Below are 56360 nucleotides of genomic sequence, written 5' to 3' on the forward strand. Positions count from 1 at the left end.
TTGTCGGCCGGTGGCGACCATCTGATCACGCTGCCGATCATGCGCGGCATCCGCAAAGGACTGCCGCCGCTCGGCATGGTGCATTTCGACGCCCACAGCGACACCTGGGACACCTATTTCGGCGGCTTCAAGTACACGCACGGCACGCCGTTCCGCCGCGCCGTGGAGGAGGGGCTGCTCGACCCCAGGCGGGTGGTCCAGATCGGCATCCGCGGTTCGCTCTACAAGGCCGATGACAACCAGTGGGCCCTCGACCAGGGCATGCGCGTGATCACCATCGAGGAGTATTTCGACCTCGGCGTTGAGAAGGTGATCGCGGAGGCGCGCCGCGTCGTCGGCACCGGCCCGACCTATGTGAGCTTCGACGTCGACGGCCTCGACCCGGCCTATGCGCCCGGCACCGGCACCCCCGAGATCGGCGGCTACACCCCGCACGAGGCCCAGCGCATGCTGCGCGGCCTGCGTGGCCTCGATCTTGTCGGCGGCGACGTCGTCGAGGTCTCGCCCCCCTTCGACATGAGCGGCAACACCGCGCTCGTCGGCGTCACGATGATGTGGGAGATCCTCTGCCTGCTCTCCGAAGCGGTGGCGAAGCGCAAGGGGCGGCTCTGATCGTACTCCGGCTCAATGGTCCCTCACTGCGTTCGGGATGACAGCGTTTTCTGCATCGACGTCCGCCGCCAATCCGCGAAAATTGTCATCCCAAACGCAGTGAGGGACCTTTCGCTGGCGTCTGGCGCATTGGCCCAAGCCCGGATTATCGTCCGGCATGCGTGCCTTTTTCCTGAGCCTCCTCCTGGCCTTCGTCGCCTCGTCCGTCGCCGCCCAGCCGGTGCCGCGCTGGATGACGCTGCCACCCACGCCCACGCTGCCGCCGGCCGTGAGCAGCGGCCATGCGCCGGTCAACGGCATCTCGATCTGGTACGCGACCTTCGGCAGCGGGCCGCCGGTCATCCTGCTGCACGGCGGGCTCGCCAATTCGAACTACTGGGGTCATCAGGTTCCCGAACTGGCGAAGACCCACCGGGTGATCGTCATGGACAGCCGCGGCCACGGGCGCAGCACGCGGGACGCCCGGCCGTACGGCTACGCGCTGATGGCGTCTGATGTGTTGGGACTGATGGACTATCTCGGCGTGCCGCAGGCCGCGGTGGTGGGCTGGAGCGACGGCGCCATCATCGGGCTCAGCATGGCCATGTCCCATCCGCGGCGCGTGTCGCGGCTCTTCGCCTTCGCCGCCAACTCCGATCCTGGCGGCGTCAAGGACGTGGACAAGAGTCCCGTGTTCATGGCGTTCATCGCCCGCGGCGAGAAGGAGTACGAGGCCCTCTCGGCCACGCCGCGCGAGTACAAGAAATTCGTCGAGGAGATCAGCACCATGTGGGCGACGCAACCCAACTGGACGGCCGCCGATCTCGCCGGCATCACGGTCCGCACCTGGATTGTCGACGGCGATCGCGACGAGGCGATCAAGCGCCAGAACACCGAGTTCATGGCGGAGGCGATCCCCCAGGCGGGGCTGTTGCTCCAGCCGGAGGTCAGCCACTTCTCGATGCTGCAGGCGCCTCAGCAGTTCACCGACGACGTGAAGCGCTTCCTCGACCGGAAATGGGACTGACCGGCTTCCCGGCCGCAGCGTCAGGTCGCACAACCGAAATAAACGAAATATTCGAAACAAACGAAGCCAACGTCGCACCCTGCGAGTGGCCCCTGAATTTGCAGCCATGCTGCGCTTAAGCGGCCAATTCCAGGATCTCCTTCACCTCGGCGGGCGTCGGGATCGGGCGCGGGTTGCGCGGCACCCAGGGCGTGCCCATCGCCTGCTGGGCGATGCGGTCGAACTGCTCGCGGCCGATCTTCACGTCGGACAGGTGGCGCGGCATGTCGAGCCCGCGAATGAACCGGTCGAGCACGTCGCCCGCGTCCTCGCCGGGATGGCCCATGGCATTGGCGATCAGGGCCTGGCGGTCGGCATTGGCCGGCTTGTTCCAGCGCATCACCCACGGCAGCATGATGCAGGACGTATGGCCGTGCGGCACGTCGAACACGGCGCCCAGCACGTAGCCGATGCCGTGGCTGGCGCCCATCGGGACGCCGGCGGCGATGCCGGTCATCGAGAGCCAGGAACCGGTCTGGCAGTCGAGACGGGCGGCCATGTCGGAGGGATCGGCCTTCACGCGCGCGAGCCCCCGCGCCAGCAGGGAGAGACCGTGCAGTGAGGAGGCATTGCTGAACTCGGTCGATTCGTTGGAGCAGACTCCCTCGACGCAGTGATCGACGGCGCGGATGCCGGTCGAGAGCAGGAGCCACATCGGCGTGTGGCGCGTCACCTCGGGGTCGAGGATGACGGCCTGCGGGATGGTGAGGGGATGGCGGAACATCTCCTTCACCTTCGTGGCCTCGTTGGTCACGCCGGCGATGGCGGAGAATTCGCCGGCCGAGAGGGTGGTCGGGATCGAGATCTGGCGCACGGTTGGCGGCTTCACGTCCGACTGGCCGCGGATCCGGTCCATGTCCTCGGGCGTGCGGACGTCATTTGACAGGCAGAGCTGGACAGCCTTGGCGGCGTCGGTGATCGAGCCGCCGCCCAGCGTGACGATCAGGTCGGCGCGGGCCTCACGGGCTTGCTCGGCGGCGGCGACCACGGCGCTGCGCGGCGAGTGGGCCGGCATTTTGTCGAAGGTGCCGACGCACTTGTTGCCCAGCGCCTGGCGCAGCTTCTCGATCTCGTCGGTTTCCCGGTTGAGGGTGCCGCTCACCATCAGGAAGACGCGGTTCGCGCCCTGGCGCTCGACCAGTTCCGACAGGGCCTGGGCGGCGGGCCGTCCGAACACCACTTCTTCCATTTTGCTGAAAACGACGCGGCCCGAAGCGGTCATGCTCATCTCCCTGTAATTTTGCTATCGTGGCGGCGAAAACAGGCAAGGGAAAGCATGACCGGGACACGGGATGGCGCGATCGCTCGCGCTGAGAAATACTTCGACGAGGGCGGCTTCCTCGAGGAGCTGCAGCGCCGGGTCGCCATTCCGACAACCAGCCAGGAGGCCGGGTCCATGCCGGCGCTGCAGCAATACGTCTCCGGCGAGATGACCGAGTCGCTGCAGAAGCTGGGCTACGACTGTACCGTCCTGCCGAACCCGCGCAGCGAGTACGGCCCCTTCCTGATCGCCCGGCGGGTCGAGGACCCGGCCAAGCCGACCGTGCTGACCTACGGGCATGGTGACGTGATCCGCGGCCAGGAGGAGCAGTGGCGCTCCGGCCTGTCGCCCTGGAAGATCGTGATCGAGGGCGAGAAGATGTACGGCCGCGGCACGGCCGACAACAAGGGCCAGCACACGATCAACATCGCGGCACTCGCCTGCGTCATGCAGGAGCGCGGCTCGCTGGGCTTCAACTCGACGATCCTGATCGAGACCGGCGAGGAGACGGGCTCGCCCGGCCTCGCCGATTTCTGCAAGGCCAACAAGGAAGCCCTCAAGGCCGACGCCCTGATCGGGTCCGACGGGCCGCGGCTCGACCATCGCCGGCCGACCATCTTCGGCGGCACGCGCGGCACGCTGAACTTCAACCTCTCGCTGACGATGCGCGAGGGTGGCCACCATTCCGGCAACTGGGGCGGGCTGCTGGCCAATCCCGGCATCATCATGGCGCATGCTTTGGCCACCATCACCGACGAGCGCGGGCAGATCAAAGTGCCCGAGTGGCGGCCCAAGACGCTGACCAACTCGATCCGCGCGGCGCTGGCCGACGCCCATGTCGATGCGGGCGAGGGCGCTCCGGAGATCAACGAGGATTGGGGCGAGAAGTCGCTAACGCCGGTCGAGCGCGTGTTCGGCTGGAACAGCTTCGAGATCCTGGCCTTCAAGACCGGCAACCCCGACCGGCCGGTCAATGCGATCCCGCCCAGCGCAGTGGCCTACTGCCAGCTGCGCTTCGTCGTCGGCACCGATCCGCACGAGATCATCCCGGCCCTGCGCCGCCATCTCGACAAGCATGGTTTCGGCATGATCGAGATCGAGCAGGCGCGCGACGTGATCATGAATGCGACGCGTCTCGATCCCGAGAACCCTTGGGCGAAATTCGCCTCCGGCTCGATCGAGAAGACGGCGGGCCAGAAGCCCAACATGCTGCCCAACCTGGGCGGTTCGCTGCCCAACGCGGTGTTCACCGACATACTGGGCCTGCCGACGGTGTGGGTGCCGCACTCCTACGCCGCCTGCTCGCAACATGCGCCGGACGAGCATCTGCTGGCGCCGGTCGTCCGCGACGGGCTCAGGCTGATGACCGGCCTGTTCTGGGATTTGGGGGCACAAGGCCGGCCGGGGTAAGCTCCCGCCCGATGATTTCCGCCGAAGAGGCCGCAGACCTGATCGACGCCATCGCGACCCGCCAGGATCGCGCGGCGTTCGCTCGTCTGTTCCAGTATTTCGCACCTCGCGTGAAGGCATTCATCATGCGCGGCGGCACCGATCCGGAGGTGGCGCAGGAAGTCGCGCAGGAAGCCCTGATCATGGTCTGGCGCAAGGCCGCGAGCTTCGACCGGGCCAAGGCCTCGGCCTCGACGTGGATCTACACCATCGCCCGCAACAAGCGGATCGATCACCTGCGGCGCAACAACCGGCCGGCGATTGATACCGAGGACTGGCTCACGGTTTTTGCACCGGAAGACGACAGCGCCGACAAATCCGTTCTCGCAGGACAGACGTATACGCGGGTGAAGGAGTTACTCGGGGGGCTGTCTGCCGATCAGCTGTTGGTGATCGAAAAGGCGTTCTTCGAGGACAAGACCCACACGGCCATCGCCGAGGAACTGAAGCTGCCCCTCGGGACGGTGAAGTCTCGTATCCGCCTGGCGTTGGCCCGCCTGCGCGAAGCACTGGAGAAAGACGAGTCATGAGTCGCCATCCGGCGCCCGACGAAATTCTGCTGGATTATGCCGCAGGCGCGCTGCCGGACGGGCCGGCCCTTGCCGTCGCCTTGCATGTCGCCCTGGATCCGCAGTCGCAGCGCACGATCAACCGGCTGAACGCCGTGGGCGGGGCCCTGATCGAGCGCGAACCGGTCGCTGAGTTTGGCGCGATCGACAATGCGGTGCTCGAAAAGGCTCTGGCTCGCCTCGAAGAGGTACCAGTGGAGCCGCGACCCGCCGCTCCCGGCCGCCATCATCCAGCATTTGACTGGGCGCCGGCGCCCCTGGTGCCGCATCTGCGGCCGGGCATGGACTGGCGCCGGGTGATGGGCAAATTCGACGAGATCCGGCTCGACCTGCCGGGTGACTTCCATCGCGTTTCGCTGCTGCGACTCGAGTCGGGGCGCGGCCTGCCCGAGCACAAGCACGCCGGCTATGAATATACGGTCGTGCTGCAGGGCGGTTACACCGACGATACGGGAAATTACGGCGTCGGCGATTTCGCCGTCGGGCCGGGCGATCACCGGCATGAGCCGATCGCCGATCCGGGCGAGCCCTGTATCGCCCTGATCGTGGTCGAGAATCCCATTGTGCTGACGGGGCCATGGGGCCGCTGGCTCAATCCGCTGGTCAGTCGCGGCTGGATCTGAAGCAGCGTTGACCGCGCAAGGGGTTCCCTTCAGGTTTGCGGCCTGAAGAGAGGACCCCAATGCCGCGCATTCCGTACTACGAAGTCGAAAACGCCACGGGCAAGCATGCCGAGCTGCTCGGCAAACTCAATCCCATGCTCAACATCTACCGGATGCTGGCCAACTCCGAGCAGGGCGCCAAGGGCTTCCTGCGCATGGGCAACGGGCTGCTGTATCGCTGCGAGCTCGATCCGGTGCTGCGTGAACTCGCCATCATCCGCGTCGGCCGCCTGAGCCGCACCGCTTACGAGGTGTTCCAGCACGAGCGTATCGGCCGCGACGTCGGCGTGAGCGAGGAGAAGATCGCCGCCCTGCGTGACGCCACCATCGAGGCGCCCGCCTTCACCGACAATGAAAAGGCCGTGCTGCGCTACGCCGACGACGTGGTGCGCAACGTCCGCGCGTCGGACAAGACCTTGAAGGCCGTGCAGACCTTCCTGACGCCGGGCGCGCTGGTCGAACTCACCCTGACCATCGGCTACTACATGATGGTCTGCCGCTTCCTCGAATCGATGGGCGTCGACGGGGAAGAGGGCCAGGCCGAGTGGCTCAAGACGGCCAAGCTGTAGCGATCAATTCCTCCCCCGTCATCGGGGGAGGGAGGCAATGGAACCAGGAGTAAAGAGATGGCGTACCGTGTCCTGATCGCGCAGTTCATGCATGAGACGAACACCTTCAGCAAACTCGAGACGACGCTGGAGGATTACCGCAAGCGCTGGCTGATCGAGGGCGAGGAGATGGTGCCGCGCTTCACCGGCACCAAGAACGAAGTCGGCGGCTATATCGACTCCGTGAAGAAGTACGGCTGGGAGCCGGTCTGGGCGGCGGCGGCGAATGCGACGCCCTCGGGTAAGCTCACGAAGGAGACTTGGGAGCATATCCGCGACCTGATCCTGAATGCGGCCAAGAAGGCGGGCAAGCTCGACGCGATCTGCCTGTCGCTGCATGGCGCGGCCGTGACGGAGACCGAGGACGATGCCGAGGGCGCGCTGCTCGAGGCGCTGCGCGCCATCGTCGGGCCGGAGATCCCGGTCGTTGCCACGCTCGACCTGCACGCCAACGCCACGGTCAAGATGGCCAGGTATGCCAATGCGCTGGTGAGCTATCGCACCTATCCGCATATCGATGGCTACGAGCGCGCGGTGCAGGCGGCGGCGCTCGTCCAGGAGACGTTGGAGGGCAGGAAGAAGCCCACATGCCTGCTGGTCCAGCCGGCGATGCTGCAGGGCGCCGATTCCGGCAAGACCACGCAGCCCGGCCTGATGCGCGACCTGCTGGCCAAGGCCGATGCCTTTGAGAAGGAGCCGGGCATCAACGTGGTCAGCGTCCAGGCAGGCTTCACCTGGGCCGACATTCCCTACACCGGCCCGTCGATTGCGGTGAGCCACGAGCCCGGCGCAGAGGGCCGTGCAAAGGAAGCGGCGGCCGCGATCCTCGACGAGATCTGGAAGCGCCGGACCGAGAACACGTCGAACTTCCGTCCCGTGGCCGAGGCGATCGCCGCGGCGAAAGCAGGCGTCGGCAAGGAGGGGCCTCTGGTCGTGGCCGACGGCACCGACAATCCGGGCGGCGGCGGCTACAACGACACGACGCCGGTGCTGCAGGCGCTGATCGATGCCAAGGTCGAGAACGTGGCCTTCGGGACGATCTACGATCCCGGAACCGTGCAGCAGGCCATCGCGGCCGGTGTCGGCGCGGAGATCGACGTGGTGCTGGGCGGCCACACGGATCCGTCGATGGGCGCGCCGGTGAAGGCCAGGGCGATCGTGAAGATGCTGTCGGACGGTTCGTTCAAGAACGACGGGCCGATGAATGCCGGCGTCGAGACCTCGATGGGGCCGACCGCAGTGCTGCGCATCGGCGGCATCGACGTCGTCACCATTTCCAACCGGATTCAGACCATCGACCTGCAGGTTTTCCTGAGCCAGGGCATCGATCCGCGCACCAAGAGCGTGCTGGTGGTGAAGAGCGTCCAGCACTTCCGGGCGGCCTATGCGCCGATCGCCCGCGAGATCGTGCTGGTCGATTCCGGTGGCATCTGCTCGCCGGACATCACGCGGCTGAACTTCACCAAGCTGCGGCGGCCGATCTGGCCGCTCGACGGCGTCAACGATCCCTATGCGGGGCAGCGCTCCTGAAGGTTGGCACGGCACTGGCATGAGGATGGGCATGAACTTCACACGCGAGGCGCCTTTTCCCGGCGCATCCTTTGGCGCAACGCTGCGACTCGAGGGCGATGCCGCGAAGATCGTGGCGGCGGCCGAGAGCGATCCGAAGGCCCTTCCGGCGGCATTGGCCGAGGCGAAGGGGCTGCTTCTGATCCAGGGCATGAACGGCATCTCCGACGATCCGGACCTGCTCATCCGCCTCAGCCGCGTCTTCGGACCCGAGGTCGAGGATTATCGCCACACGCTCACCAACCTGACTTCTGTGCATGTTTCCGTACCCGAAATCCTGCTCGTGTCGAACATGGCCCCGGTCAGCAAGGCGCCGCCCAAACGCCCCGAGCCGCCGCTGGCGGCGGACGGACTCATCCCGACCCAGTATCCCCATCGCATGGGCTGGCACACCGACCAGAGCTATCGCCGGCCGCCGCCCGACATCTCGCTGTTCTATGCCGTGACGCCGGCCGAGCGCGACACCGGCCAGACCCTGTTCGCCAACGGCATCCTGGCCTACCAGGCCCTCCCGCCGGCACTGAAGGCGAAGGTCGATACCCTCGTCGGCCTGCACGCCCAGCCGGGCAGCGGCCGCTCACGCGAGGCCGCACTCGCCGGGCGCACGCCGCGGGCCTTCGCCGTCCACGAGCGCTCGCAGCCGCAGCCGGTCGTGCGCGCCCATCCGGTAACGGGGGAGAAGTCGCTCTACCTCTGCGAATGGGGCCAGATGGACTGGTTCGAGGGGCCGTTCGTCGGCCTGGAGCCGGGGCCGCACGGCGCCGGCGCGGCGCTGCTCGACGAGATCATGGCGCACTACACGGAACGCCGCTTCTGCTACGCCCATGAATGGACAGAGGGCGATCTCCTGATCTGGGACAATCGCTGCCTCGTGCACGCCGCGACCTGGTTTGACGGCGATCGCGAGGGCCGGCTGATGTGGCGCACGACGGTGCACGGCAATCCCGGCGCCGCTTATGCTGGCGAGAAGAAGAGCTGGATTCCTGCGCCTGCAGCCTGAGGCCGCCTGATGCGGCTCAGCGCTTCTGGCGAAAGAAGGTCGTGAGCGCGTAGCGCCGGCCCCGGGTCACCGGGCCGACCTTGTGTAGCAGGGAGCACGAGAAGACTGCGGCGGCGCCCGCGGGCGGGCTGACGCGCACGCCGGCATATTCTGGAAACACCAGCTCGCCGCCCTCGAAATCGTCGTTGAGGTTCAACGATACGGCGAAGGCGCGATCGGCCGTCGTCGGCGCGCCATTGTCGCGATGCGCGGCAAAGAAGTGCCGGCCTTCGGCGCTGTAGGACAGCACGACATGGGAGTCGAAGGTGAACTCGCGATCGAAGGCGAAGACCTTCGTGAGTTCGGGGCCGATGCGATAGGCGAGGCGATCGGACACCGCCTTCAGCATCATCGGCTCGACGATCGTATAGTCCTCGGTGCGCTTCAGGGCTGCCATGTCGACATTGCCGTAGCGGCTGGAGACGCCCGAATCCTTGTGGTCGCCCTTGCCCCACAGGCGGATGAGCTGGGTGCAGAAATCCGGCTCGAAGACGCGCGGCAGGACCAATACCGGCGCCATCGCCGTGTTGAGCAGAAGGTCGGCGCCGCCGTCGGCGCGTACCGATGCGGCAAGCCCGCCCATGGCCTCGGCAGCGGCCAAAAGGGGCCGGGTGTCGAACGTGCTGGCGACCCTCTGGTTGGGATCGAGCGCGATCACGCGCTGGCGCATGCCCATGCCCTGGCCGAAGGACACCGCGCCGGTCTGGGCGAGAAACGCCGGCAGGAACTGGCCCTTGCCGTCGCAGAGCAGCAACGGTTCTTCAGGCTCTGCGCCGAGCTTCTTCCAGAGCGGCCCGGCCGCTGCGACCGGATTGCCGGCGACCACGACGAGCTTGGTCGAAGCGGCGGTACAGGCCTCGCGCAGGGACGCGAACTGCGCAGCGTCGAGCGCGGAGAGATCCGCCACCGCGAGCAGCGCCACCGGGTCGCCGTTGAACGACCAGACGAATTTCCGCAGCTTGCCATCGAGCCCCGGCAGCACGAAGTCGGGGAGACGGTCACCGGGCCGGAGAGACAGCGTGTTCGTCATCATTCGTTCGGTGGGCTGCCGAAAGGTGGGGAGGGCTGGCGGACCAGACTGTGCGAGCCGACCGTGAATACAGGAAGAATAAGATACTGGAAGCGCCGGGCTCGTTGCGCCGCAAGTCGCCGCACTCTGTGGATAACGGCACGCGACCGGTCAGCAGCCTTACCCCTTAGCCAGGCCTTCCAGCAGCAGGGCGATGGCCTCCGCCCCCGGATCAGGAACGCCCTCTAGGTGCAACGACGAGATGTAGCTCGAGCGGCCGGCGCGAGCCGACTGCATTCGGGCGGTGGCATCGGCACCCGCGCGCGCGGCTTTCGCGGCGTCGTCGAGGCCGCTCGACAGGGCCGCGAGGGCCGGCGCGATGGCATCGATCATGGTGCGGTCGCCAGGCTTGGCGCCGCCATAAGCCATCATCTTCGCGAGGCCGGCCGACAGGGAGTTCTGCCAGCTCGCACCACCCGATGCGGACTGGCTGGCGGCCGAGAAGAAGATGGCCAGCAGCACACCTGACGATCCCCCCATGGAGCGCGACAGCGCCTCGCTCGTGGCCGCGAAGAAGCGGTCGAGCCTGGCGAGCGGCATCAGGGGCAGCGCCGCCTGCAGGTGACGGGCTGCCGTGGCGACGGTCGTGCCGGTATCTCCGTCGCCCACCTTGGCATCGAGCACGTTCAGTCTTCCTTCGGCCGCAACGAGGATGTCGCAGGCCCGGCTCACCAGCGCGCTCAGCGCCCGATTGCCGCTGGCCCTGGCGGGCTTGCTCTTCATCTCGCGAGGCAGCTTCACGAGCTTTGGTTTCACGTGGGCGCGCACCCCCGGCCAGACCAGCGGGCTGGCCGGGGAGAGCAGGGCCTTCTCGAATTTCGGTGTCAGCGGCAGCAGGCTCAGCGAGAAGCCATGCATGTCGAGAGAGGACACCAGCGTGGCGGGGCCCAGCACCAGTTTGACCTTCGCGCCGCGCCGGCTCGCCAGCACCTCGTTTGTGAGCAGATTCATCTCCAGCGCCGTGGTCGAGCCGAGGTTGTTGACCAGAAGGGCATACGAGCGCGCCGGCTTTGCCGCCGCGAAGAGGCGGTCGACGAGCACGAGTGCCGTCTGGCGGGCGCCTTCGAAATTCACCAGGTCGACACCCGGCTCGCCATGGAGCCCAAGGCCAAGTTCTGCCTTGCCGTCGGGTACGCGGTCCTCGCGGCCGATGCCGGGCAGCGTGCAGGAGGACAGCGAGATGCCGAGCGAGACCAGGTCATCGGCGGCCTTCCGGGCCATCGCGGCCACGGTTTCCAAGTTTGCCCCCAGCTCGGCGTAGTGCCCGGCCACCTTCTCGACGAACATGACGCCGGCGATGCCCCGCGGCTGGGGAATATCCGGCAGCGCGATGTCGTCCTTTACGATCACGACCTCGACCTGCTTGCCGAGCGCGCGGGCGCGTTCCACGGCGAGGCCGAAGTTCAGGCGGTCGCCGGTGTAGTTCTTGAAGATGACGAGGCAGCCGCCTTTGCCCGTCACTGCCATGATCGCGGCGAACACGGCGTCGATCGAGGGCGAGGCAAAGACGTCGCCGCAGACGGCGGCGGTCAGCATGCCCTTGCCGACAAAAGAAGCATGCGCCGGCTCGTGACCCGATCCGCCGCCCGCGACGATGGCGACGCGGCCGGGCTTATGGTCGGTGCGGAGAACGACCTTGATGCCGGGGTAGCCATCGAGACGCGCCAGATTGGCGCCGCCGCTGCTGCGCAGGAGCCCGTCGATCGCGTCGACGACGAGACTGTCCTTGCTGTCGATGAATTGCATGGCGTCTCACGTCGTCGGGTTGCAGCGAAGTGATCCGTATAGCCGGGGAACGGTCGTGTGCGGAAGCGTACTGGCCCGGGGTGAGATCAGTCAGGCGGGCGAGCGCCGGACCAGCGTCCACCAGCCGATCAGCCCGACGATACCGGTGATGGCAACGCCGATGCCGATGTTCATCTGCGTATCGTGCGGCACGTAGCCGACGAGCAGGGTCAGGACCGCTGCGGTGACCATCTGCACGAAACCCATCAGCGCCGAGGCGGCGCCGACCCGGGTGGCGGGGACGGCAGACAGGGCGCTCGCCATCGCGTTCGGCATGTTGAGCCCGTTGCCCCAGCCCATCAGCATCAGCGGCACGATCAGCGCCAGCGGTGTGATGTATCCCAGCGCGGCCGTTGCCATCATCGCCACGGCGCCCAGGGTGAGGATGCATTGGCCGACCGGAATCAGGATCAGGCTTTTCACCCGGCCCTGCAGGCGGCTGGAGACCAGGCTGCCGAGGACGAAGTTTCCAGCCCAGGCGAGGGTGAACCAGCCGAAGGACTCGACGGCCACGCCCATGACCTGGATCAGCAGGATGGGGCCGCCCGAAAAGAAGACATTGAACCCGGCCGAGGCGCAGGTGGTCGCGGTCATGAGGCCGATGAACCGGCGCTCGTGCAGCACCGCGCGGAAGCCGTCGAGATAGTCGCGCACGACACCCGTCGTGCGCGGGGCGGCCTTGGGCGCGGTCTCTGCGACGATGCGCCAGACCAGGACGAGTACGGCCACCCCGCAGGCGGCCGTGAACCAGAAATTGCTGCGCCAGCCGAAGAAGCCGAGCAGCTGGCCGCCCAGCAGCGGCGAGAGCGCCGGCGCCAGCGCCATGGAAGAGGCCATGTAGCCCATCGCCCGGGGGGCTTCGGGGCCGCTCCGGCTGTCGCGCACGATGGCGCGGCCCAGCACCACGCCGCCGCAGGCGCCGCAGGCCTGGATCAGGCGTGAGGCGATCAGGGTCTCGATCGTCGGACTGAGCGCGCAGCAGACGCTGCCGATCGTGAACACGACGAGGCTGGCCAGCAGCATCGGCCGCCGGCCCACGCTGTCCGAGAGCGGCCCCACGGCCAGCTGGGCAAAGGCGAATGCGAACAGATAGATCGAGAGGGTGAGCTGGGCGGTGCCGTAGGAAACGCTTAGATCGCCGGCGATCGTCGGCAGGGACGGCAGGAAGATGGTCAACGCCATCTGCGAGGAGACGGTGGCGCTCATCAGCAGCCAGATCGGCGGTTTGGTCGTGCGCATGCGCGGCAATTTCACGTGTCCGCGACAGGCGGGTGGGCGCTCATAGCAGCCTTCGACCGGATGGGGCAGTGCTGCGGTCCGTCAGGCGGTCGGCAGGCGCCCCTGGACCGAAAGCTGGCCGCCAGCCATGCGTTGCATCACCACGATCTCGCCGCTGCCGGGAAAGATCTGGCTGATCGCCGTCACCACGACCTGATGCGTCACGAACACGGCCGGCTTCGCGAGGTCGAGTTGTCCGATCCACTGCCGCAGCGCCTCGATCTGCGCGGCTTCGCGGGACCGGTCCTGAAAGAAGGAATTGAGCAGCGGCTGAGGGCGCACCTCACCCAGCTTCATCAGGCTTGCCGTGTCGAGGCAGCGGCACCACTGGCTCGAATAGACCTCGGCCTTGGCAATCGAGTTGGTACGGAACAGGTCGCCGACGCGACTGGCCTGGGCGCGGCCCTCGGCCGACAGATTGCGCTGCGTCGCACAGTCCTCGAGCCGGAAGCCCGGAGGATCATTGGTCCCCGGCGCCGTGGCATGGCGAATCAGGGCAAAGGAACCTGGCCTCCGCAGGACCGCCCAGAAATCACTCTGGGCCGAAACGGCACGACTGCCGCCGCCTGCCGTGAAAGCCACGAGACCCGCGATCAGTGCACGTCGCGATTGAATGGTTTGTGAGACTCGAGAGAAGGAAGGTGTCACGAACCGACGTTACGTGCGGCCCTCTTGCGGGTCCACGGCGGGGGCCCCGCCCTCACTGTGCTTTGATCGAGCGTGAGCCTGCTTCTTTCAGAGCCTCGCGAACCACCTCGGGCTCGCTTCCGTGGTAGTCGACCGATACCTCGATTTCGCCACCGAGTTCCGGCGTGCCGCGCTTCTGCGGGCCATGGCCGCTCTCGACATCAGCGCCCGCGGCCCGGGTGCCGGCCGAATTCGATTCGCCCTTGGCGCGGATGAAGATGTCGGTCCGCGCGACCCCATGCGCCTGAACGAGGTGTTCGACGGCAAGATCGGCGTCTCGTCGTGTATCGAAGTGGGCGACGATCGTGCGCTCCATGATCAACTCCATTTGCTGTGCTGGGACTTCAACCTCCCCAACTGCAAACGGTTCCTAGACCGAAACCCGCTCGCCAGTGGCCTCGGCATCACAGCCAAGATGCTGGCCATCCTGTTCGGTGTGCAGACCGTCCGCCTGCCTGGCGCGTGCGCGAGACCGCCGTAGCCTAGCGCGCGGTCGACACGGAGAAGCTCCGTCACGCCAACTTTCTGAAGAACCTGGCGACCGAATCGCTGCGCGTCGGGCGCGAGGCCAAGGCGAAGTCCGACGCCAGCATCAAGGGAACTCGCCGAGGAGGTCCGCACGTCGGCCTCGTCGCCAGCCAGCCAAAACGGAGATCCGCCTTGTCCCTGCATTGAAAGGCGGTCCGTGCGAGCGCGATCCCTCGTCTTGGTCTCTTTTTTCTTCGCCCCTCACCGGGGCAGCGGGTTTTTGTTCGTTTTGAGGATGAGCACCGCCTCCGCCGGAAGCCGCATGCGGATTGCAGACGTGTCGCGCTTCCGGTGTTCTCTAGCTGTGAAGCCGCTATCAGGACCTGCGAAGGGGCGAATGGCTTATCGAGAAGGATGCTGTTCCGCGCCCCAAGCGAAGGCCAATCGCCGCCATCCGAACCCGTCGTTTAGACGACAGGTATGGTCGGATGTGCTTCTCTCGCTCGCCGGGCGACTTCCCATCCCGTTTGGATGCTTTCCAGCTTGATGTCCCTGACCAGGGGCACGAATGTGCCGGGCTCGATCCTGAAGGGCCTGGAGGCTTCTTCGGCACCGTAAGCCGCGTGAGTTCTGCTTTGTGCATCCCGCGTGTAAGTTACGCGTCAGGTTTGTGAACTACTCTGCATCCGTGGGCTGATCGGTCTCGATCGGGCTTGGGTATCTGGCGGCGGAAGCCGATCGGGTCTGATGGTGTTCGATTGCCCGTGGGAAGGTGGTCGCGCCTTCATCGAATAGTGCCGCTTTTGGCGGTTGGGCACGCGGGCGGCTGAGGCTGCGCGCAATAGGGTGGGTTGCGATGCCAATTTACACGGACGTAAGTCCTCTCTACCGGACGATCGTGGTCGTGGCTCGAGGGCTCGTCAGCGTCGAAGAAGTCATCGAGTGCTTCGAGACGCTGACTGAGCCGAAGATCAGGAGCTACGCGAAGATTCTCGACGTCACGGGTTTGACGTCTGCGGTGACCAGAGAGCAGGTGGATCTTATGGCCATCGCTCTCCGTGGTCGGCCAGACGCCCCACCGCGTGGTCCTCTCGCCGTCGTGGTGGATCCTGTACGCAGGGGGTTCGCGGAAGTTTTTGCCAATGCGACCAGCGATGACCGCCCGGTCAAAATATTCGAGAGTCTCCATGCGGCCCGAAGGTGGCTGATGGAAAATCTGGTCGAGAGGCCGATTCGACCAGTTGTGAGATCGCAGAGTACTGAAAGACAATCTGGCATAACTCCGCAAAGCGCCTGATCTCCGGCTACCATCGATCCCTCGCGTGCGTCCTCAGGCCCTGTCGCGCTCGAACCCGCGGGGCGCTTCCGAAGCGAGTTCGCCGCGCTGGCCTCACCCGGGTGCAACGTAAGGGGCAGGGCTCATACTTCCGATCCTCACGGCGCGGGGAAGGGTCATGTCGGTGAAGCGTCGGCAGCGGTGGCAGATGATTTAGTGGTGGCCAAGATCGTCTGCAGCACGCGGAGCGTCCCCGGCGGGTGGCGGCAGGGGCCGACCCTCAGGACGTCTTGGTGCAGTATGCCGAAAGCTGAGGGCCGTTATAGGAACCTGGCGCGGGCCGAGTCTCGATGCCGGACTCGGCGATCCAGCGCTGCATTGCCTTGGCCGCGGTTTCCATGGCGAATTGGATCAGCTCGCAGCCCCAGTCGGCCCGCATCCCGGCGACCCAGTACCAGCCGGCGGGCCCGGTGATGCGACCAGGCCGCGGCATGCCATGCGGCCTTGTCCGCTTCTCGGAAGGGCTCGTCGCGACGCATCCGTGCGAAGTGGGGCAGCTCTCTCAGGCGGAGCTCGTGACTGTTCCAGCTGCGCCGGGGTCGGGCCATGGCGCAAGATAGCAAACCGCCCATCCCGGCGTTGCACTATGTTCCGTGCCTGTTCACGCCGTTTCGTGCCCTCTCATGCAGGATGGGCATGAGGGGCAAAAACCAAAATAGCTGATGATTTCCGGAGGGTAGATGGTGGGCGCTGTAGGGATTGAACCTACGACCCCACCCGTGTGAAGGGTGTGCTCTCCCGCTGAGCTAAGCGCCCGGAAGGGGCGCGTATAGTGCAGGCGGGCTTGGTCGTCAACGGGCCGATGCGAGCCGGGCCAGGGCCTCGGGCAGGGCGTCGAAACGGTCGATCACGGCATCGGCGCCGAGTTCGCTGGCGGGCTTGGCCGTGTAGCCCCAGCTCACCAGCACCGCCGGGATGCCGGCGCCGCGCGCGGCCTCGGCGTCGTGCGTCGAATCGCCGATCATGACGGCGCGCTTCGGATCGCCTCCCATCCGCTCAAGCAGCATCAGGATGTGGCGCGGGTCGGGCTTACGGACCGGGAAACTGTCGGCGCCGGCCACGTCGCTGATCGGCGGCATCAGCTTCAGATGCTCGAGGATCATACGCGAGGGCTTCTCGAACTTGTTGGTGCAGACGCCCTGCTTCAGGCCGAGGCGGGCGAAGGTCGCGACCACGTCGGCGACGCCCGCGAAGGCGGTGGTGTGGCTGATCGGATCGGCCTCGTAATAGCGCACGAATTCGCGCGTCACCGCGGTCAGGGCCTCGTCGTCCAGCGACCGGCCGTACTTGGCGAAGGCCTTGCCCATGGTCACCTTGCTGCCCTGACCCATGAAGATTCGCACATCCTCCTCGGTCACGGGCGGCAGGCCGTGGTCGGCCAGTACGTGGCTGACGGCCAGCTGCATGTCCTTGGCGCTATCGATCAGGGTGCCGTCGAGGTCGTAGACGACGGTGTCGAACCGGGCGGTGATGAGTTTTTCAGCATCTGTCTGCATGCTGTTTTCTCTAGCACATCCGCCTTGCCCGTCCGCCAGTCGCGTGGCATCGGACGAGCATGAAATCACCCATTGCCGTGGTCGTGCTCGCAGCCGGCGCCGGGACCCGCATGAAGTCGGCGCTGCCGAAGGTCCTGCATCCCCTGGCCAACCGCCCCATGCTGGCCCATGTGCTGGCCAATGCAGCGGCACTGAAGCCCGCCCGCATCGTGGGGGTGATCGCCCCCGGGGCGACGGAAGTGGCCAAGGCTTTCGCGCCCCATCCGACGGTGGTGCAGAAGCGCCCCCTGGGAACGGGTCATGCTGCCAAGGCGGCCCTGGGCGCGCTCGAGGGGCACAAGGGTCCTGTGCTGATCGTGTTCGGCGATGCGCCGCTCGTCACGACGGGCAGCCTGCGCAAGCTGGTCGCGGCCTGCGACAAGGCCGGAGCGGCGGTCGGTGTGCTGGGCTTCGTCGCCCACGATCCCACGCCCTATGGCCGGCTCATCGTGCAGGACGGCGAGCTGGTGAAGATCGTCGAGAGCAAGGATGCCGACGCGATCGAACGAACGGTCGCCTTCTCGAATTCCGGCGTCATGTGCATCGACGGCAAGCTGATCGCGTCGCTGATCGGCGCCCTCCGCAACGACAACGTGAAGCGCGAATTCTACCTCACCGACGCCGTGCGGCTGGCGCGTGAAGCCGGACACAAGGCGATCGCCGTGGCGGGCGAGGAGGCGGAATTCCAGGGCGTCAATTCGCGGGCCGAGCTGGCCGTGGCCGAGTTGGCGCTACAGCAGCGGCTGCGCGCCGCCGCGATGGCAGGCGGCGTCACCATGACGGATCCCGGCACGGTCTGGCTGTCGGTCGACACGAAGTTCGGCACCGATGTGACGATCGGGCCCAACGTGAGGTTCGGTCCGGGTGTCAGCGTCGGTGAGGGCACGGACATCAGGGCTTTCTGCGACATCGAGGGCGTGCGCATCGGCAGGGGCGTCCTGGTCGGGCCGTTCGCGCGAATTCGTCCGGGCTCGGAGGTCGCCGACGGCGTCCATATCGGCAACTTCGTGGAACTCAAGGCCACCCGCATGGGCAAGGGCGCCAAGGCCAATCACCTCGCCTATCTGGGCGATTCCGATATCGGGGCGGGCAGCAACATCGGCGCCGGCACGATCGCCGTGAACTACGACGGCTACGGCAAGCACCGCACGGTCATCGGTCCCGACGTGTTCATCGGCTCCAACAGCTCCCTCGTGGCGCCGCTCAGGGTCGGCCGGGGCGCCAATGTCACGGCGGGCAGCGTGGTGACGGAGGACGTTCCGGCAGATGCCGTGGCTTTCGGCCGGGCCCGCCAGGTTACAAAGAAGGGGCGGGCGACGGCGCTTCGTGCAAAGCTGCGGGATCGGGCGGCAGCCGCCAAGAAGGCGGCCAGCGAACGGTCCGGCAAGAAATAATCCCCCTCCCTGTCGAGACAATCCCATGTGCGGCATCATCGGCATCATCGGCAAAGCGCCCGTCACGCCCCTCCTGGTGGAAGCGCTGAAGCGGCTCGAATATCGCGGCTATGACTCGGCGGGCGTCGCGACCCTGGTGAACGGGCATATCGACCGCCGGCGTGCCGAAGGGAAGCTGGTGAATCTGGAAGAGCGGGTCAGGCAGGAGCCGCTTCCCGGGACCATCGGCATCGGCCACACGCGCTGGGCCACGCACGGCAAGCCTTCGGAACGCAATGCCCATCCCATCGCCACCGACCGGGTGGCGGTCGTGCACAATGGCATCATAGAGAACTTCCAGGAGCTGAAGGACGAGCTGGTCGCCAAAGGCCGGAAGTTCGAGAGCGATACCGACACCGAAGTGGTGGCGCAGCTCCTGACCGCGATGCTCGACGAGCAGAAGTCGCCCGAACAGGCGATGGGCGAAGCGATGGGCCGGCTGCGCGGCGCCTTCGCGCTGGTCGTGCTGTTCAGTGGCCGCCACGACATTCTGCTCGGTGCCCGCCGTGGCAGCTCGCTGGCCGTCGGCTATGGCGACGGCGAAATGTACATCGGCACCGACGCGCTCGCGTTGGCACCCTTCACCCGGAAGGTGAGCTACCTCGAGGACGAGGATTGGGTCGTGCTGAGTCATGGCGGCGCGAAGGTCTACCAGGGGACCCAGGAAGTTACCCGTGAAGTCCGCCAGAGCGGCATCACAGGGGCGATGATCGGCAAGGGCAATCACCGCCACTTCATGCTCAAGGAGATCCACGAGCAGCCGGCGGTGATCGGCGACACGCTGCGCAGCTACCTCGACCCTGCGACACGCATGGTGACCCTGCCGCAGCTGCCGGTCGATTGGACCAAGGTGAGCCGCCTCACAATGACGGCCTGCGGCACGGCTTTCTATGCCTGCATGATCGCGAAGTACTGGTTCGAGCAGCTTGCGCGGCTGCCGGTCGAGGTCGAGGTCGCGTCCGAGCTGCGTTATCGCGAGCCGCCGTTGCCCAAGGATGGCGTCTGCATTGCCGTCTCACAGTCGGGCGAGACAATCGATACGCTGGCGGCGATCCGCTACGCCAAGGCCAACGGCCAGACCATCCTGTCGGTGGTCAACGTCCCGGAGAGCGCGATCGCCCGCGATTCGCACGGCGTGTTGCCCACCCTGGCGGGGCCCGAGATCGGGGTCGCCTCGACCAAGGCCTTCACGACCCAGCTCACCGTCCTGCTCTGCGCTGCGATTGCCGCCGGCCGCGCGCGCGGCACCTTGAGCGCGGCCGACGAGGCCAAGATCGGGCTCGCCCTGACAGAGCTGCCGGCGCTGGTCAACGAAGCGCTGAACAAGGAAGATCAGTACCGCCAGATCTCCGAAGATATTCTCGCCGAGGCGCGCGACGTACTCTATCTCGGCCGCGGCACGTCCTTCCCGGTCGCGCTCGAGGGCGCGCTGAAGCTGAAGGAGATCTCCTACATTCACGCCGAAGGCTACGCGGCCGGCGAGATGAAGCACGGGCCGATCGCGCTGATCGACGAGTTGGTGCCTGTCGTGGTCGTGGCACCCAACGATTCACTGTTCGACAAGACGGCGTCAAATTTCGAGCAGGTGAAGGCGCGCGGCGGCAAGCTGGTGCTCCTGAGCGACGCGGCCGGCGTGGCGCGACTGGGCGCACAGGCGGTCGCCACGCTCACCCTGCCGGCAGTCGACCCCGTCGTGGCGCCGATCCTCTACACCATCCCGGTGCAGTTGCTGGCCTACTACACGGCCGTCGCCAAGGGCACAGACGTCGACCAGCCGCGCAATCTCGCCAAGAGCGTCACGGTCGAGTAGCGGCGCCCGGGCATAAAAAAGCCGCGGGCCTTTCGGTCCCGCGGCTCTTCATTTGTCGAACCAGCGTCGTTAGCGCGTGCCTTGCGGCAGGCCCGGCGGCGGACCCGACGGCTGTGCCGGAGCGGGCTGGCCGCCACGCGGCTGGGGCTGGGCAGGGCGAGGCTGCGCCGGCTGGGCCGGCATCATCGTCTGGACGATGGCGCGGATCTTCGCGGCCTCTGCTTCCTGCGCCTTCTTGAACTCTTCCTCGCTGATGAAGCGGTCCTTGTTCAGGTCCATCTCGCCGAACTGCTTCAGCGCATAGGCGGAGAGCTCGACGCGCTCGATCTGGCCGTCCTTGTTGGTGTCGATCTCGGCAAACTTGCGCATGGCGATCTGCTTGCGCATGTCGAACGGCAGCAGGTTTTTGGCCTGCGGTCCGTCCGCCGGACCCGCCAGGACCACGTATTCCGGTCCGCTGATCTTGGTGTCCTTGTTCTTATCGAGTTCGTCGGATTGCCTCAGCTGCATGTCCATGAACTCGTTCAGGGTCATCATGCCCTGGCGACGGCGGGCCTCGACCTGCTGGCGTTCGGCCGCCTCGCGCTGCATCGAGCGCTGTATGATGAGGCGAACCTCAGGCTCGGTGACCTTGTTGTCGCGATCGGTGTCGTAGTTGTTGAACTCCGAATGGACCACCGCCTCGGCCTCGCCGCGCTCGAGGAAGCCGTCGCGGTTGGTGTCGAGGGTCTGGAACTCAGCCTTGGCTCGATTGCGGCGCTCTTCCAGCGGAGGCAGACCGGGGGCATCGGCGGGCGTTGCCGGCGGTTCGACGACCTTGACGAACTCCTCGACCGACAGCTTGTTATCCTTGTTGAGGTCGAGCGCCTCGAAGGACTTCATCCGGTACTTCAGGAACTCGGCGCGGGTGACCTCACCCTTCTTGTCGACGTCGATGTCGACGAACCACTGCGGCAGCGGGACGGGGGCGGCGGAAGCCAGGGGTGAACCCGCGGCCGGGGGAGTGGCCCCCGCAGCCGGGGGAGCGGCCGGCTGCCCCGGAGCGGCTGCCGGCGGGGCGGCCTGAGCCGGCGGCCGGTTCTGGGGCCAGGCCTGCGTCGGCGGCGTCTGCGCCATCGCCGGAACGGCGAGGCAGGCTACTGTGAGGAAGAGGGTCGGGCGAAACATGCGATTCATCTGCGGTGAGCCCGCTTTTGGAGGGGGAGTTTTCGTATCGGTTGCAATGGACGGCGTGTCAATGTCTGCAAAGCCGCGCAAACGTGCGGCGCAATCGCGCCGAAAGCATGGCGCGTCGCCATTTGAGTTGCACGCTACCTCTGGATAAGTCATCGTTATCGAAGTGCAGACTCCACAGAAGAGTCGCAAGTAGTTGGGAGGCAAGGGTAATTTCGCCACGCTGGCGCGTGTAATACGCCGGCCGGCGAAACCAGCATCGACATGGCAGGACCATCTTCAACTCGCGGCTCGCCGCTTCTGAGCGTGCGCGACGTGTCCGTCCGGTTCGGCGGAATCGTCGCTCTCGATGGTGTAACCTTCGACGTCTTCGCTGGCCAGGTCGCCGGCCTGATCGGCCCGAACGGGGCCGGGAAGACCACGCTCTTCAACTGCCTGAGCCGGCTCTACACGCCGAACTCCGGCGACGTGCTGTTCGAGGGCAAGACCATCCTCGACCAGCCGCGGCACGCCATTCCGAAGATCGGCATCGGACGGACTTTCCAAAACGTGGCGCTGTTCGACAAGATGTCGGTCCTCGACAACGTGAAGGTCGGTTGTCACAGCGTGAGCTCGACCAGCTTCTTCGAGAACGCGATTCGGGTCCCCAAAGTTAAAGTCGAGGAAGCAGCGATCACCCGGCGGGCCGAGGAACTGATCGCCTTCATGGACCTCGCACCCTTCGCCAACGCGATGGCGGGGCCCTTGCCATTCCCGATCCGCAAGCGCGTCGAGCTGGCGCGCGCACTGGCCTCCAGCCCCAAGCTGCTGCTGCTCGACGAGCCGGCGGCCGGCCTGAATCATGACGAGATCGAGGTGCTGAAGCACCAGATCAAGCGTGTGCGCGATCTGCAGCACGTCACCGTGCTGCTGGTCGAGCATCACATGAGCCTCGTCATGTCGGTGTCCGACAAGGTGGTCGCCATCGACTTCGGCAGGAAGATCGCCGACGGCACGCCGGCGGAAGTTCAGCGCGATCCCGAAGTGATCCGCGCCTATCTGGGGACGGCGTGATGGCTGCACTTCTCGAGGTGAGCGGCCTGAAGGCCTTCTACGGCCAGACCCAGTCGCTCTATGACGTCGGCTTCGAAATTCCCATGGGCGGCATCACGACTCTGCTGGGCGCCAACGGCGCCGGCAAGACGACGACCCTGCGGGCGATCTGCAACATGGTCCGCACCGACGGCACGATCCGTTTTGACGGCAAGAATATCCGTGGCATGGCGACGGAAGAGATCGTCCGCCGGCGCATCGCCCATGTTCCGGAAGGACGCGGGACCTTCACCACGCTCACCGTCGACGAGAATCTCCGCATCGCCGCCTATACCCGCAAGGACAAGCAGGCTGTGAAGGACGAGCTGGAGCGCGTGTTCGTTTACTTCCCCAGGCTCAAGGAGCGCATCCAGCAGCAGGCCGGGACGCTGTCGGGCGGCGAGCAGCAGATGCTGGCGATCGCGCGGGCGCTGATGCTGAAACCGCGGCTGATGCTGCTCGACGAACCGTCGTTCGGCCTGGCGCCACTGATCGTGCTCGAGATCTTCCGCATCCTGCGGCGCATCAACGAGAAAGAGAAGGTGAGCATACTGCTGGTCGAGCAGAACGCCGCCCTGGCGCTCGACCTCGCCACGCACGCCTATGTGCTCGAAACCGGCAAGGTCGTCATGTCGGGCCCCTCGGACGTCGTGAAGAACGACGAGAACGTCCGCAAATCCTACCTCGGCTACTGAGGCAGCCCCCAAATGGAACAGTTTCTTCAGCAGATCGCCTCGGGCCTCGCGAACGGCGCCATCTATGCCTGCGTGGCCCTCGCTCTGGTCATGATCTACGTCTCGACCGACCACATCAATTTCGCCCAGGGCGAGATGGCGATGTTCAGCGCCTACATCTCCTGGCAGCTCATGTCCTGGGGCATGAGCTTCTGGGTAGCCTTCGCGCTCACCGTGGTGATCTCCTTCGCCATGGGGGTGTTGATCGAACGGCTCATCTTGCGGCCGCTGCACAACGCTCCGGTGCTCTCGATCATCGTGGTCTTCATCGGGCTTCTGGCCATCTTCAATTCGATGGCCGGGGCTTTCTGGAGCTACCTGATCAAGGAATTCCCGTCGCCCTTTCCCAAGAGCAGCTTCGGCATCGGCGGCGTCATCGGGCCCCACCAGCTCGGTGTCGTGATGGTCACCCTGATCGTGCTCGGTCTCCTGTTCGTATTCTTCCGCTACACGCCGCTCGGACTTGCCATGCGCGCGGCGGCGCAGAACCCGCAGATGGCCCGGCTGGTCGGCGTCCGTGTCGACTGGATGCTGGCGCTGGGCTGGGGCCTCGCGGCCTCGGTCGGCGCCGTCGCCGGCATCATGGTTGCCCACATCGTCTATCTCGAGCCCAATATGATGGGCGGCATCCTGCTCTATGCCTTCGCGAGCGCCCTGGTCGGTGGCATCTCCAATCCGGCCGGCGCAGTGGCGGGCGGCTTCATCGTCGGCATCCTCGAGAACATGGTCGCCTATGCGGGCAACCAGATCGAGAAGGCGACGGGCATCTACATCATCGGCAACGGCGAGAAACTCACGGTGGCGCTCATCATCGTGATCTTCGTGCTGACGGTTAAGCCCGCCGGCCTGTTCGGCCGCGTCGTCGTGAAGAGGGTCTGACCATGACCGCCTCGTCGAAAAAATGGGTGCTCGGCGTCATTGTCCTCGCGGTGCTGGTGCCGCTGCTGCGGCCGGTGTTTCCCGATGTAGTCTCGGACTACCGGCTGTTCCTCGTCAGCACCATGATCATCGCCTCGATCGCGGTGCTCGGGCTCAATCTGCTGACCGGGTTCAACGGCCAGTTCTCGCTGGGTCACGGCGCGTTCTACGCGGTCGGCGCCTATACGGCGGCGATCCTGATGGACAAGCTGAACGTGCCCTATTGGGCGACGATCCCGGCGGCGGCCATCGTGTGCTTCATCGTCGGCTACCTGTTCGGTCTGCCGGCGCTCAAGCTCGAGGGGCATTATCTCGCGCTCGCGACATTCGCCCTGGCGCTCGCGGTGCCGCAGATCCTGAAATACAAGTGGCTCGAAGGCCTGACCGGCGGAGTGCAAGGCATCGTGCTGATGAAGCCGGAGGTGCCGTTCGGCCTGCCGCTCAGCGAGGACCAGTGGCTCTATTACTTCTGCCTGCTGGTCATGATCGTGCTGTTCTGGGGCGCGTCGAACATGCTGAACAGCCGCAGCGGTCGCGCCATGATGGCGATCCGCGACCAGTACATGGCGGCCGACACGATGGGCATTGACACGGCGCTCTACAAGACGGTGACCTTCGGCATCAGCGCCGCCTATACCGGTATCGCCGGTGCGCTCTCGGCCTGCGCCATCGCCTTCGTGGCGCCCGACAGCTTCGGCATCTTCCTGTCGATCAAGTTCCTGATCGGCCTGGTCGTGGGCGGCATCGGCTCGCTGTTCGGATCGGTGCTCGGCGGCATCTTCTACGTGCTGGTCGACAATTCGGCGCAGTCGCTGACCCAGTTCATCCGCAACGACCTCGGCCTGCCGTTCGACCTCTCGGCCTACACCGTCTTCGGTGTGTTGCTGATCGCCATCATCTACCTGATGCCGATGGGCATCGCCGGTGGGCTCTACATGGCCTACCGCAAGCTGCGGGGTGCACGGGCGTAGCCCGGGCCTCTTCGTCGGAAGGTCGCCGGAAGGCGGCCTTCTTTCTGGCCAAAATTCGGACGAAGCTCCGTCAGGCCTGAGTCACTTGGGAGGAAAAGAAATGCGTACAAGCAGGCGTGGTTTTGTGGCGGGTGCTTCGGCGTTCGCGGTGCTGGGGGCGAACTCGGCTTTTGCCCAGAAGAAGTACGACGACGGAGCGACGGACTCCGAGATCAAGATCGGCCACACCGGCCCCTATAGCGGCCCGGCATCGTCCTACGGCCAGATCGGCAAGACGATCGAAGCCTTCTTCAAGTCGGTGAACGATGCGGGCGGCGTCAACGGCCGCAAGATCAACTTCATCACGCGTGACGATGGCTACTCGCCGCCGAAGATGGTCGAACTGGTCCGCCAGCTCGTCGAGCAGGACAAGGTCCTGTGCCTGTTCAACACGCTGGGCACGCCGACCAACACCGCGATCCATCGCTACATGAACCAGAAGAAGGTGCCGCAGCTCTATGTCGCCACCGGCGCGTCGAAGTGGGGCAAGCCGAAGGAATTCCCGTGGACGATGGGCTTCCAGCCCGACTACCACACCGAGGGCGTCGTCTACGCCAAGCACATCCTGGCCAACATCAAGGACGCCAAGATCGGCGTCCTGATGCAGAACGACGACTACGGCAAGGACTACTACGAGGGCTTCCGCGAGGGCCTTGGCAAGGAGACCGGCAAGATCGTCAAGCACGTGACCTTCGAGGTCACCGACCCGACGGTCGACAGCCAGATCATCCAGCTGAAGGACTCCGGCGCCAACGTCTTCTTCAACATCGCGACCCCCAAGGCCGCCGCCCAGGCGATCCGCAAGGCGGCCGACATTGGCTGGAAGCCAGCGCAGTACCTGAACAACGTGTCGGCCTCGGTCGGCTCGGTGATGAAGCCGGCCGGCCTCGACAACAGCCAGGGCATCATCACCGCGCAGTACCTGATGGATCCCACGGACAAGCAGTGGGAAAGCAACGACGCCTTCAAGGCCTGGAGCGCCTGGATGGACAAGTGGATGCCCGGCGCCAACAAAGCCGACGCCAACCACGTGTTCGGCTATGCCGTCTCCAACCTGATGCTCGAGACGCTCAAGAAGTGCGGCGACACGCTGACGCGAGAGAACGTCATGAAACAGGCCGCCAACTACCAGAAGTACAAGCTGCCGCTGCTGCTGCCGGGCATCACGATCAACACCAGCCCGACCGACTACTATCCGATCCAGTCGGTGCAGCTCGCACGCTTCAAGGGCGAGACCTGGGATCTGTTCGGCGATGTCATGTCGGCCGAAGGTTCCTGAGCACCAGCTCATTTGCAGTGAGAATGAAGGCCGCCGGCATCCCGGCGGCCTTTTTCTTTGTCGATTTGGGTCTTCCCAAGACACCTCTTTGGCGAGAGGCTTCCTCCATAAATACAAACAAAGGAGGAAGCGTTGATTACCAGCAGGCGTGGTTTCATCGGCGGCGTGTCGGCCGCGGCTTTTCTCTCCGGCACCGGTTCTGCGTCCGCGCAGAAGAAGTACGACGACGGTGCGACCGACAAGGAGATCAAGGTCGGTCACTTCTGTCCCTATAGCGGCCCGGCCTCCGCCTATGGCGTCATTGGCAAGGCGCACGAAGCCTATTGGAGGAGCGTCAACGACGCGGGTGGCATCAACGGCCGCAGGATCGTCTTCGTCACCCGCGACGACGGCTACAATCCGTCGAAGTCGGTCGAGGTGACCCGCGAGCTGATCGAGCAGGAGAAGGTGCTCTGCCTGTTCAACACACTGGGCACGCCGACCAACACGGCGATCCACAAGTACGTGAACCAGAAGAAGGTGCCGCATCTCTTCGTGTCGACCGGCGCCTCGAAGTGGGGCAAGCCCAAGGAGTTCCCCTGGACGATGGGCTTCCAGCCCGACTACCACACCGAGGGCGTGATCTACGCCAAGCACGCCCTGGCCAACGTGAAGGATCCGAAGATCGGCGTGCTGATGCAGAACGACGATTATGGCAAGGATTACTGGGAAGGCTTCAGGGAGGGTCTCGGCAAGGACGCCAACAAGGTCGTCAAGCACGTGACCTACGAGGTCACAGATCCGACGGTCGACAGCCAGGTCATCCAGCTGAAGGATTCCGGCGCAAACGTCTTCTTCAACATCTCGACGCCGAAGTTCGCCGCTCAGGCGATCCGCAAGGCAACCGATGTCGGCTGGAAGCCGGCGCAGTACCTCAACAACGTCTCTTCGTCCGTTGCTGCCGTCATGAAGCCGGCCGGCTTCGAGAACAGCCAGGGCGTGATCACCGCGGCCTATCTCAAGGATCCAACCGACAAGCAGTGGGATGGCGACGACGAGATGAAGGCGTGGCGCGAGTGGATGACGAAGTACATGCCGGGCGCCAACCAGGCGGACGGCAACTATGTCTTTGCCTTTGCCGTCGCCACGATGCTCCGCGAGACGTTGAAGAAGTGCGGGGACAATCTCACGCGCGAAAACGTCATGCGCCAGGCCGCCAACTTCCAGAAGGCCCGCATCCCGCTGTTGCTGCCCGGCATCCTGGTCAGCACCAGCCCGACCGATTTCTACCCGATCCAGGCCGTCCAGCTATCGCGCTTCAAGGACGATAGCTGGGAACTGTTCGGCGACATCATGGCTGCCGAAAGCACCTGACGGGCCGTTGCCCTTGGACCTTCCCCCGGCAGATGCGGGGGAAGGGACGGGGCGTCAGCGCGCTGCGGGTTTGCGCTGGAGCGCCTGGCGGCACTCGGCCGTATCGATGCGGCCGTTCTTGTCGAGGTCGCAGCGCGCGAAGTTGCGGTCGGCTCCGGCCATGAATTCGGCTAGCGTGACGACGCCGTCCTTGTCGGTGTCGAGAAGCAGGAAGTAGCTTGATTGCTGATTGGCCTGACGGTCGGTCGGCAGAACGCTGTTGCCGACGGCGGGCGTGCGGGCAAACAGCTCTTCCTTGCTGAGCTTGCCGTCGCCATTGGCGTCGAGGCGCTTGAACCTCGCCTGCTGGCCGGTCTTCCATTCCTCGATCGTGACCGAGCCGTCCTTGTTGGTGTCATAGCGCATGATGCCGCTGTCGACCCGCGCCGGCCGGGCCGAGGGGGAGGCGGGGGCCGTGGGCGTTTCGTCAGGAGCGGCGAAGGCAGGGCCGGCCAGGAACAGGAAGGCTGTCGCAATCAGGGCAATTCTCTGCATGGGAGTGTCCTTAAAGTTGTATCAGGAGACAGCAATGCACGCGCCATTTCCCTTACCGGCCCGTCTAGGCCTCGATATAGTCTGCCCGGCGACCGAATTATGGCCGCGTTGAGGTTTTGTTCTCTCTGGGGATAACCCATGGCCTATGATTACGATCTGTTTGTCATCGGCGCCGGCTCGGGCGGCGTGCGCGCTTCGCGAATCGCGGCCACCCACGGGGCGCGTGTCGGCATCTGCGAGGATTACCGCGTCGGCGGCACTTGTGTGATCCGCGGCTGCGTGCCGAAGAAGCTCCTGATGTACGGCTCCAAGTTTGCGCATGAGTTCGAGGATGCGGCGGCCTACGGCTGGACAGTTCCGGAACCGACCCATTCGTGGGCGACGCTGCGCGACAACGTGAACAAGGAAGTCGACCGGCTGAACGCGCTCTACCTGCGCCTCCTTGAGGGCGCAGGCGTGAAGCTGCATATGGGTCGGGGCCGCCTGATGGACCGCCACACGATCCAGGTCGGCGAGGAGACGATCACCGCCGAGAAGATCCTGATCGCCACCGGCGGCCATCCGGTGATTCCGTCGATTCCAGGCTGCGAGCTTGCGATCACGTCGAGCGACGCCTTTCACCTTCCCGAGTTGCCCAAGCACATCACCATCGTCGGCGCGGGCTACATCGCCGTCGAATTCGCCGGCATCTTCCACGGGCTGGGGGCCAAGGTCGATATCGTGTTGCGCCGCGACCGCGTCCTGCGCGGCTTCGACGAGGAGTGCCGCACCTTCGTGCACGAAGCGCTGAAGGACAGCGGCATTCGCATGCGCACCGAAATTGAAATCGGCCGCATCGTCGCCAAAGGGACCGACGGCAAGAGCGGCCCGTTCGAGGTCCATACGCCGATGGGCGGCATGTTCGAGACCGATTGCGTGATGTACGCAACCGGCCGCGCGCCCAACACGTCCGGCATCGGGCTGGAGAAGGTGGGTGTGCAGCTCAACAAGGCGGGCGCGATCGCGGTCGACGAATGGTCGAAGACGACGGCCGACAATATCTGGGCCGTGGGCGACGTCACCGACCGCATCAACCTGACTCCGGTCGCGCTCATGGAAGGCCACTGCTTCGCCGACACCGAGTTCGGCAAGAAGCCGCGCAAGGCCAACCATCACGACGTGCCTTCGGCCGTGTTCTGCCAGCCCGAGATGGCCAATGTCGGGCTGAGCGAGGAGCAGGCCAAGCTGCAGCTGGGACAGCTGCGCATTTACACGGCGGCGTTCCGGCCGATGAAATACACGGTCTCCGGACGCCACCAGCGCACCTTCATGAAGATGATCGTCGAGGATGCGACCGACCGGGTGGTCGGCATCCACATGGTGGGCGACGACGCGGCTGAGCTGATCCAGGGCCTGGCGGTGGCCATGAAGGCGGGGGCCACCAAGGCCCATTTCGACGCCACCGTGGGAATCCATCCGACCGCCGGCGAGGAGTTCGTCACCATGCGCACGGCGCGGGCGGATTCGACCCCGACCCGGGCAGCCGCGGAGTAGAACGAGGCCGGCCTGCCGGCTGGTTTTTTATCCACAGCACGTATAGGTTCACCCACCCCGCCGGTCCCCTTGGCCTTGCGGGTCGAGGAGGAGTTGATGACCGCGATCCAGGGTCAATCCAGGACCGATTCGCGGGCCGCCGCAAAAGGGCAGTCCCGCAGTTCCAGTGCCGCCGACTGGTCGCTGACCAGCTGGCGCAGCCGGCCGGCCCTGCAGATGCCGGTCTATCCGGATGCGGCCGCCCTGGCGAATGCCGAGGCGCGCCTGCGCCGCTACCCGCCGCTGGTCTTTGCCGGCGAGGCGCGCAAGCTCAAGGCGTCGCTGGCCAAGATCGCCAACGGTGAGGCCTTTCTGCTGCAGGGCGGCGACTGCGCCGAGAGCTTCGTCGACTTCACCGCCAACAACATCCGCGACACGTTCCGCGTGCTGCTGCAGATGGCCGTCGTGCTGACCTACGGCGCCGGCGTGCCGGTGGTGAAGGTCGGCCGCATGGCCGGCCAGTTCGCCAAGCCGCGCTCGTCCAACGTCGAGAAGGTGGGCGATGTCGAGCTGCCGTCCTATCGGGGCGACAACGTCAACGGCTTCGAGTTCACCGCCGCCGCGCGCCTGCCCGATCCGGAGCGCATGGTGCAGGCCTACAACCAGTCGGCAGCCACGCTCAACCTGCTGCGTGCCTTCGCCCAGGGCGGTTATGCCGACCTCCACGAGGTCAACCGCTGGAACCTCGACTTCGTACGCAGTTCGCCCGCCTCGGCACGCTACGAAGACCTCGCGGCGCGCCTCGACGAGACGCTGAACTTCATGGCGGCCTGCGGCCTCAGCTCCGCGACGACGCCGCAGATCGCCGAGACCGATTTCTTCACCAGCCACGAGGCTCTGCTGCTGCAGTACGAAGAGGCGCTGACCCGCGTCGATTCGACGTCGGGCGAGTGGTACGACTGCTCGGCCCACATGCTGTGGATCGGCGACCGCACGCGCCAGCCCGACGGCGCCCATGTCGAATTCCTGCGCGGCGTGCGGAATCCGATCGGTTTCAAGGCCGGGCCGACATTGCCGACCGACGATCTGCTGCGCCTGATCGACACGCTGAACCCGTCGAACGAGGCCGGTCGCATCGTGATCATCGCCCGCATGGGCGCTGACAAGGTGGGCGACAAGCTGCCGGCGCTCGTCCGTGCCCTGAAGCGCGAGGGTCGCACGGTCGTGTGGTCCTGCGACCCGATGCACGGCAACACCGTCACCGCCTCGAATGGCCGCAAGACCCGGCATTTCGATGCGATCCTGCACGAGGTGAAGGACTTCTTCGCCGTGCACCGCGCCGAGGGCACTCATCCCGGCGGCGTTCATTTCGAGATGACCGGCCAGGAAGTCACGGAGTGCATCGGCGGTTCGACGGACATCACCGTCGACAACCTCAACGAACGCTACGAGACGCAGTGCGACCCGCGGCTCAACGCCAGCCAGGTGCTGGAACTCGCCTTCCTGCTCGCCGAGCAGCTCAAGGCGGAGCGCCTGTCCGTCGCAAGGGCGCGCCCGGCCGTCTGACCGACGTCACCGGCTGAGCGCGCGAGAGCCCGGGGAGGGCCGATGACGCATCCTGAGAATGGCGAGATCGAACGCTATACCGACCACTACTTCAATCGCTCGAAGCAGGTGGTCGGCAAGTTCGGCGATTGCCAGGTCACCTACGCCATCTTCATGCGTCGGCCGGTGGTGTTTGCGCCGCGGCTCGCGCTGGAATGGCTGGAAGAAACCTGCCGCGCCCGCAATGCGACGGTGGACCTCGACCTGCGCTACCGCGAGGGCAAGTGGGTCGGCGCCGGCGAACCGATGATGTACATCACCGGCTCGTTCTTCCATCTCGTCGATCTCGAGACGATCTTCCTGCAGAAGCTCGGACCCGCCTGCGTGGCCGCCTACAATGCCTGGACGATGTGCGCGGACATGCCGAAGTCGGCCTTCCTCGCCATGGATGCGCGTCACTGTGCCGGCCAGGAGATGGCCGAGATGATGGCCTATGCCGCCTCGGTCGGCTCAGCCCGGGCCAAGCGCAAGGTTGGCGCCATCGGCTTCATCGGCAATGCCACGCACGCCACCGCCCACTACTTCGGTCGCGAGTACGGTCTGGGGACGATGCCGCACGCGTTGATCGGCTATGCCGGTTCGACCCTGCGTGCCGCCGAGATGTTCCACGAGACCTTCCCGACCGAGGGGATGACGGTGCTGGTCGACTATTTCGCCCGCGAGATTTCCGATTCGCTCGAAGTCTGCCGGCGCTTCCCCGAACTCGCGGCGCAGGGAAATCTCTCGCTGCGGCTCGACACGACCGGCGGCCGCTACATCGAAGGGCTCGATCCCGCATCGTCCTACGCCGTATTGGAGCGCTTCTCCCCGGAATCGATCCGCGGCTACCGTAGCGAGGAGGAGCTGCGCTATCTCGTCGGGACCGGCGTATCGGCGGCGGCGATCTTCCATCTGCGCGCCGAACTCGACCGCAACGGCTTCGACAAGGTGAAGATCGTGGCGTCCTCCGGCTTCGGTCCGGCCAAGTGCCGGATCATGGCCGAGGCCAAGGCGCCGATCGACGTCGTGGGCTCGGGCTCGTTCCTGCCGTCCAACTGGTCGGAAACCTATGCCACCGCCGACATCGTCGAATATGACGGCGAGAAGCGCGTGAAGATCGGTCGCGAGTTCCTTCACCGGAACCGGCCGGCCGACGCAACGCGTCCGCTCTAGCTTTCCCGTCCGGTTCTCCGAGGATCAACATGCTCAAGCTCTATTTCGCCCCCGGCGCCTGCTCGACCGCATCGCATATCGGGCTGGAGGAGAGTGGGGCGACATACGATTCGCAGGCGCTTTCGTTCGCCAAGAGCGAGCAGCGGACGCCTGAATATCTCAAGGTGAATCCGCGTGGTCGCGTGCCGGCGCTCGTCGTGGACGAGGGCACGATCGTGGAGAACACGGCGATCCTCGACTACGTCGCTGCGACGTACGCGCCGCATCTGATGCCGAAGGATCCGGTCCAGCGCGCCCGTGCCCTCTCGCTGATGGCCTGGTTCTCCAACGCCGTGCATCCGAATTTCACCCACATCGGCCGTCCCGAGCGCTTCGCCACCGACGCAGCCGTCTTCGAGCATCTCAAGGCGGTAGGCCGCGAGAACTTCTTCGCCAACCTCAAGGAGATCGACGTCCTCCTGGCGGAGAAGACCTGGATCCTGGGCGAGGAGTTCTCGGTGGTCGACGGCTACGCGCTGGTGTTCTACGGCTGGGGCAAGCGCATCGGTCTGCCGGTGGCCGAACTCACGAACTATACGGCCTGGAAGGACCGCATGCTGGCGCGGCCGGCGGTGAAGCGCGTACTGGAGCGCGAGCAGAGCGTCCTGCTCGCCGCCTGATTCGTCAGCCGACGACGAAGCTCTGGTACATGAACTGGAGGTCGGCGCTTTCCTGCGGCGTGATCTCGCCGTCGAGGACGCGGCCTTCCCAGGAACGCAGCTTGCGCTTGATGTCGACCGGCGTGCGCGGGCTCAGCAGCACCATGAAGAACTGCTCGTGCGGCGAGAGTTCGCGCTCGCGGCGGTAGCCGAACGGCCCGGCACCGGGCGTGCGGGCCTGGGCCGGCTCCTGCGCCGCAGACGAGGCGGCGGCGCGCGGCAGGATGGCGTCGTCGATCACCTGGTCCCAGGTGAGGCCCGCTTCGCGCACCATGGCCGAGGCGAGCTTGGCGGCCGCCAGCGCCTCCTGGGCGTGGCTGCTGTCGAGGATCTCAAGAACCTTGACCAGGGTATTGCGATTGAAGGTGGACACTTGCGTTCGGCGCCTTTGACTATCGCGTGAGCAACGGGCACTAAGTGCCTACAACGTATAGATGGATGTGCCTTGGATCAAGGCAAGCCCCCTGCCAACTCTTTCCCGGTTTACCTCGCGGGCCTCGCCAGCTGGTTCGTGCCGCTGGGCATCCAGATGGTGCTGTTCCCGTGGCTGGTCGCCGTGGTCCTGCACATGGATGCCTTTGCCGTGGGCGTCGCGCAGGCGGCCGTCATGGCGCCGTCGCTGCTCTTCCTGCCGCTCGGCGGCCTGGTCGCCGACCGCGGCAACGCCCGTCGGCTGCTGCTGCGCTACCACCTGATCTACGCCCTGCCGCCGCTCGCCCTGGCGCTGGTCCTGTGGTCCGGCGGGCTGAGCTATCCGCTGCTGATCGCCTACGGCGTCATCGCCGGCGCGATCGGCGCCTTCGCCATCCCGACCCGCGACGCGCTTCTGCCGGTCGTGGCGCCCAAGGGAGGCCTGCCCAAGGCGGTGGCGCTGGCGACGGCGCTGCAGTTTGGCGGCCAGCTCTTGGGCATCGCCTGCGCCTCGACCGCCGACCGGTTCGGCGCCCTGCCGCTCCTGCTGCTGCATTCCGGCATGGTGCTGGCGGGCTGCATCTTCGTGCGCCGGCTGCCCGACCCGCCGCCGCATCCGAAGACCGAACACCCCGGCTTCTGGCGCAGCATCGGCGAGGGCGTGTCGGCCGCGGCGAAGTCGGATCAGATCTGGCCCGTGCTGCTGCTCAACTTCGGCGTCGGCATTTTCTATGTCGGCCCGTTCATGGCGGTGCTGCCGCTGGCGATCCGCGACCACTATGCCGGCGGCGCGGCCGAACTCTCGTACATGAACCTGGCCTTCTGGGCCGCGACCATCGTGGCCAGCATGGCGCTGGTCGGCCTCGCGCGGCGGCTGACCCTGCGCGGGCGCCTGATCGGCAGCGCGGTGCTGACGGGCGCGCTGGTCCTGCTGTCGCTCGCCACGCTGCCGCCGTTCCCGGTGTTCCTGGCCCTGATCTTCGTCTGGGGACTGGGCGCGGGCATCACCATGACGCAGAGCCGGACGGTGGTGCAGATCGTGGCACCCGCCAGCCACCGCGCGCGCCTGATGTCGCTGTTTCAGTTGGGCTTAAGCGGCGGCGGCCCGATCGGCGCCTTCCTCACCGGCACGATCTGCTCGGTCTGGGGCCTCAAGGCCGCGCTGCTGATCCCCGCGATCGCGATGCTGCTGATGATCGCGATCGTCCTGCTGCGCTCGCGCCTCTGGTCGATGCGGACGGTGGAGTAGTAGCGCTACTCGGCTGCCGCCCGGGAGCCGAGGCCCAGGGTCTGCCAGACATCCTGCAATGCGGAGACCAATCGGGTCATGTCGTCGTCGCCGTGCAGCGGCGTCGGCGTGAGGCGCAGGCGCTCTGTGCCGCGCGGCACGGTGGGATAGTTGATCGGTTGCACGTAGATGGCGTGACGGTCCAGCAGCAGGTCGCTTGCCTGCTTGCAGAGGGCGGCATCGCCCACGAAGACCGGCACGATGTGTGTGGTCGACGGCATCACCGGCAGGCCGGCGGCGGCGAGGCGGCGCTTCAGAGTGGCGGCGCGCTCCTGGTGGCGGACGCGCAACTCGGGCTGGCTGCTGACCAGCCGCACGCTGGCCAGCGCTGCAGCGGCGATCGCCGGCGGCAGCGAGGTCGTGAAGATGAAGCCCGAGCCGCAGGAGCGCACGAAGTCGACCGTGGCCGCGGTCGAGGCGATGTACCCGCCGACCACGCCGAACGCCTTGGCGAGCGTCGCCTGGACGATGTCGACCTTGTCGAGCACGCCGTCGCGCTCGGCCACGCCCGCGCCGCGCGCGCCGTACATGCCCACGGCGTGGACCTCGTCGAGATAGGTGAGGGCGCGATGACGATGGGCGACGTCGCAGATCTCGCCGATCGGCGACACGTCGCCGTCCATCGAATAGACCGATTCGAAGGCCACGATCTTCGGCGTCGCGGGATCGGCGGCGCTGAGAAGCTCCTCGAGATGGCGCGGATCGTTGTGCCGGAAGATTTTGCGGGTGGCGCCTGAGTGGCGGATGCCGGCGATCATCGAAGCGTGGTTGAAGGCGTCGGAATAGAGCTCGCAGCCCGGCAGCAGGGCGCCCAGCGTCTGCAGCGTCGTCTCGTTGGCGACGTAGCCGGAGGTGAAGACGAGGGCGGCCTCCTTGCCGTGAAGAGCCGCCAGTTCGCGCTCCAGCGCGGCATGCAGCGTGTTGGTGCCCGAGATGTTGCGCGTGCCGCCGGCACCGGAACCCTGCGCGCCGATCGCGGTCTGCATGGCCTCGACAACCCCAGGATGCTGACCCATGGCGAGATAGTCGTTGCTGCACCAGACCGTGACGTCGCGTGGCGCTTCGCCTTCGCGATGCAGGCGGGCGCGGGGGAAGGCGCCGACGATGCGTTCCAGTTCGGCGAAGACGCGATAGCGCCCCTCGTCGCGAAGGCGGCACAGATGGCCGTTGAAGAAGGCTTCGTAGTCCATGCGCTAGTGTCTCCCGCGCACTCATTCTAGGCGCAAGGAGCTTTTACCCGCAGCCACAATTGGTCGCGGTGAAATGCCAGAACTAAGAACGGTTCGCAGAGATTGTCAGCTCAGGAGCGGCAGCAGGAGCGCGAGGCTGAGGAAGAGAGAGACCGACAGGAGCGGAAGTGCGCCCAGCCAGCGCGTCTGTGCCGGCAGACCGTCCCAGTGGCGCAGTGTCGGTACGGCAGCCCACAGGGCAAACAAAAACCCCAGCGCCCAGAACAGGAAGGCGAGGGGCATCGCGACGTTCACCTGGTCGTCGGTGGCCGTCGAGATGCCGAGGCCGACGACGGCCGGCGGGATCGCGGCGGTGAACAGGGACACCGCCCAGATCGCGCGAGTGCGGATGCGCTGGCCCGTTCCGAAGGGCGGCGGGCGAACGGCCGTCGCGCCGCCGCCTTCGGAACCAGCGCTCACGGTCAGCCCTTGAACAGGCCTTCCGACGTGAGGTCGGCCAGCGTGGCGTCGAACGCCTGGCGCAGGCGGCCGAACAGGTCGCCGAGCTCGGTCTCGTTGATGACCAGCGGCGGGCAGATGGCGACGCGGTCGCCCATGTTGCGGATGAACAGGCCGCGCGCCACGGCGTGGTTGTAGACGCGCAGGCCGGCGCCGACGGCGACGAGGTCGAACGGCGTCTTGGTCTTCTTGTCGGCGACGATCTCGATCGCGCCCATCATGCCGATGCTCATCGCTTCGCCGACCAGCGGGTGATCGGCAAACGACTGCACGTGCTTGGTGAAGACCGGGCTCATGCGCTTGGCGTGACCGAACAGGTCGGTCTCGTCGTAGATCTTCTGCGCTTCGAGGGCGACGGCGGCAGCGACCGGATGGCCGGAGTAGGTGAAGCCGTGGCCCCAGGTGCCGATCTTGTCGCTCTCGCTCATCAGCGCCTGGTAGACCTTCTCGCTCACCATCACCGCCGAGATCGGCAGGAACGACGCCGACAGCGCCTTGGCACAGGTCAGGATATCGGGCTTGATGTTCATCGTCTGGCTGCCCCAGACATTGCCGGTGCGCCCAAAGCCGCAGATCACCTCGTCGGCGACGAACAGCATGTCGTACTTGGTGCAGACCGCCTGGATCTTTTCGTAGTAGCCCTTGGGGGGAACGATGACGCCGCCGGCACCCATCACCGGTTCGCAGATCATCGCGGCCACCTGGTCGGCGCCGCCTTCCTTGATGATGAGCGCCTCGAGCTCCTCGGCGCAGCGCGTGGCGAACTGCTCCTCGGTCTCGCCCTCGACGCCGAAGCGATAGAAGTGCGGGCAGGTCGTGTGCAGCACACCCTGGATCGGCAGGTCGAACGAACGGTGGTTGGTCGGCAGGCCGGTGAGGCTGGCGGAGGCGACGGTGACGCCGTGATAGCCCTTGATGCGCGAGACGATCTTCTTCTTCTGCGGACGGCCCAGCGCATTGTTCATGTACCACACCATCTTCACGACGGTGTCGTTGGCCTCGGAGCCGGAGTTGGCGAAGAACACCTTCGACATCTCGACGGGCGCCATCGACTTCAGCTTCTCCGCGAGGTTGATCGCGGGCTCATGCGAGCGCTGGTTGAAGGCGTGGTAGAACGGCAGCTGCTTCATCTGCTCGTAGGCGACCGTCGCCAGCCGCTCGTTGCTGAAGCCCAAGGCCGCCGACCAGAGGCCGGCCATGCCCTCGATGTATTCCTTGCCGTCGTCGTCCATGACGTAGACGCCGCGACCGCGCACGATGGTCAGGGGACCGGTCTGCTCGTGCTTCTTGAAGTTGGTGTAGGGGTGGAGATGGTGTGCGATGTCCCGCGAGGCGTTGGAATTGCCGCGGAAACTGCGAGAAACGTCGTTCATGCCGGTACCCCTGAAACTGTGGTGGCGCGTACGATAGCCCGCTCGAGGCCGAAGTACACTGTATCTGACCATGCAAATTTTTTGTGCAATTGACGGCCTCAGAGCCGCGGTGCAATTTGTGTGAAATATCGCTGACGCAGGGCCGGCGGCCGGGGAGGCCTCTTGCGCACGCGAACGGGGACCATCGAAGGGGTTGTATTCATGCACTTCAAACTGCGGCATTCAGTGGCGCTGGCCGCGCTCGCCTGCGCCGGCTTTGCGTTCGCGCCGGCGGCCGACGCCAAGACGTTCAAGTGGGCCAATTCGGGCGACGTGAGCTCGATGGATCCCTACGCCCGCCAGGAGACGTTCCTCCTGACTTTCACCGCGAACATCTACGACCCGCTGGTCCGCCGCGACAAGGACCTCAAGCTCGAGCCGGCGCTCGCCACCAAGTGGGGGCAGACCAGCCCGACCGAGTGGTTCTTCGACCTGCGCGAGGGCGTCAAGTTCAGTGACGGCACGCCGTTCACGGCCGACGACGTCATCTTCTCGATCAACCGCGCCAATGGCCCGGGCTCGAACGTGAACGGCAACTTCTCCTCGATGAAGGAGATCCGGAAGGTCAACGACCATCGGGTCGAGGTCACGACCAGCGTTCCCGATCCGCTGCTCGCCGACAAGTGGGCGTCGATTTCGATCATGTCTAAGGCCTGGGCCGAGAAGAACAATGCCGTCCAGCCCGCGGACATGATCAAGAACGAAGAGAACTTCGCGACCCGCAACGCCATGGGTACCGGCCCCTTCATGCTGAAGGAGCGCCGCGCCGGCGAGAAGACGGTCCTCGTCCCGAACCCGACCTGGTGGGACAAGCCGGTCCATAACCTCACCGAGGTGGTGTTCACGCCGGTTCCGAACGCCGCGACCCGCATCGCCGCGCTCAAGGCCGGTGACATCGACATGACCTACGAGGTCCCGCCGGCCGACACCGACAACCTCAAGAAGGACGCCAACATCAAGGTGCTGGAAGGGCCGGAGACGCGCGTCGTGTTCCTCGGCTTCGACCAGGAGCGCGACGAGCTGGTCGAGTCCAACGTCAAGGGCAAGAACCCCTTCAAGGACAAGCGCGTGCGTGAGGCTATGCACCGCTCGATCGACGTCGACGCGATCAAGCGCACCGTCATGCGCGGCCAGTCGTTCCCGACCAACCTGATGGTCGCCCCGGGCATCAACGGCTACACCAAGGACCTCGACAAGCGCCCGGCGCTGCTGAAGCCCGAGGAAGCCAAGAAGATGCTGGCCGATGCCGGCTATCCGAACGGCTTCGAGACCGGCATGGATTGCCCGAACGACCGCTACGTCAATGACGAGAAGATCTGCCAGGCCGTCGTGGCGATGCTCGCCAAGATCGGCATCAAGGTGAATCTGCGCGCCCAGACGCGCAATCTCTACTTCGCCAAGATCCTGCGCAGCACCGCCGACGGCAAGCCGAGCAACACCAGCTTCTACATGCTGGGCTGGTCGCCGGCGACGACCTACGACGTGCACAACGTCTTCGAGCAGATCATCCAGACGCCGGACGCCAAGGCCAAGAAGGGCCTCTATAACGCCGGCGGCTACTCGAACAAGAAGTTCGACGAGCTGTCGAACAAGGTCGAGGTCGAGACGGACAAGGCCAAGCGCGATGCCATGATCGCCGAAGCCACCAAGATCTATGTCGACGACTTCGCGTACATCCCGCTGCACCAGCAGGCGCTGGTCTGGGCGACCCGCAAGAACGTCGACCTGGTCCAGCCGGCCGATAACAGCTTCCCGCTCCGCTTCGTCAACCTGAAGTAGCTCCGGCAACCAACGACCGGCCTCGGCGCAGATAGCCTGCGACCGGGGCCGGTTCCGTTATGGCGCCATTCCTGCTAGGGCTGCGCCAGGCCAAGAACAGCATATGCTCGCCTTTATCCTCCGACGACTTCTTCAATCGATCGCTGTCCTGCTGACAGTCGGTCTGGTGTCTTTTTCACTCTTTCGCTACGTCGGCGATCCGATCAACGCCATGGTCGGCCAGGACACGCCGGCCTCGGAACGCGAAGCGCTGCGCGAGCGGCTGGGGCTGAACGACAGCCCACCGATCCAGTTCCTGCGCTTCATCGGCAATGCGGCGCAGGGCAAGTTCGGCCTGAGTTACCGCACCTCCGAGCCGGTCGGCCGGATGATCCTGGAACGCATGCCGGCCACCCTGGAACTGTCGTTCTGTGCCGCGATCTTCGCATTGTTCGTGGGCGTCCCCATGGGCGTCTATACCGGGCTCTATCCAAAGCACTGGTCGAGCCGGCTGATGCAAGCTGTCTCGCTGATAGGCATATCGCTGCCCACCTTCGTGATCGGCATCCTCCTGATCCTCGTCTTTGCGGTGTGGCTGCACTGGCTGCCGTCGTTCGGGCGCGGCGAGACGGTCATGCTGTTCGGCTGGTGGCCCACCAACTTCCTGACGGTGAAGGGCCTGCAGGCGCTGATCCTGCCCTCGATCACGCTGGGCCTGTTCCAGCTCACCCTGCTGATGCGGCTGGTGCGCTCGGAGATGCTGGAAGTGATGCGCACCGACTACATCAAGTTCGCGCGGGCGAGGGGGCTTACCAACCGGGCGATCAATTTCGGGCATGCGCTGAAGAACACGCTGGTGCCGGTAATCACCGTCACCGGCCTGCAGCTCGGCGCGCTGATCGCCTTCGCCATCGTGACGGAGACGGTGTTCGCGTGGCCGGGCGTCGGCCAGCTCTTCATCCAGTCCGTCCAGTTCTCCGACATTCCCGTGATGGCCGCCTATCTGATGCTGATCGGTCTCTTGTTCGTGCTGATCAACCTCACGGTCGATCTTCTCTATTTCGTCGTCGATCCGCGCCTGCGCAGCCAGGGCGGGGCGGCGCGCGTGGCAGGGCATTGAGATGAGCGACCATCCCTCGACCTCCCCCGGCTGGCTCCACAGGGTCACCGACAGCGACATCTGGTGGAGCTTCAAGTCATCCTCGCTGACGGTCGTGGCGGCCGTGGGCACGATCCTGATCATCCTGATCGCCTTCCTGTCGCCGGTGCTGGCGCCGCACACGCCGTTCGACCCGGCGACGCTCAGCCTCAGCGACGGGCTGAAGCCCCCGGTGCTGCTGTCGCCGGATGGCGAATGGGCCTTTCCGCTGGGTACTGACGACCAGGGCAGGGATATCCTCTCCTCGATCATGTACGGCACGCGGCTGTCGCTGATCGTGGGTTTCGCGTCAGTGGTCGTGGCCATGTCGATCGGCATCGCGCTCGGCCTGCTCAGCGGCTATTTCGGCGGCGCCATCGATGCGCTGATCATGCGCATCGCCGACGTGCAGCTCACCTTCCCGGCGATCCTGGTCGCCCTGCTGATCGACGGCATCGTGCGCAGCGTGATCTCCGTGCAGCGACACGACGAGATCGCCGTCTTCGTGATCGTGGGCGCCATCGGACTCAGCTTCTGGGTCCAGTATGCCCGCACCGTCCGCGGCTCGGTCATGGTCGAGAAGAACAAGGAATACGTCCAGGCGGCGCGCGTGATCGGCCTGTCGCCGCTGCTGATCATGGTGCGCCACGTGCTGCCCAACGTGACCGGCCCGGTGCTCGTGATCGCCACCATCAATCTCGGCCTCGCCATCATCACCGAGGCGACGCTGTCGTTCCTGGGGGTCGGCCTGCCGTCCACAGAGCCGTCGCTGGGCACGCTGATCAGGCTCGGCAACGACGTACTGCAGTCGGGCGACTGGTGGATCACCGTCTTCCCGGGCATCACGCTTGCGGCGCTGGTCCTGGCCGTCAACCTGCTGGGCGACTGGCTGCGCGACGCCCTCAATCCCAAACTGCGATAGTCACGACCGATGGCCGCCGCATCCAACACCGCACCGCTCCTCGAGGTCCGCAACCTGCGGGTCGAGTTTCCGACGCGCCGGGGCACCTTGCTCGCCGTCGACGACGTCTCCTTCGACATCGCGCCCGGCGAAGTGCTGGGCGTGGTGGGCGAGTCCGGGGCGGGCAAGTCGCTGACCGGCAATGCCATCATCGGCCTGCTGGAGCCGCCGGGCCGCGTGGCCGGCGGCGAGATCCGGCTGGAAGGGCGGCGGATCGACAACCTGCCCTATGAGGAGATGCGCAAGATTCGCGGCGCGCGCATCGGTGCGATCTTCCAGGACCCGCTGACCAGCCTCAATCCACTCTATTCGGTGGGCCGCCAGCTCATCGAGACGATCCAGACCCACATGCCGCTCTCGGCCAGCCAGGCCAAGGCGCGCGCGATCGAACTCCTGAAGGAGGTGGGCATTCCCGGCGCCGAGATGCGCATCGACCACTACCCCCACCAGTTCTCTGGCGGCATGCGCCAGAGGGTCGTGATCGCGCTGGCGCTGTGCGCCGGCCCGCGGCTGATCGTGGCGGATGAGCCCACGACCGCGCTCGACGTCTCGATCCAGGCGCAGATCATCGCGCTCCTGAAACGCCTGTGCCGCGACCACGGCACGGCGGTGATGCTGGTCACGCACGACATGGGGGTGATCGCCGAGACGGCGGACCGGGTCGCGGTGATGTATGCCGGCCGTGTCGCCGAGATCGGCCCGGTACGCGAGGTCGTGAAGCACGCCAAGCATCCCTATACGAAGGGCCTGATGGGCTCGATCCCGAGCCTCGGCGTACGCACCGACCGGCTGACGCAGATCGACGGCGCCATGCCGCGTCTCACCGAGATCCCCCGTGGCTGCGCCTTCAACCCGCGCTGCACCTTCAAGGGCCAGCGCTGTCTGGTCGAGCGCCCGAACCTGATGCCGGCCGGTGCAACACGCGCGGCCTGCTGGCTGCACGATAGCGGCGGCGTCGGCGCCCCCATCCTCAAGGAGACGGTCGATGCCTGACGGCGGCGCCGATTTTGTCCGCATCGAAGGGCTGAAGCGTCACTTCGATGTCTCCGCGCCCTGGCTGGTGCGCAAGCTTGAAGGCCGGCCGCGCCAGGTCGTGCAGGCGGTCGACGGTATCGACATCGAGATCGCCAAGGGCGAGACCTTCTCGCTGGTGGGCGAGTCGGGCTGCGGCAAGTCTACGGTCGCCCGCCTCGTGGTCGGCCTCTATCCGCCCACGTCCGGCCGCATCGAGTTCGACGGCAACGATATGGCGGGCCGTCACAGCCGGTCGGACATGGCGGCGCTGCGGCGGCGTATGCAGATGATCTTCCAGGATCCGTTTGCCAGCCTCAATCCGCGCTGGCGCGTATTCGACATCATCGCCGAACCGATCCGCGCTTTCGGCCTCTCGACCGGTAAGGCCGACCTCGAGGCCCGCGTCGCCGCGCTGCTGCGGCAGGTGAAGCTGAACCCGGCCGACGGTCGCAAGTATCCGCATGAATTCTCGGGCGGCCAGCGCCAGCGCATCTCGATCGCCCGCGCGCTCGCCAGCGAGCCGGAATTCCTGGTGTGCGACGAGCCGACTTCGGCGCTCGACGTCTCGGTGCAGGCGCAGATCCTGAACCTGATGGTCGACCTGCAGCGGCGCCTGCAGCTCACCTATCTGTTCATCAGCCACAATCTCGCGGTCGTCTATCACATCTCCACGCGCGTGGGGGTGATGTACCTCGGCCGGTTGGTCGAGGTGGCCCCGACCGACACGTTGTTCCGGCGGCCCAAGCACCCCTACACGCGGATGCTGCTCGACACGATCCCCGACCTCGAGATGACCGGCCGCCAGCGCAGCCCGGTCGGCGGTGAGGTGCCAAGCCCGATCAACCCGCCCTCCGGCTGCACCTTCCACCCGCGCTGCCCGTTCGCCAACGACCGCTGCAAGGCCGAGCGGCCCAAGGCGTTGCCGATCGAGGGCGGCACCGTGGCCTGCCACGCAATCGAGGAAGGCCGGCTGCCGATCGAGGACCGGACCTACGCGCTCAATACCTGACGCCGCCTGCGGGAAGGCGCTTCCGTATCAGGCCTGATGTGCGTCGACGGACGCCGAGCACGCTTGATCTGTGGCGGGGCTCGCTTACGATCCGGCGCAACAATTTCAACGGAGATTTCAGGATGCCGGTCATCAACCGCATTGCCTCGTTCCACAAGGACATGACCGCGTGGCGTCATGACATTCACAGCCACCCGGAGACGGCCTTCGAGGAGGTGCGGACGGCCGATGTGGTCGCCGAGAAGCTGGAAAGCTTCGGCATCGAGGTCCATCGCGGCCTGGCCAAGACCGGTGTCGTGGGCGTGCTGCGCTCGGGCACGTCCAATCGGGCGATCGGCCTGCGCGCCGACATGGATGCGCTCGACGTCCACGAGACCAACCAGTTCGATCACAAGTCGACGATCCCGGGCAAGATGCACGCCTGCGGCCATGACGGTCACACGGTGATGCTGCTGGGCGCCGCCAAGTACCTCGCCGAGACCAAGAATTTCGACGGCACCGTCTACTTCATCTTCCAGCCGGCCGAGGAGAATGAAGGCGGCGGTCGCGTGATGGTGGAAGAGGGGCTGTTCGAGAAGTTCCCGGTCGAGGGCGTCTACGGCATGCACAACATCCCGGGCATCCCGGTCGGCAAGTTCGCCGTCCGTCCCGGCCCGATGATGGCCGCCTACGACATCTTCGAGGTCGTGCTGAAGGGCGTCGGCGGACACGGCGCCATGCCGCAGCACACGATCGACCCGGTCGTTGTCGGCGCGCACATCGTGACGGCGCTGCAGTCGATCGTGGCGCGCAACGTCGACCCGATGGACACCGCCGTCGTCTCGACGACGCAGATTCATGCCGGCGACGCGTGGAACGTCATCCCGCAGGAATGCGTGCTGCGCGGCACGGTTCGCACCTTCAAGAAGCCGGTGCAGGACCTGATCGAGAAGAACATCGAGAAGATCGCGCGCAACGTCGCCGCGGGCTTCGGCGCCGAGGTCGTGAAATGGCGCTACGAGAAGCGCTATCCCGCGACCGTGAACAGCGTGCAGGAGACCGAGTTCGCCGCCCAGGCCGCAGCCTCGCTGGTCGGGCTGGAGAACGTGAACCGCAATCCGACGCCGGCCATGGGCTCCGAGGATTTCGCCTGGATGCTGCTCAAGAAGCCGGGCTGCTACATCTGGGTCGGCAACGGCGACGGCGTCGGCAGCTGCATGGTTCACAATCCGGGCTACGACTTCAACGACGAGATCCTGCCGATCGGCGCGTCCTATTGGGCAACACTGGTCGAGCAGCAGCTCGTGCGTGAGGCGATGCCGCAGGCGGCGGAGTAAAGCCGCAACTCCCCCAGCCTGCGACGCGGTCGTGTCAGGTCTGCACCCTTACGCCAAGGCCCGCATCGGGCTGGCGACGATGCACGAGAAGGAGCGGGCGCTAGGGCCCGCCTTTCGCCGCGTGCTCGGGGCGGAAATCGTGGCCGCGCCGGAACTCGACACCGACATGCTCGGGACCTTCTCTGGCGAGGTGCCGCGACCAGATGCTCTGGTCGAGACCTCGCTCCTCAAGGCCGAACTGGCCTTCCGGACGATGGACGTCGATTGCGCGGTCGCGAGTGAGGGCAGCTACGGGCCGATCGACCGCGTGCCGCTCAATCCCGGCGGGGTCGAGATCCTGGCCTTCATCGACCGCAAGCGCGGTATCCGGCTGGTCGACACGTTCCAGACGCACCACACGACCTGGCGACTGTCGCGCTTCCGGGCTGGCGATCCGGCGCGCCTCACCGTGCTACGCGCCATGGGCTTCCCGCGTTACGGCGTGTTCGTCGCCTGCAGCAGCGACATGGATCACCCGGTCAAGGGCCTCGCCACCGAAGAGGAAGTGATCGCCACCATGGACCGCGAGGCCGAGCGCTCCACGGAAGGACTCGCCGTGCTTTATTCGGACATGCGCGCGCATCGCAATCCGACCCGCATGAAAGTGCTGCGTGCGGCAGGCTGGCAGCTCGCGAAACGCCTGCAGTGTCTTTGCCCCAAGTGTCACGCGCCGGGCTTCGGCCGCATCCAGTCGCGCCGCGGCCTGCCCTGCGAGGCCTGCGGCGATCCCACCCACTGGATCGACTTCGAGATCGACGGCTGCAACGTCTGCGGCCATGCCGAAGCGCGACCGCGCAAGGACGGCCGTCGTACTGCGCCGAAGCTCTCCTGCAAGCACTGTCGGGTGACTTGAATCTGTCGTCCTGAGCGCAGCGAAGGACCTGACGGACGACCAGGGTATTTCTGAGCAGGCGCAAGATCCTTCGGTGCGCTCCAGGGCGGGGGTACCCCGCCCGCGATGACAGAGGGTTCGGAGTGGTGGTTCTCCCGTCGAGCTAAACCGCCAGGTCCGTCGCCAGATGGAACAGGCAATCGCCGCGTTCGCAGCGCGCCGGGACGCGCTTGCAGAGGACCAGGCCGGCGCGCTTGAACGTCACCACCTCGGGCTCGCGCCACGGCGTGTGATGGAAGTGGATGCGGCCGGCCGGCTGGTCGGCCTTCACCTCGTCGCCGAGCTCGACCAGCGGCTCGAACAGGCCGCCGTCCGTCGCGTAGACGTAGTAGTCGTCGCCGCCGATCTCTGTGAAGCGCGTCTTGGTCGGCGCCGGCACCGGGCCCTGCAGCAGGCCGACATGGGCCAGCACACGGCGCATGCCGTCCTCGGCCACCTTGAGCGACCCGGGGGTCACGAGACCGCCGCCGCCCAACTCGGTGCCCATGCCGACCACACCCTGGCGGTACGATGCCGAGGTGAAGGTGCGACCACCGCCCTGCGGGGCGGCAGAGATGTAGCTCACCGGCGCACCGAAGGCCTTGAGCAGGCCCATGACCTTCTCCATGCGGGCGGCGTCCTGATGGCGCGGTGCCAGCGCGCTCGGGATATAGGTGAGCGAGCTGCCGCCGGAGTGGAAGTCGAAGGCGTAATCGAACCCCGGCAGCAGCGCATGCTCGATCCAGTAGGCGATCTGCTGCGTGATCGTGCCCTCGGCGTCGCCGGGAAAGGAGCGGTTCAAGTTGCCCTCGTCGATCGGCGAGGTGCGGCGGCCCTCCATGGCGGCCGGGAAGTTGGCCGAGGGGAGGATGACCAGGCGGCCCTTGATGTCCTTCGGTTCGATGGCGCGGATCAGGTTGCCCAGGCCGATCTGGCCTTCCCATTCGTCGCCATGGTTGCCGGCCTGCATCAGTACGTTCGGGCCGTCTCCGTTCTTGATGCGCACGATGGGGATCGGAATCCAGCCATAGGCCGAGCGGTGCACTGAATGCGGCACGCGCACGAAGCCCGTCGCCTTGCCCTCGGCATTGAGGTCGATGTCCGGCGTGAGGCGGCTCATCGCGGTGAATTCGGTGGACTTCAATGTTGCGTCGGTCATCAGCGTCTCTCGCTTCTGGGATCGAGGGCATCCTGCAGTCCATCGCCGAGGAAGTTGAAGGCGATCACGGTCAGGAAGATCAGCAGGCCCGGCCACAGGGCCAGCACGGGGGCCTCCTGCAGCAGTTCCTGGGCACCGGTCAGCATATTGCCCCAGCTCGCGGCCGGCGGCTGGATGCCGAGGCCGAGGAACGACAGGGTCGATTCGAACAGAATCAGCGTGCCGACTGACATGGTGGTGGCGACGACCAGCGTGCCGGCCGTGTTGGGCAGGATGTGGCGGAACATGATGCGTCCTGGCCGTGCGCCCAGCGCGACGGCTGCACGCGTGAAATCCCGCGCCTTCAGCGAGAGCGTCTCGGCGCGCACCAGGCGGGCCACGGTCGTCCAGCCGGTCAGCGCCACGATCACCACGATGCGATAGAGCGAGAACATCTCCGACTGGGCGATCTCCGCCGGCACGCCCAGCTTCCGGGGATCCACCGCCGCCAGCACGATCAGCAGGGGCAGAAGCGGCAGGGAGATGACGCCGTCCGTGAGGCGCATCAGGAAGGCGTCGAGCCGCCCGCCGAGATATCCCGCCAGCACGCCGATGAAGGCGCCGAGGATTGCCGACAGGAGCGCGCCGGAAATGCCGACCAGCAGCGAGACCCGACCGCCGTCGAGCAGGCGCTGGAAGAGATCGCGTCCGAGATCGTCGGTCCCCAGCCAGTGCCGGGCGGAGGGGCCTTCGAAGCGGCGGAAGAGATCGGTCTCGGTCGGATCGATGCCGCGCAGGTCGGCAATCAGCGGGGCGGCCACGGCCAGCACCAGCAGGATCGCGAGGAAGGCCAGGGAGAGCCAGGCGAGCCGGTGGCGCAGCATGCGCCGCCAGGCCGTCGGCTGGAGGGTCGCCGCCGTCATGGCGTGGCATCCGCCAGGGAGACGCGCGGGTCGACCCAGGCATAGGCCAGGTCGGCCAGCAGGTTGCCGCCGATGGTGGCGGCCGTGGCCACCAGCAGGCCGACCAGGGCGAGGTTGTAGTCGTTCTCGAGAATGGCCTGGTAGATCGCCTTGCCCATGCCGGGCCAGGCGAACATCGTCTCGGTGATCAGCGCGCCCGAGACGAGCCCGCCGAACGAGAGGGCGAGGATCGTCAGGACCGGCGACAGCGCATTGGCGAAGGCGTGGCGCCACAGCACGATGCGCTCCGAGGCGCCCTTGGCCCGGGCTGTCCGCACATAGTCCTGACGCAGCGCCTCGATCATGGCGCCGCGCATGAAGCGGGTGTAGCCGCCGAGCTGGACGAGGGTTAGCGTCAGCACGGGTAAGGCGAGGTGGCGCAGTTGCTCGGCCAGCGCGGTCGTCCACGGCGTGCCGGCCCGTATGTCGGCCATGCCGCCGGCCGGCAGCCAGCCGAGCTTCACGGCGAACAGGGTGATCAGCAGAAGCGCCAGCCAGAAGGGCGGCGCGGAGATCCCCCCAAAGCACAGAAGGTTGATCAGGTAGTCGGCCCGGCTGCGCGGATGGGCGGCCGCCCACATGCCGAGTGGCAGGGCGACCGCCACCGAGATCACGAAGGCGAGGCCGGCCAGCAGCAGCGTGTTGAGAAGGCGCGGCCAAAGCACGGTCAGCACCGGCTGGCCGAAGGAGCGCGAGTAGCCGAAATTGCCCTGCAGGGCCTGCAGCAGCCAGGCGAGGTATCGCTCGAACAATGGCTTGTCGAGGCCATACGCTGCGCGCAGGCGGGCGGCATCGGCACTGGTCATCGTCGGATCGCCCGAGATCATCATGTCGATCGGATCGCCCGGCATCAGGCCGATCAGCAGATAGACGACCAGACTCATCAGGAGGAGGGTGACGACGGTTTGGACGGCGCGCGCGACGAAGTAGCGGCTCATGTCCCCGTCCCGCCGGGAGGGGAAGCGAAAGGTCCTTCGCTGCTCTCAGGATGACAGCGATTCCTGTGTCGGCGCACTGCGCCAATCCCGGCAAAATTCTCATCTTGAGCGCAGCGAAGGACCCTTAGGTTACGCGCGACTGGCCTATTCATCTGGGCGGAGCGCCATCTAGTTCTCCCAGCGCCACTGCTCCACCCACAGGGTCGAGCTGTTGAGCGTGCCGGTCGGCGTCACGCCCTTTAGCGGCTTGGGGATCACGAACGGGTCGACCCGGAAGAACAGCGGCAGGGACGGCAGGTCGTCGGCCGCGAGTTTCTGGATCTGGGCGAACAGCGCACGGCGCTTGACGACGTCAAGTTCGCGTTCGGCGGCGTCGAGGACCGTGTCCATCTCGGGATTAGCGTAGCCCGGGTAGTTCTGCCCGCTCCAGCCGTTGGCGGCCGACGGGATTTCCGTGGAATGGAGCGACGAGCGCGGCACGCCTTCCGGCCGCTGCACCCAGGCATACATGCCGAGCCCGCCATAGGTCCGCTTGCCCATGGCGTCGAAGAAGATGCGCGGCGGCTCTGCCTTGAGGCGCACCTCGATGCCGACCTGACGGAGCTGGCTCTGGATCACCTGCGCCACCAGCTCGCGTACCCTGTTGCCGGCGGTCGTGCCGAGTTCGACGGAGAGGCGTTCGCCGGCGGCGTTCTGGCGGACATTGTTGCGGAGGGTCGAGAATCCCGCCTCGTCGAGCAGCCTGCGGGCGGCCGCCGGGTCGTAGCCGTACTGGCGGGCGGCGGGGCTGAACATCGGATCGAGTTCGCTGATCCCGCCATGGGCGATCGGCTGTTTGCCCTCGAACAGCTTCTCCGAGATGGCCTTGCGGTCGATCGCCAGCAGCATGGCCTGGCGGACACGGCGGTCGGCCAGCAGCTTGTTGTCGAGGTTGACGTCGATATGCTCCCAGATCAGCGCCGGCTTGTAGACGACGTCGTACTTGTCCTTGTGGCGCTTCTCGAAGGCGATGGCCTGGTCGAGCGACAGGCCGAGCTCACCCAAGACATAGTCGACGCTGCCCGACAGGAGGTTGGCCTCCAGCGCCGCGGTGTTCTCGATGATTCGGACGGTGATGCGCTTGAAATGGGGTTTCTGGCCGGTCCAGGTCGGGTTCTGTTCGAGGACCACCCGGCTGCCGGGCACGATCTCAGTCAGGCGGTAGGGGCCGAAGGCGAGGCCTGGATTGGTCGACTGGGTGTCGTAGGCGGTCTTGTTGCGATACTCGGCCGGGTTGGCGTCGAAGATCGGCTTCTCGATATGCGCCGGCAGCAACTGCAGGGCGATGCTGTTGTAGTCGAAGGTGACGCGGTCGATCGTCATGGTGAAACGACGGTCGTCCTTCACATCGAGCTTGATGATCCGCTTGTAACCCTCTGACGACGCAACACCGGACAGCGGGTGCTGGCCAACCTCAAGGGTGAAGGCTACGTCCTTGGCCGAGACCGGCGTGCCGTCGCCCCAGCGCATGTCGCGCAGCTCGACGTCGATCTCCATGCCTTTCTTGCCACCAGCAAGATCGATCACCCGGGCCCTTCCGTTCTCGATCGTGGGCAATTCGGTACAGACCAGGCAGACCAACTTCCAGTCGGCGTCGTAGGCCGTGACCGGCCGCGCCGTCATGTTGGCGATCAGCGACTTGGCGAGCATGGAGCTGATGATCGGGTTCCAGGTGCCCGGCATCTGCGTCATGGCCACGACGAGTTCGTCCTTGGCCTGCGCCATGACGGCGGCAGGAGAGGCGAGGGCGCCGAGCGCCAGGAGGGTCGAGAGGAGGCGGCGGATCATGTCCGCCGCACCGTAGCAAAGTGCCGGCTAGCGGCCCAGCGCGCGCGAGGGCGGGCGGCCGCCATGGCTGGCCGACCACTTCTCCGGCGCCTCGAGGAAGGCGCGGGTCTCGGTCAGCCCCATCTCGTCGAAGTATTTGTGCTTTTCGGCGGCTTCCAGCGCGTCCCACCAAGTGGCCAGCGCATGCAGCTTCACGCCGGCCGCGGCCAGCATCTCGATGCTCTGCGGGAAGATGCCGTAGTGGAAGACCACGAAACAGTCGGTGACCTTGGCCTCGGCCTTCTTCAGTGCCTCGATGAAGACCAGCTTGCTGCCGCCGTCGGTCGCGAGGTCCTCGACCAGCAGGACGCGCTTGCCGGGCTTCAGTTCACCCTCGATCTGCGCCATGCGCCCGAAGCCCTTGGGCTGCTTGCGAACGTAGATCATCGGCTTCTTGGAGAGGGCCGCCAGGAAGGCAGCGAACGGGATGCCCGCGGTCTCGCCGCCGGCCACCACGTCGATCTTGTTCCAGCCGATGGCCTTCTCGATCGCCTTGTGGGCGTGGGCCATGATCTTGGCCCGCGCTTCCGGGAAGGAAATGATCTTGCGGCAGTCGATGTAGACCGGGCTCGCGCGGCCCGAGGTGAAGATATACGGGTTCTCCGGCCGGCAATGGATTGCCTCGATCTCCAGCAGGAGACGGGCGGTGTCCCGCGCTTCCGGTGTGCCGCTGGCGCGCGGGTCTGTCGTGCCACTTGCACGCGCTTCTTTGGTGCCGCTGGCACGGCCGGAATTCGCTTTTTTTGTCAACTTCTTAGCGGCCTTGGTTGAAGGCGCGGTTGCAGTCGACTTGACCTTCTTCTTCGTCGCCATGCTGCTCTTTCCCCCACGCCGCTTGCGACAAAATGACGGCCGTGTGTTTAGCGTCCATGCACCCGACCGGCAAGGGCGGCGCGGGCATTCTGGCGAGAAGAAGGCGAAATTTTAGTCAGTTTCCGGGTGAAACTTATGTTTCGTGACCGCCACGGGAAGTCGCCAGCCCCGGTAGATCGACATCACCCGAAGGAACAGGCAAATCCCCGCGCCCGCCAGGGCGGTCGGGAACATGGGCCAGCCGGCCCAGAAGCCCACGGATATCGTGCCCGCCCCCGCCAGCGCGGCCACGGCGTAGAGTTCCGAGCGCAGAACCGTCGGGACCTGAAGGGTGAGGAGGTCGCGGGCCACGCCGCCTCCGATGCAGGTCACCGTGCCCAGCATGGCCGCCATCAGGGGGCTGAGCCCGTAGAGCAGGGCCTTCTCGGTGCCGGTGACGGCAAACAGGCAGAGGCCGGCGGCGTCGAACAGGAGTACCGGCGTGCGCAGCCGGTCGATCACGTCCGATGCGAAGAACCCCAACAGCCCGGCCGCGGCCGTCGCCGCGAGATAGCGCCAGTCGACAATCGCCGCCGGCGGCACGGCCCCGATCAGGAGGTCGCGCGCCAGGCCGCCTGCGACCCCGGCCAGCCAGGCGAGGACCAGTACCCCGAACAGATCCAGCTGCTTGCGCACCCCGCGTGTGGCGCCGCTGATGGCGAACACGAAGGTAGCGACCAGGTCCATTGCGTCGAAGAGCATGCCGGGACTTTACAGCGATTGCTGTCCGCCGCCGAGATGCCACAGTGGTACATGGAACCAGCATGACCGAATCGACCGTCCCACCCCGCGGCTTTCGCCGCTTCGTCCACGCCCGCACACGGCTGCTGATCGCGCTGGCTGCGGGCCTCGCGCTGTTCCTGCTGCTGCCGCAGGACATGAGAATCGAGACGAGAGGGCTGCTGGGCTGGGACCTGGCGGCCCTAGCCTACATCGTCATGACTCTGGCCATGATCGCCAAGTCCACGGTGGAAACCTGCTACGCGCGGGCAGCCTACTATGACGAGGGCGACTGGGTGATCCTGCTGGTCGTCGTCGTGAGCGCCAGCGCGAGCTTCGCCACGATCTTCTCGGAACTCGCGGCGCTGAAGACGCCGCACGGCTCCCTTTGGCATGCGCTCGTGCTCACCGGTGCAACCGTGGCCCTCTCATGGACGTTCACGCACCTCGTGTTCACCCTGCACTATGCCAACATCTATTACCGTCCGGACGACGACGGACCGGGCGGGCTGGAGTTTCCCGGCGACCGCCCGCCGGACTATGGCGATTTTCTCTACTATTCGTTCGTGATCGGCTGCGCGGCACAGACCGGCGATGTCGGCACGGTATCGCCCGCGATGCGGCGGATCACGCTGGTCCACGGCATCGTCTCCTTCGTATTCAATACGGCGATCCTCGCCCTCACCATCAACGTCGGAGCGAGCCTTGTGTCATGAGCACGAAACGATCTGATCTCGGCACCGGCAAGGACATCCTTGCGCTCGTGCTCTTCGTCGGCATCTGCCTCGGCATCGGTGGGTTGGGAGGGGCGGTGACGGCCGCCAGCGTGACCGAGTGGTATCCCACGCTCACCAAGCCGTCGTTCAATCCGCCGAACTGGATCTTCGGTCCGGTCTGGACGACGCTCTACGTCATGATGGGCATCGCGGCCTGGCGGGTGTGGCGCGCGGCCGACCGCGACACGGCCCGCGGCCCCCTGGCGGTCTTCGCGCTGCAACTGGCGGTCAACCTGGGCTGGAGCGTCGCCTTCTTCGGCCTTCGCGATCCCGGTCTGGCTGTTGCCGTCATCCTCGCACTCGACCTGCTCGTGGTGGCGACGGCGCTGATGTTCCGGCGGATCGACCGGATCGCGGCGATGTTGCTGGTGCCCTATCTGGCCTGGATCGCCTTCGCGACGGTTCTGAACATCGCCATCTGGCGCCTCAACTAGTGCTCGGGCGGATGGTCGGCGGACTTGTCGTGCCTGCTGATGTCGCCGCCGTCGTCGGCCTTCAGCTCCATGAACACGACCGACGAGAGGACCGTCATGGCGCCCAGGATGAGAAAGGCCTGCTGAACGCCGTAGATCATCGTGCCGGCGTGGGAATGCATCTCGGCCGGCACGAACATGGCCGCGATCAGCGACGCGCCCGCCACGCCGAAGCTTATCGAAAGCTGCTGGCCCGTGGCGGCGATCGTGCTGGCGCCGCTGGTCTGCGAGCCTGACACGTCGGCGTAAACCAGCGTGTTCATGCTGGTGTATTGCATCGAGGTGAAGAAGCCGAGCACGAAGGCCTGCAGGACGATGCGCCAGACCGGCGTCTCGGCGCCGACGGTGGCGAACGACATGATGAGCAGCCCAACGACGATCGTGTTGAAGACCAGCACGTTCCGATAGCCGAGGCGCGCCAGGATGGCCGGCATGAAAGTCTTGAGGCCGATCGACGCGATGGCCTGGGGCAGCACCAGGAGTCCCGACTGGATCGGCGAGAAGCCGAGACCGATCTGATAGAGCAGCGGGAAGAGGAATGGGATGCCGCCCAGGCCCAGCCGGGTGAAGAAGCCGCCGTTCACGGCCGCCCGGAAAGTGCGGATCCTGAACAGGGCGAGGTTGAGCAGCGGGAATTTCGTCAGGGATGCCCGGATGCCATATCCCGCCAGCAACGTTGCGGCGACCGCCAGCAGGCCTAGGACTTCACCGCGCGACAGCGTGTTGTCGCCGAACACTTCCAGCACATAGGACAGAAGCGCGATACCGCCGCCGAACAGGATCAGCCCCAGCACATCGAGCGGATGGGTTTTCTCCTCCCGATAGTCGGGCAGGTAGCGGCGCACGAAGTAGAGCCCGACGATGCCGACCGGGATGTTGACGAAGAACACCACGCTCCAGTGCAGCCAGTGGACGATCGCGCCGCCCGCCACGGGGCCGATCATCGGGCCGATCAGGCTGGGAATGGCCACGAAACTCATGGCTCTGACCAGGTCGGCCTTGCCGTAGGTGCGGGCGAGCGTCATGCGGCCGACTGGCATCATCATGGCGCCCCCCGCGCCTTGCAGGACGCGGCAGCCCACCAGCATGTCGAGCGTGGTCGACAGGCCGCAGAGCAGCGACCCCAGGCAGAAAACCGCGATCGCTGCCACGAAGACGCGGCGCGTCCCGAACCGGTCGGCCATCCAGCCGCTCACCGGAATGAACACCGCCAGGCTCAGCGTGTAGCTCGCCAGGACAGACTTCACGTTGAGGGGCGTCACATTCATCGCCTGGGCGATGGCGGGCACGGCGGTGTTCAGGATGGTCGTGTCGAGCGACTGCATGAAGAACGCAACGGCGACCAGCCAGGGCAGCAGCCGCTTGATATTGATGTCGGGCGAGGGGGATGCGGGCATGCTCATGTTCAATTCGTCCGCAGTCTGACCCCGGACCGGCTGAGGACGCAATGCACCGATTCGTATAGGGTCCGGCAGGAGGCCTGCATGTACCGGATCTTCGTTTCAGGAATCATTCTGCTCTGGGCCGCCGGCGCGGGGGCCCAGCCCCAGCTGGCAAATCCGGCGTCCGTCAACTGCACGCAGCAGGGCGGTACGCTGACGATCGAGCGCCGACCCGACGGCGGCGAGTTCGGGGTCTGCGTCTTTGTTGACAACTATCAGTGCGAGGAATGGGCGCTGCTCAGAGGCGAATGCCCGAAGACGGGCCTCAGGGTGACAGGCTTCGCCACGCCGGCGGGGCGTTACTGCGCCATCACCGGCGGGCGCTATTCGGTCACGTCTCCTCCCGGTGTGATGCCGGAACACGGATCGTGTGCCCTCGTGAACGGCAAGGTCTGTGAGGCCGACGCCTACTACGCCGGCAGCTGTTCGGGGCGGTAGCGCAGCGCGCTGATGGCGCAACGCGCGCACAGGAGCGACCGTTGGGGTCCGTCATGCGCATTCAGGTCATTCACTGCCATCCGCTCGAAGACAGCTTCAACCACGCGCTTTTCCAGGCGACCGTGGAGACGCTGCGGAAGAACGGTCATGACGTGATCGCAACCGACCTCTACCGCGAGGCCTTTCAGCCGGCGATGACGGAGGCCGAGCGTCGGACCTACATGGGGAATGGGTATGACGATTCAGCCGTCGTTCGCTATGTCGAGACGCTGACCAGCGTCGACGGCGTCATCTTCTGCTTTCCGCACTGGTGGTATTCGATGCCAGCCATGCTGAAGGGCTATGTCGATCGCGTCTGGGGACCCGGCACCGCCTTCGTCTACGATGCCAAGGATAATCACCTCGAGCCGAACCTTCGAAACGTCAGACTGCTGGGCGTGGTCACGACTTTCGGCTCGCCCTGGTGGATCGTCCGGCTGTTCGCCGGCGATCCGGGACGGAAGGTCTTCGCGCGTGGACTGAAACAGATGTGCGCCAAACGCGTTTCGACGTTCTGGCTGGCTCACTATGACATGGATCATTCGACCCAGAAGGCG

Annotated in this window: 53 protein-coding genes and 1 tRNA gene (2 of these 54 only partly in view); 32 read left to right on the forward strand and 22 right to left on the reverse strand. The window is 65.9% G+C overall.

Annotated features, from left to right (window positions below; translation table 11 throughout):
- Positions 1-612, forward strand: the 3' portion of a protein-coding gene (speB, locus tag ACQY78_RS27330) for an agmatinase (protein WP_428681238.1). Its footprint begins 363 nt before the window's first position; 612 of the gene's 975 nt are visible here — the last part of the coding sequence; its start codon lies off the left edge, out of view; the stop codon is at positions 610-612.
- A 157-nt stretch (positions 613-769) separates the two neighbouring features.
- Complete coding sequence (locus ACQY78_RS27335; RefSeq protein WP_428681240.1) at positions 770-1618, forward strand: alpha/beta fold hydrolase; 849 nt, start codon at positions 770-772, stop codon at positions 1616-1618.
- 115 nt (positions 1619-1733) lie between these two features.
- Here the strand turns inward: ACQY78_RS27335 and ACQY78_RS27340 are convergent, their stop codons facing one another.
- On the reverse strand, positions 1734-2879 hold the full coding sequence (locus ACQY78_RS27340) for an iron-containing alcohol dehydrogenase (RefSeq protein ID WP_428681242.1): 1146 nt from the start codon (positions 2877-2879) through the stop codon (positions 1734-1736).
- Between the two features lie 54 nt (positions 2880-2933).
- On the opposite strand from ACQY78_RS27340, the gene ACQY78_RS27345 reads away from it, so the two are divergent.
- Genes ACQY78_RS27345 through ACQY78_RS27370 form a run of 6 tightly spaced genes read left to right on the forward strand, consistent with a single transcriptional unit; the run spans position 2934 to position 8775 of the window.
- Positions 2934-4328 carry a M20 family metallopeptidase gene (locus tag ACQY78_RS27345; protein ID WP_428681244.1) on the forward strand — a complete coding sequence of 465 codons (1395 nt, stop codon included), beginning with the start codon at positions 2934-2936 and terminating at the stop codon, positions 4326-4328.
- Positions 4329-4339: 11 nt separating this feature from the next.
- Positions 4340-4897: a sigma-70 family RNA polymerase sigma factor gene (locus tag ACQY78_RS27350; RefSeq protein WP_428681246.1), complete on the forward strand. Its 558-nt coding sequence runs from the start codon at positions 4340-4342 to the stop codon at positions 4895-4897.
- Positions 4894-5559, forward strand: coding sequence for a ChrR family anti-sigma-E factor (locus tag ACQY78_RS27355; protein WP_428681248.1), 666 nt, complete (start codon positions 4894-4896; stop codon positions 5557-5559). Before ACQY78_RS27350 ends, ACQY78_RS27355 begins: the two co-directional genes overlap by 4 nt.
- A gap of 59 nt (positions 5560-5618) precedes the next feature.
- Positions 5619-6167, forward strand: a complete 549-nt coding sequence (locus tag ACQY78_RS27360) for a carboxymuconolactone decarboxylase family protein (protein WP_428681250.1) — start codon at positions 5619-5621, stop codon at positions 6165-6167.
- 57 nt (positions 6168-6224) lie between these two features.
- Complete coding sequence (locus tag ACQY78_RS27365) at positions 6225-7736, forward strand: M81 family metallopeptidase (protein ID WP_428681252.1); 1512 nt, start codon at positions 6225-6227, stop codon at positions 7734-7736.
- A gap of 31 nt (positions 7737-7767) precedes the next feature.
- Positions 7768-8775, forward strand: a complete 1008-nt coding sequence (locus ACQY78_RS27370) for a TauD/TfdA dioxygenase family protein (protein WP_428681254.1) — start codon at positions 7768-7770, stop codon at positions 8773-8775.
- A gap of 16 nt (positions 8776-8791) precedes the next feature.
- Here the strand turns inward: ACQY78_RS27370 and ACQY78_RS27375 are convergent, their stop codons facing one another.
- The 8 genes from ACQY78_RS27375 to ACQY78_RS27410 form a co-directional block, all read right to left on the reverse strand.
- Positions 8792-9844, reverse strand: coding sequence for a prolyl hydroxylase family protein (locus tag ACQY78_RS27375; protein WP_428681256.1), 1053 nt, complete (start codon positions 9842-9844; stop codon positions 8792-8794).
- Positions 9845-10003: 159 nt separating this feature from the next.
- Entirely contained in the window at positions 10004-11629 is a 1626-nt protein-coding gene (locus tag ACQY78_RS27380) for a dihydroxyacetone kinase subunit DhaK (protein ID WP_428681258.1), read from the reverse strand.
- A 90-nt stretch (positions 11630-11719) separates the two neighbouring features.
- Positions 11720-12907: a multidrug effflux MFS transporter gene (locus ACQY78_RS27385; RefSeq protein ID WP_428681260.1), complete on the reverse strand. Its 1188-nt coding sequence runs from the start codon at positions 12905-12907 to the stop codon at positions 11720-11722.
- Between the two features lie 81 nt (positions 12908-12988).
- On the reverse strand, positions 12989-13528 hold the full coding sequence (locus ACQY78_RS27390) for a histidine phosphatase family protein (protein ID WP_428681262.1): 540 nt from the start codon (positions 13526-13528) through the stop codon (positions 12989-12991).
- A gap of 118 nt (positions 13529-13646) precedes the next feature.
- Positions 13647-13949, reverse strand: a complete 303-nt coding sequence (locus tag ACQY78_RS27395; protein ID WP_428681264.1) for a hypothetical protein — start codon at positions 13947-13949, stop codon at positions 13647-13649.
- 1708 nt (positions 13950-15657) lie between these two features.
- Positions 15658-15870: a hypothetical protein gene (locus tag ACQY78_RS27400; protein WP_428681266.1), complete on the reverse strand. Its 213-nt coding sequence runs from the start codon at positions 15868-15870 to the stop codon at positions 15658-15660.
- 248 nt (positions 15871-16118) lie between these two features.
- Positions 16119-16193 (reverse strand) — tRNA-Val (locus tag ACQY78_RS27405).
- 35 nt (positions 16194-16228) lie between these two features.
- Positions 16229-16933 (reverse strand): HAD-IA family hydrolase, encoded by a 705-nt coding sequence (locus ACQY78_RS27410; protein ID WP_428681268.1) that lies wholly within the window; start codon positions 16931-16933, stop codon positions 16229-16231.
- 59 nt (positions 16934-16992) lie between these two features.
- Here ACQY78_RS27410 and glmU point away from each other — a divergent pair, with 59 nt between their 5' ends.
- The gene (gene glmU / locus ACQY78_RS27415; RefSeq protein WP_428681270.1) at positions 16993-18366 is read left to right on the forward strand and encodes a bifunctional UDP-N-acetylglucosamine diphosphorylase/glucosamine-1-phosphate N-acetyltransferase GlmU; all 1374 of its coding nucleotides are present in this window, start codon (positions 16993-16995) and stop codon (positions 18364-18366) included.
- Positions 18367-18391: 25 nt separating this feature from the next.
- Positions 18392-20215 (forward strand): glutamine--fructose-6-phosphate transaminase (isomerizing), encoded by a 1824-nt coding sequence (gene glmS, locus ACQY78_RS27420; protein ID WP_428681272.1) that lies wholly within the window; start codon positions 18392-18394, stop codon positions 20213-20215.
- A 69-nt stretch (positions 20216-20284) separates the two neighbouring features.
- Here glmS and ACQY78_RS27425 read toward each other — a convergent pair whose 3' ends face one another.
- Positions 20285-21382, reverse strand: a complete 1098-nt coding sequence (locus ACQY78_RS27425) for a hypothetical protein (RefSeq protein ID WP_428681274.1) — start codon at positions 21380-21382, stop codon at positions 20285-20287.
- 270 nt (positions 21383-21652) lie between these two features.
- Here ACQY78_RS27425 and ACQY78_RS27430 point away from each other — a divergent pair, with 270 nt between their 5' ends.
- The 6 genes from ACQY78_RS27430 to ACQY78_RS27455 all read left to right on the forward strand — a co-directional run bounded on the left by ACQY78_RS27430 (position 21653) and on the right by ACQY78_RS27455 (position 27753).
- Positions 21653-22441 (forward strand): ABC transporter ATP-binding protein, encoded by a 789-nt coding sequence (locus ACQY78_RS27430; protein WP_428681276.1) that lies wholly within the window; start codon positions 21653-21655, stop codon positions 22439-22441.
- Entirely contained in the window at positions 22441-23154 is a 714-nt protein-coding gene (locus ACQY78_RS27435) for an ABC transporter ATP-binding protein (protein ID WP_428681278.1), read from the forward strand. The genes ACQY78_RS27430 and ACQY78_RS27435 overlap by 1 nt, the downstream gene beginning before the upstream one ends.
- Before the next feature lie 12 nt (positions 23155-23166).
- Complete coding sequence (locus tag ACQY78_RS27440; protein WP_428681280.1) at positions 23167-24072, forward strand: branched-chain amino acid ABC transporter permease; 906 nt, start codon at positions 23167-23169, stop codon at positions 24070-24072.
- A 2-nt stretch (positions 24073-24074) separates the two neighbouring features.
- A complete protein-coding gene (locus tag ACQY78_RS27445) occupies positions 24075-25082 on the forward strand; it encodes a branched-chain amino acid ABC transporter permease (protein ID WP_428681282.1) in 1008 nt (335 codons plus the stop codon).
- Between the two features lie 100 nt (positions 25083-25182).
- Positions 25183-26400 carry an ABC transporter substrate-binding protein gene (locus ACQY78_RS27450; protein WP_428681284.1) on the forward strand — a complete coding sequence of 406 codons (1218 nt, stop codon included), beginning with the start codon at positions 25183-25185 and terminating at the stop codon, positions 26398-26400.
- A 132-nt stretch (positions 26401-26532) separates the two neighbouring features.
- The gene (locus ACQY78_RS27455) at positions 26533-27753 is read left to right on the forward strand and encodes an ABC transporter substrate-binding protein (RefSeq protein ID WP_428681286.1); all 1221 of its coding nucleotides are present in this window, start codon (positions 26533-26535) and stop codon (positions 27751-27753) included.
- A gap of 54 nt (positions 27754-27807) precedes the next feature.
- On the opposite strand, the gene ACQY78_RS27460 is transcribed toward ACQY78_RS27455, so the two are convergent.
- Positions 27808-28287, reverse strand: coding sequence for an EF-hand domain-containing protein (locus ACQY78_RS27460; RefSeq protein WP_428681288.1), 480 nt, complete (start codon positions 28285-28287; stop codon positions 27808-27810).
- A gap of 138 nt (positions 28288-28425) precedes the next feature.
- On the opposite strand from ACQY78_RS27460, the gene gor reads away from it, so the two are divergent.
- The 4 genes from gor (at position 28426) to ACQY78_RS27480 (ending at position 33215) form a co-directional block, all read left to right on the forward strand.
- Positions 28426-29820 (forward strand): glutathione-disulfide reductase, encoded by a 1395-nt coding sequence (gor, locus tag ACQY78_RS27465; protein ID WP_428681290.1) that lies wholly within the window; start codon positions 28426-28428, stop codon positions 29818-29820.
- 96 nt (positions 29821-29916) lie between these two features.
- On the forward strand, positions 29917-31365 hold the full coding sequence (locus ACQY78_RS27470; protein ID WP_428681292.1) for a class II 3-deoxy-7-phosphoheptulonate synthase: 1449 nt from the start codon (positions 29917-29919) through the stop codon (positions 31363-31365).
- A 42-nt stretch (positions 31366-31407) separates the two neighbouring features.
- Entirely contained in the window at positions 31408-32556 is a 1149-nt protein-coding gene (locus tag ACQY78_RS27475) for a hypothetical protein (RefSeq protein ID WP_428681294.1), read from the forward strand.
- A 29-nt stretch (positions 32557-32585) separates the two neighbouring features.
- Positions 32586-33215 carry a glutathione S-transferase family protein gene (locus tag ACQY78_RS27480; RefSeq protein WP_428681296.1) on the forward strand — a complete coding sequence of 210 codons (630 nt, stop codon included), beginning with the start codon at positions 32586-32588 and terminating at the stop codon, positions 33213-33215.
- Between the two features lie 4 nt (positions 33216-33219).
- Here the strand turns inward: ACQY78_RS27480 and ACQY78_RS27485 are convergent, their stop codons facing one another.
- Positions 33220-33627, reverse strand: a complete 408-nt coding sequence (locus ACQY78_RS27485; protein ID WP_428681298.1) for a hypothetical protein — start codon at positions 33625-33627, stop codon at positions 33220-33222.
- A 72-nt stretch (positions 33628-33699) separates the two neighbouring features.
- On the opposite strand from ACQY78_RS27485, the gene ACQY78_RS27490 reads away from it, so the two are divergent.
- Positions 33700-34914 (forward strand): MFS transporter, encoded by a 1215-nt coding sequence (locus ACQY78_RS27490; RefSeq protein ID WP_428681300.1) that lies wholly within the window; start codon positions 33700-33702, stop codon positions 34912-34914.
- A gap of 5 nt (positions 34915-34919) precedes the next feature.
- Here the strand turns inward: ACQY78_RS27490 and hemA are convergent, their stop codons facing one another.
- From hemA to ACQY78_RS27505, 3 genes are all read right to left on the reverse strand, one after another.
- Positions 34920-36143, reverse strand: coding sequence for a 5-aminolevulinate synthase (hemA, locus tag ACQY78_RS27495; RefSeq protein WP_428681302.1), 1224 nt, complete (start codon positions 36141-36143; stop codon positions 34920-34922).
- Between the two features lie 105 nt (positions 36144-36248).
- Complete coding sequence (locus tag ACQY78_RS27500) at positions 36249-36602, reverse strand: hypothetical protein (RefSeq protein WP_428681304.1); 354 nt, start codon at positions 36600-36602, stop codon at positions 36249-36251.
- A gap of 2 nt (positions 36603-36604) precedes the next feature.
- The gene (locus ACQY78_RS27505; RefSeq protein ID WP_428681306.1) at positions 36605-38014 is read right to left on the reverse strand and encodes an aspartate aminotransferase family protein; all 1410 of its coding nucleotides are present in this window, start codon (positions 38012-38014) and stop codon (positions 36605-36607) included.
- A gap of 201 nt (positions 38015-38215) precedes the next feature.
- Here ACQY78_RS27505 and ACQY78_RS27510 point away from each other — a divergent pair, with 201 nt between their 5' ends.
- From ACQY78_RS27510 to ACQY78_RS27540, 7 genes are all read left to right on the forward strand, one after another.
- Complete coding sequence (locus tag ACQY78_RS27510) at positions 38216-39832, forward strand: ABC transporter substrate-binding protein (protein ID WP_428681308.1); 1617 nt, start codon at positions 38216-38218, stop codon at positions 39830-39832.
- A gap of 103 nt (positions 39833-39935) precedes the next feature.
- Positions 39936-40931, forward strand: a complete 996-nt coding sequence (locus tag ACQY78_RS27515; RefSeq protein ID WP_428681310.1) for an ABC transporter permease — start codon at positions 39936-39938, stop codon at positions 40929-40931.
- 1 nt (position 40932) lies between these two features.
- Positions 40933-41871 carry an ABC transporter permease gene (locus ACQY78_RS27520; RefSeq protein WP_428681312.1) on the forward strand — a complete coding sequence of 313 codons (939 nt, stop codon included), beginning with the start codon at positions 40933-40935 and terminating at the stop codon, positions 41869-41871.
- Between the two features lie 9 nt (positions 41872-41880).
- Positions 41881-42903, forward strand: coding sequence for an ABC transporter ATP-binding protein (locus ACQY78_RS27525; protein WP_428681314.1), 1023 nt, complete (start codon positions 41881-41883; stop codon positions 42901-42903).
- Positions 42896-43933 carry an ABC transporter ATP-binding protein gene (locus tag ACQY78_RS27530; RefSeq protein ID WP_428681316.1) on the forward strand — a complete coding sequence of 346 codons (1038 nt, stop codon included), beginning with the start codon at positions 42896-42898 and terminating at the stop codon, positions 43931-43933. Before ACQY78_RS27525 ends, ACQY78_RS27530 begins: the two co-directional genes overlap by 8 nt.
- Positions 43934-44055: 122 nt before the next feature.
- Entirely contained in the window at positions 44056-45249 is a 1194-nt protein-coding gene (locus ACQY78_RS27535) for a M20 aminoacylase family protein (protein WP_428681318.1), read from the forward strand.
- 31 nt (positions 45250-45280) lie between these two features.
- Positions 45281-46141: a DUF6671 family protein gene (locus ACQY78_RS27540; protein ID WP_428681320.1), complete on the forward strand. Its 861-nt coding sequence runs from the start codon at positions 45281-45283 to the stop codon at positions 46139-46141.
- A 142-nt stretch (positions 46142-46283) separates the two neighbouring features.
- On the opposite strand, the gene ACQY78_RS27545 is transcribed toward ACQY78_RS27540, so the two are convergent.
- The 6 genes from ACQY78_RS27545 to ACQY78_RS27570 form a co-directional block, all read right to left on the reverse strand.
- Positions 46284-47318: a succinylglutamate desuccinylase/aspartoacylase family protein gene (locus tag ACQY78_RS27545; RefSeq protein WP_428681322.1), complete on the reverse strand. Its 1035-nt coding sequence runs from the start codon at positions 47316-47318 to the stop codon at positions 46284-46286.
- The gene (locus ACQY78_RS27550) at positions 47318-48220 is read right to left on the reverse strand and encodes an ABC transporter permease (RefSeq protein WP_428681324.1); all 903 of its coding nucleotides are present in this window, start codon (positions 48218-48220) and stop codon (positions 47318-47320) included. The genes ACQY78_RS27545 and ACQY78_RS27550 overlap by 1 nt, the downstream gene beginning before the upstream one ends.
- Complete coding sequence (locus ACQY78_RS27555) at positions 48217-49197, reverse strand: ABC transporter permease (RefSeq protein WP_428681326.1); 981 nt, start codon at positions 49195-49197, stop codon at positions 48217-48219. The genes ACQY78_RS27550 and ACQY78_RS27555 overlap by 4 nt, the downstream gene beginning before the upstream one ends.
- Before the next feature lie 168 nt (positions 49198-49365).
- Positions 49366-51024: a peptide ABC transporter substrate-binding protein gene (locus ACQY78_RS27560; RefSeq protein ID WP_428681328.1), complete on the reverse strand. Its 1659-nt coding sequence runs from the start codon at positions 51022-51024 to the stop codon at positions 49366-49368.
- A 27-nt stretch (positions 51025-51051) separates the two neighbouring features.
- The gene (locus tag ACQY78_RS27565; RefSeq protein WP_428681330.1) at positions 51052-51876 is read right to left on the reverse strand and encodes an orotate phosphoribosyltransferase; all 825 of its coding nucleotides are present in this window, start codon (positions 51874-51876) and stop codon (positions 51052-51054) included.
- A 111-nt stretch (positions 51877-51987) separates the two neighbouring features.
- Positions 51988-52617: a trimeric intracellular cation channel family protein gene (locus tag ACQY78_RS27570; RefSeq protein ID WP_428681332.1), complete on the reverse strand. Its 630-nt coding sequence runs from the start codon at positions 52615-52617 to the stop codon at positions 51988-51990.
- 62 nt (positions 52618-52679) lie between these two features.
- Here ACQY78_RS27570 and ACQY78_RS27575 point away from each other — a divergent pair, with 62 nt between their 5' ends.
- Positions 52680-53351, forward strand: a complete 672-nt coding sequence (locus ACQY78_RS27575) for a DUF1345 domain-containing protein (RefSeq protein ID WP_428681334.1) — start codon at positions 52680-52682, stop codon at positions 53349-53351.
- A complete protein-coding gene (locus ACQY78_RS27580; protein WP_428681336.1) occupies positions 53348-53845 on the forward strand; it encodes a TspO/MBR family protein in 498 nt (165 codons plus the stop codon). The genes ACQY78_RS27575 and ACQY78_RS27580 overlap by 4 nt, the downstream gene beginning before the upstream one ends.
- Here ACQY78_RS27580 and ACQY78_RS27585 read toward each other — a convergent pair.
- Positions 53842-55287, reverse strand: a complete 1446-nt coding sequence (locus ACQY78_RS27585; RefSeq protein WP_428681338.1) for a DHA2 family efflux MFS transporter permease subunit — start codon at positions 55285-55287, stop codon at positions 53842-53844. The two genes, ACQY78_RS27580 and ACQY78_RS27585, sit on opposite strands and share 4 nt — an antisense overlap.
- 81 nt (positions 55288-55368) lie before the next feature.
- Here ACQY78_RS27585 and ACQY78_RS27590 point away from each other — a divergent pair, with 81 nt between their 5' ends.
- On the forward strand, positions 55369-55764 hold the full coding sequence (locus tag ACQY78_RS27590) for a putative hemolysin (RefSeq protein ID WP_428681340.1): 396 nt from the start codon (positions 55369-55371) through the stop codon (positions 55762-55764).
- A 53-nt stretch (positions 55765-55817) separates the two neighbouring features.
- Positions 55818-56360 carry the 5' portion of an NAD(P)H-dependent oxidoreductase gene (locus ACQY78_RS27595; RefSeq protein ID WP_428681342.1) on the forward strand. It continues 51 nt past the right edge of the window, so 543 of the gene's 594 nt are visible here — the first part of the coding sequence; the start codon lies at positions 55818-55820; its stop codon lies beyond the right edge, outside the window.

The sequence above is a fragment of the Reyranella sp. genome (assembly GCF_965279625.1).
Taxonomy (GTDB): Bacteria; Pseudomonadota; Alphaproteobacteria; order Reyranellales; family Reyranellaceae; genus Reyranella.

Coding starts and splice junctions, on each gene's coding strand:
- ACQY78_RS27335 (WP_428681240.1), top strand. CDS start 770: ATGCGTGCCTTTTTCCTGAGCCTCCTCCTGGCCTTCGTCGCCTCGTCC.
- ACQY78_RS27340 (WP_428681242.1), bottom strand. CDS start 2,879: ATGACCGCTTCGGGCCGCGTCGTTTTCAGCAAAATGGAAGAAGTGGTG.
- ACQY78_RS27345 (WP_428681244.1), top strand. CDS start 2,934: ATGACCGGGACACGGGATGGCGCGATCGCTCGCGCTGAGAAATACTTC.
- ACQY78_RS27350 (WP_428681246.1), top strand. CDS start 4,340: ATGATTTCCGCCGAAGAGGCCGCAGACCTGATCGACGCCATCGCGACC.
- ACQY78_RS27355 (WP_428681248.1), top strand. CDS start 4,894: ATGAGTCGCCATCCGGCGCCCGACGAAATTCTGCTGGATTATGCCGCA.
- ACQY78_RS27360 (WP_428681250.1), top strand. CDS start 5,619: ATGCCGCGCATTCCGTACTACGAAGTCGAAAACGCCACGGGCAAGCAT.
- ACQY78_RS27365 (WP_428681252.1), top strand. CDS start 6,225: ATGGCGTACCGTGTCCTGATCGCGCAGTTCATGCATGAGACGAACACC.
- ACQY78_RS27370 (WP_428681254.1), top strand. CDS start 7,768: ATGAACTTCACACGCGAGGCGCCTTTTCCCGGCGCATCCTTTGGCGCA.
- ACQY78_RS27375 (WP_428681256.1), bottom strand. CDS start 9,844: ATGACGAACACGCTGTCTCTCCGGCCCGGTGACCGTCTCCCCGACTTC.
- ACQY78_RS27380 (WP_428681258.1), bottom strand. CDS start 11,629: ATGCAATTCATCGACAGCAAGGACAGTCTCGTCGTCGACGCGATCGAC.
- ACQY78_RS27385 (WP_428681260.1), bottom strand. CDS start 12,907: ATGCGCACGACCAAACCGCCGATCTGGCTGCTGATGAGCGCCACCGTC.
- ACQY78_RS27395 (WP_428681264.1), bottom strand. CDS start 13,949: ATGGAGCGCACGATCGTCGCCCACTTCGATACACGACGAGACGCCGAT.
- ACQY78_RS27400 (WP_428681266.1), bottom strand. CDS start 15,870: ATGCCGCGGCCTGGTCGCATCACCGGGCCCGCCGGCTGGTACTGGGTC.
- ACQY78_RS27410 (WP_428681268.1), bottom strand. CDS start 16,933: ATGCAGACAGATGCTGAAAAACTCATCACCGCCCGGTTCGACACCGTC.
- glmU (WP_428681270.1), top strand. CDS start 16,993: ATGAAATCACCCATTGCCGTGGTCGTGCTCGCAGCCGGCGCCGGGACC.
- glmS (WP_428681272.1), top strand. CDS start 18,392: ATGTGCGGCATCATCGGCATCATCGGCAAAGCGCCCGTCACGCCCCTC.
- ACQY78_RS27425 (WP_428681274.1), bottom strand. CDS start 21,382: ATGTTTCGCCCGACCCTCTTCCTCACAGTAGCCTGCCTCGCCGTTCCG.
- ACQY78_RS27430 (WP_428681276.1), top strand. CDS start 21,653: ATGGCAGGACCATCTTCAACTCGCGGCTCGCCGCTTCTGAGCGTGCGC.
- ACQY78_RS27435 (WP_428681278.1), top strand. CDS start 22,441: ATGGCTGCACTTCTCGAGGTGAGCGGCCTGAAGGCCTTCTACGGCCAG.
- ACQY78_RS27440 (WP_428681280.1), top strand. CDS start 23,167: ATGGAACAGTTTCTTCAGCAGATCGCCTCGGGCCTCGCGAACGGCGCC.
- ACQY78_RS27445 (WP_428681282.1), top strand. CDS start 24,075: ATGACCGCCTCGTCGAAAAAATGGGTGCTCGGCGTCATTGTCCTCGCG.
- ACQY78_RS27450 (WP_428681284.1), top strand. CDS start 25,183: ATGCGTACAAGCAGGCGTGGTTTTGTGGCGGGTGCTTCGGCGTTCGCG.
- ACQY78_RS27460 (WP_428681288.1), bottom strand. CDS start 28,287: ATGCAGAGAATTGCCCTGATTGCGACAGCCTTCCTGTTCCTGGCCGGC.
- gor (WP_428681290.1), top strand. CDS start 28,426: ATGGCCTATGATTACGATCTGTTTGTCATCGGCGCCGGCTCGGGCGGC.
- ACQY78_RS27470 (WP_428681292.1), top strand. CDS start 29,917: ATGACCGCGATCCAGGGTCAATCCAGGACCGATTCGCGGGCCGCCGCA.
- ACQY78_RS27475 (WP_428681294.1), top strand. CDS start 31,408: ATGACGCATCCTGAGAATGGCGAGATCGAACGCTATACCGACCACTAC.
- ACQY78_RS27480 (WP_428681296.1), top strand. CDS start 32,586: ATGCTCAAGCTCTATTTCGCCCCCGGCGCCTGCTCGACCGCATCGCAT.
- hemA (WP_428681302.1), bottom strand. CDS start 36,143: ATGGACTACGAAGCCTTCTTCAACGGCCATCTGTGCCGCCTTCGCGAC.
- ACQY78_RS27505 (WP_428681306.1), bottom strand. CDS start 38,014: ATGAACGACGTTTCTCGCAGTTTCCGCGGCAATTCCAACGCCTCGCGG.
- ACQY78_RS27510 (WP_428681308.1), top strand. CDS start 38,216: ATGCACTTCAAACTGCGGCATTCAGTGGCGCTGGCCGCGCTCGCCTGC.
- ACQY78_RS27515 (WP_428681310.1), top strand. CDS start 39,936: ATGCTCGCCTTTATCCTCCGACGACTTCTTCAATCGATCGCTGTCCTG.
- ACQY78_RS27520 (WP_428681312.1), top strand. CDS start 40,933: ATGAGCGACCATCCCTCGACCTCCCCCGGCTGGCTCCACAGGGTCACC.
- ACQY78_RS27525 (WP_428681314.1), top strand. CDS start 41,881: ATGGCCGCCGCATCCAACACCGCACCGCTCCTCGAGGTCCGCAACCTG.
- ACQY78_RS27530 (WP_428681316.1), top strand. CDS start 42,896: ATGCCTGACGGCGGCGCCGATTTTGTCCGCATCGAAGGGCTGAAGCGT.
- ACQY78_RS27535 (WP_428681318.1), top strand. CDS start 44,056: ATGCCGGTCATCAACCGCATTGCCTCGTTCCACAAGGACATGACCGCG.
- ACQY78_RS27545 (WP_428681322.1), bottom strand. CDS start 47,318: ATGACCGACGCAACATTGAAGTCCACCGAATTCACCGCGATGAGCCGC.
- ACQY78_RS27550 (WP_428681324.1), bottom strand. CDS start 48,220: ATGACGGCGGCGACCCTCCAGCCGACGGCCTGGCGGCGCATGCTGCGC.
- ACQY78_RS27555 (WP_428681326.1), bottom strand. CDS start 49,197: ATGAGCCGCTACTTCGTCGCGCGCGCCGTCCAAACCGTCGTCACCCTC.
- ACQY78_RS27560 (WP_428681328.1), bottom strand. CDS start 51,024: ATGATCCGCCGCCTCCTCTCGACCCTCCTGGCGCTCGGCGCCCTCGCC.
- ACQY78_RS27565 (WP_428681330.1), bottom strand. CDS start 51,876: ATGGCGACGAAGAAGAAGGTCAAGTCGACTGCAACCGCGCCTTCAACC.
- ACQY78_RS27570 (WP_428681332.1), bottom strand. CDS start 52,617: ATGCTCTTCGACGCAATGGACCTGGTCGCTACCTTCGTGTTCGCCATC.
- ACQY78_RS27575 (WP_428681334.1), top strand. CDS start 52,680: ATGACCGAATCGACCGTCCCACCCCGCGGCTTTCGCCGCTTCGTCCAC.
- ACQY78_RS27580 (WP_428681336.1), top strand. CDS start 53,348: ATGAGCACGAAACGATCTGATCTCGGCACCGGCAAGGACATCCTTGCG.
- ACQY78_RS27585 (WP_428681338.1), bottom strand. CDS start 55,287: ATGAGCATGCCCGCATCCCCCTCGCCCGACATCAATATCAAGCGGCTG.
- ACQY78_RS27590 (WP_428681340.1), top strand. CDS start 55,369: ATGTACCGGATCTTCGTTTCAGGAATCATTCTGCTCTGGGCCGCCGGC.